General features: G+C 39.5%; 58 protein-coding genes (1 of these 58 running past the window's edge). 17 read left to right on the forward strand and 41 right to left on the reverse strand.

Going from position 1 to position 57,671, the window contains the following annotated elements; all coding sequences use genetic code 11:
* Positions 1 to 134: 134 nt before the first annotated feature.
* From rplQ to L0668_RS14460, 23 genes are all read right to left on the reverse strand, one after another.
* Entirely contained in the window at positions 135 to 536 is a 402-nt protein-coding gene (gene rplQ, locus L0668_RS14350; RefSeq protein WP_235313404.1) for a 50S ribosomal protein L17, read from the reverse strand.
* A gap of 42 nt (positions 537 to 578) precedes the next feature.
* Complete coding sequence (locus L0668_RS14355; RefSeq protein WP_235313405.1) at positions 579 to 1,568, reverse strand: DNA-directed RNA polymerase subunit alpha; 990 nt, start codon at positions 1,566 to 1,568, stop codon at positions 579 to 581.
* Between the two features lie 22 nt (positions 1,569 to 1,590).
* On the reverse strand, positions 1,591 to 2,211 hold the full coding sequence (gene rpsD, locus L0668_RS14360; RefSeq protein WP_235313406.1) for a 30S ribosomal protein S4: 621 nt from the start codon (positions 2,209 to 2,211) through the stop codon (positions 1,591 to 1,593).
* A gap of 24 nt (positions 2,212 to 2,235) precedes the next feature.
* On the reverse strand, positions 2,236 to 2,625 hold the full coding sequence (rpsK, locus tag L0668_RS14365; RefSeq protein WP_007625676.1) for a 30S ribosomal protein S11: 390 nt from the start codon (positions 2,623 to 2,625) through the stop codon (positions 2,236 to 2,238).
* A 12-nt stretch (positions 2,626 to 2,637) separates the two neighbouring features.
* Positions 2,638 to 2,994: a 30S ribosomal protein S13 gene (gene rpsM, locus L0668_RS14370; protein ID WP_235313407.1), complete on the reverse strand. Its 357-nt coding sequence runs from the start codon at positions 2,992 to 2,994 to the stop codon at positions 2,638 to 2,640.
* 126 nt (positions 2,995 to 3,120) lie between these two features.
* Complete coding sequence (rpmJ, locus tag L0668_RS14375) at positions 3,121 to 3,237, reverse strand: 50S ribosomal protein L36 (protein ID WP_166425245.1); 117 nt, start codon at positions 3,235 to 3,237, stop codon at positions 3,121 to 3,123.
* Positions 3,238 to 3,274: 37 nt separating this feature from the next.
* The gene (gene secY, locus L0668_RS14380; protein ID WP_235313408.1) at positions 3,275 to 4,594 is read right to left on the reverse strand and encodes a preprotein translocase subunit SecY; all 1,320 of its coding nucleotides are present in this window, start codon (positions 4,592 to 4,594) and stop codon (positions 3,275 to 3,277) included.
* A 5-nt stretch (positions 4,595 to 4,599) separates the two neighbouring features.
* Positions 4,600 to 5,034, reverse strand: a complete 435-nt coding sequence (gene rplO, locus L0668_RS14385) for a 50S ribosomal protein L15 (RefSeq protein ID WP_235313409.1) — start codon at positions 5,032 to 5,034, stop codon at positions 4,600 to 4,602.
* Positions 5,035 to 5,037: 3 nt separating this feature from the next.
* On the reverse strand, positions 5,038 to 5,217 hold the full coding sequence (gene rpmD / locus L0668_RS14390; protein WP_235313410.1) for a 50S ribosomal protein L30: 180 nt from the start codon (positions 5,215 to 5,217) through the stop codon (positions 5,038 to 5,040).
* 6 nt (positions 5,218 to 5,223) lie between these two features.
* Entirely contained in the window at positions 5,224 to 5,727 is a 504-nt protein-coding gene (rpsE, locus tag L0668_RS14395; protein WP_158971303.1) for a 30S ribosomal protein S5, read from the reverse strand.
* Positions 5,728 to 5,736: 9 nt separating this feature from the next.
* Positions 5,737 to 6,090, reverse strand: a complete 354-nt coding sequence (gene rplR, locus L0668_RS14400) for a 50S ribosomal protein L18 (RefSeq protein ID WP_235313411.1) — start codon at positions 6,088 to 6,090, stop codon at positions 5,737 to 5,739.
* An 11-nt stretch (positions 6,091 to 6,101) separates the two neighbouring features.
* Complete coding sequence (gene rplF, locus L0668_RS14405) at positions 6,102 to 6,638, reverse strand: 50S ribosomal protein L6 (protein WP_235313412.1); 537 nt, start codon at positions 6,636 to 6,638, stop codon at positions 6,102 to 6,104.
* A 10-nt stretch (positions 6,639 to 6,648) separates the two neighbouring features.
* A complete protein-coding gene (gene rpsH / locus L0668_RS14410; RefSeq protein ID WP_235313413.1) occupies positions 6,649 to 7,041 on the reverse strand; it encodes a 30S ribosomal protein S8 in 393 nt (130 codons plus the stop codon).
* A gap of 12 nt (positions 7,042 to 7,053) precedes the next feature.
* The gene (gene rpsN, locus L0668_RS14415; protein WP_235313414.1) at positions 7,054 to 7,359 is read right to left on the reverse strand and encodes a 30S ribosomal protein S14; all 306 of its coding nucleotides are present in this window, start codon (positions 7,357 to 7,359) and stop codon (positions 7,054 to 7,056) included.
* 11 nt (positions 7,360 to 7,370) lie between these two features.
* Complete coding sequence (gene rplE, locus L0668_RS14420; RefSeq protein WP_235313415.1) at positions 7,371 to 7,910, reverse strand: 50S ribosomal protein L5; 540 nt, start codon at positions 7,908 to 7,910, stop codon at positions 7,371 to 7,373.
* A 16-nt stretch (positions 7,911 to 7,926) separates the two neighbouring features.
* Positions 7,927 to 8,241, reverse strand: coding sequence for a 50S ribosomal protein L24 (gene rplX / locus L0668_RS14425; RefSeq protein ID WP_235313416.1), 315 nt, complete (start codon positions 8,239 to 8,241; stop codon positions 7,927 to 7,929).
* Positions 8,242 to 8,253: 12 nt separating this feature from the next.
* Positions 8,254 to 8,619: a 50S ribosomal protein L14 gene (rplN, locus tag L0668_RS14430; protein WP_235313417.1), complete on the reverse strand. Its 366-nt coding sequence runs from the start codon at positions 8,617 to 8,619 to the stop codon at positions 8,254 to 8,256.
* A gap of 309 nt (positions 8,620 to 8,928) precedes the next feature.
* On the reverse strand, positions 8,929 to 10,308 hold the full coding sequence (locus L0668_RS14435; protein WP_235313418.1) for a DUF4397 domain-containing protein: 1,380 nt from the start codon (positions 10,306 to 10,308) through the stop codon (positions 8,929 to 8,931).
* A 199-nt stretch (positions 10,309 to 10,507) separates the two neighbouring features.
* The gene (locus L0668_RS14440; protein WP_235313419.1) at positions 10,508 to 12,145 is read right to left on the reverse strand and encodes an AMP-binding protein; all 1,638 of its coding nucleotides are present in this window, start codon (positions 12,143 to 12,145) and stop codon (positions 10,508 to 10,510) included.
* A 96-nt stretch (positions 12,146 to 12,241) separates the two neighbouring features.
* Positions 12,242 to 12,991, reverse strand: coding sequence for a 23S rRNA (guanosine(2251)-2'-O)-methyltransferase RlmB (gene rlmB / locus L0668_RS14445; protein ID WP_235313420.1), 750 nt, complete (start codon positions 12,989 to 12,991; stop codon positions 12,242 to 12,244).
* Entirely contained in the window at positions 12,991 to 15,426 is a 2,436-nt protein-coding gene (rnr, locus tag L0668_RS14450) for a ribonuclease R (protein ID WP_235313421.1), read from the reverse strand. Before rnr ends, rlmB begins: the two co-directional genes overlap by 1 nt.
* 102 nt (positions 15,427 to 15,528) lie before the next feature.
* Positions 15,529 to 16,119 carry a tetratricopeptide repeat protein gene (locus tag L0668_RS14455; RefSeq protein WP_235313648.1) on the reverse strand — a complete coding sequence of 197 codons (591 nt, stop codon included), beginning with the start codon at positions 16,117 to 16,119 and terminating at the stop codon, positions 15,529 to 15,531.
* 148 nt (positions 16,120 to 16,267) lie between these two features.
* Complete coding sequence (locus L0668_RS14460; protein WP_235313422.1) at positions 16,268 to 16,501, reverse strand: TIGR02647 family protein; 234 nt, start codon at positions 16,499 to 16,501, stop codon at positions 16,268 to 16,270.
* Positions 16,502 to 16,724: 223 nt separating this feature from the next.
* Between L0668_RS14460 and fre the strand changes: the two genes are divergently transcribed.
* Complete coding sequence (fre, locus tag L0668_RS14465; protein WP_235313423.1) at positions 16,725 to 17,423, forward strand: NAD(P)H-flavin reductase; 699 nt, start codon at positions 16,725 to 16,727, stop codon at positions 17,421 to 17,423.
* Positions 17,424 to 17,488: 65 nt separating this feature from the next.
* On the opposite strand, the gene trmL is transcribed toward fre, so the two are convergent.
* From trmL to L0668_RS14490, 5 genes are all read right to left on the reverse strand, one after another.
* Positions 17,489 to 17,953, reverse strand: coding sequence for a tRNA (uridine(34)/cytosine(34)/5-carboxymethylaminomethyluridine(34)-2'-O)-methyltransferase TrmL (gene trmL, locus L0668_RS14470; RefSeq protein ID WP_235313424.1), 465 nt, complete (start codon positions 17,951 to 17,953; stop codon positions 17,489 to 17,491).
* Between the two features lie 66 nt (positions 17,954 to 18,019).
* Entirely contained in the window at positions 18,020 to 19,024 is a 1,005-nt protein-coding gene (locus L0668_RS14475) for an alpha/beta fold hydrolase (RefSeq protein ID WP_235313425.1), read from the reverse strand.
* 6 nt (positions 19,025 to 19,030) lie between these two features.
* Complete coding sequence (locus tag L0668_RS14480; RefSeq protein ID WP_235313426.1) at positions 19,031 to 19,459, reverse strand: CBS domain-containing protein; 429 nt, start codon at positions 19,457 to 19,459, stop codon at positions 19,031 to 19,033.
* 29 nt (positions 19,460 to 19,488) lie between these two features.
* Positions 19,489 to 20,907 (reverse strand): ATP-binding protein, encoded by a 1,419-nt coding sequence (locus tag L0668_RS14485; RefSeq protein ID WP_235313427.1) that lies wholly within the window; start codon positions 20,905 to 20,907, stop codon positions 19,489 to 19,491.
* Positions 20,895 to 21,599, reverse strand: a complete 705-nt coding sequence (locus L0668_RS14490; RefSeq protein ID WP_235313428.1) for a response regulator transcription factor — start codon at positions 21,597 to 21,599, stop codon at positions 20,895 to 20,897. The genes L0668_RS14485 and L0668_RS14490 overlap by 13 nt, the downstream gene beginning before the upstream one ends.
* A 173-nt stretch (positions 21,600 to 21,772) precedes the next feature.
* Between L0668_RS14490 and L0668_RS14495 the strand changes: the two genes are divergently transcribed.
* Positions 21,773 to 22,645 (forward strand): Spy/CpxP family protein refolding chaperone, encoded by an 873-nt coding sequence (locus L0668_RS14495; RefSeq protein ID WP_235313429.1) that lies wholly within the window; start codon positions 21,773 to 21,775, stop codon positions 22,643 to 22,645.
* 159 nt (positions 22,646 to 22,804) lie between these two features.
* A complete protein-coding gene (locus L0668_RS14500; protein WP_235313430.1) occupies positions 22,805 to 24,673 on the forward strand; it encodes a DUF885 domain-containing protein in 1,869 nt (622 codons plus the stop codon).
* A 271-nt stretch (positions 24,674 to 24,944) separates the two neighbouring features.
* On the opposite strand, the gene L0668_RS14505 is transcribed toward L0668_RS14500, so the two are convergent.
* From L0668_RS14505 to argE, 3 genes are all read right to left on the reverse strand, one after another.
* Positions 24,945 to 25,682: a hypothetical protein gene (locus tag L0668_RS14505; protein WP_235313431.1), complete on the reverse strand. Its 738-nt coding sequence runs from the start codon at positions 25,680 to 25,682 to the stop codon at positions 24,945 to 24,947.
* A 462-nt stretch (positions 25,683 to 26,144) separates the two neighbouring features.
* Complete coding sequence (locus tag L0668_RS14510) at positions 26,145 to 26,552, reverse strand: methylglyoxal synthase (protein WP_235313649.1); 408 nt, start codon at positions 26,550 to 26,552, stop codon at positions 26,145 to 26,147.
* A 128-nt stretch (positions 26,553 to 26,680) separates the two neighbouring features.
* The gene (gene argE, locus L0668_RS14515; protein WP_235313432.1) at positions 26,681 to 27,826 is read right to left on the reverse strand and encodes an acetylornithine deacetylase; all 1,146 of its coding nucleotides are present in this window, start codon (positions 27,824 to 27,826) and stop codon (positions 26,681 to 26,683) included.
* Positions 27,827 to 28,174: 348 nt separating this feature from the next.
* Here argE and argC point away from each other — a divergent pair, with 348 nt between their 5' ends.
* From argC to L0668_RS14555, 8 genes are all read left to right on the forward strand, one after another.
* A complete protein-coding gene (gene argC, locus L0668_RS14520; protein ID WP_235313433.1) occupies positions 28,175 to 29,218 on the forward strand; it encodes an N-acetyl-gamma-glutamyl-phosphate reductase in 1,044 nt (347 codons plus the stop codon).
* Position 29,219: 1 nt separating this feature from the next.
* Positions 29,220 to 30,023 carry an acetylglutamate kinase gene (gene argB / locus L0668_RS14525; RefSeq protein ID WP_235313434.1) on the forward strand — a complete coding sequence of 268 codons (804 nt, stop codon included), beginning with the start codon at positions 29,220 to 29,222 and terminating at the stop codon, positions 30,021 to 30,023.
* A 41-nt stretch (positions 30,024 to 30,064) separates the two neighbouring features.
* Complete coding sequence (locus L0668_RS14530; RefSeq protein ID WP_235313435.1) at positions 30,065 to 30,994, forward strand: ornithine carbamoyltransferase; 930 nt, start codon at positions 30,065 to 30,067, stop codon at positions 30,992 to 30,994.
* A gap of 143 nt (positions 30,995 to 31,137) precedes the next feature.
* On the forward strand, positions 31,138 to 32,385 hold the full coding sequence (locus L0668_RS14535; protein ID WP_235313436.1) for an argininosuccinate synthase: 1,248 nt from the start codon (positions 31,138 to 31,140) through the stop codon (positions 32,383 to 32,385).
* Positions 32,385 to 33,764: an argininosuccinate lyase gene (gene argH / locus L0668_RS14540; RefSeq protein ID WP_235313437.1), complete on the forward strand. Its 1,380-nt coding sequence runs from the start codon at positions 32,385 to 32,387 to the stop codon at positions 33,762 to 33,764. The genes L0668_RS14535 and argH overlap by 1 nt, the downstream gene beginning before the upstream one ends.
* A gap of 34 nt (positions 33,765 to 33,798) precedes the next feature.
* Positions 33,799 to 35,109: an amino-acid N-acetyltransferase gene (gene argA / locus L0668_RS14545; protein ID WP_235313438.1), complete on the forward strand. Its 1,311-nt coding sequence runs from the start codon at positions 33,799 to 33,801 to the stop codon at positions 35,107 to 35,109.
* 81 nt (positions 35,110 to 35,190) lie between these two features.
* A complete protein-coding gene (locus L0668_RS14550) occupies positions 35,191 to 35,847 on the forward strand; it encodes a peptidylprolyl isomerase (RefSeq protein WP_235313439.1) in 657 nt (218 codons plus the stop codon).
* Between the two features lie 76 nt (positions 35,848 to 35,923).
* Entirely contained in the window at positions 35,924 to 36,268 is a 345-nt protein-coding gene (locus L0668_RS14555) for a HopJ type III effector protein (RefSeq protein WP_235313440.1), read from the forward strand.
* On the opposite strand, the gene L0668_RS14560 is transcribed toward L0668_RS14555, so the two are convergent.
* Positions 36,261 to 37,838, reverse strand: a complete 1,578-nt coding sequence (locus tag L0668_RS14560; RefSeq protein ID WP_235313441.1) for a cytochrome-c peroxidase — start codon at positions 37,836 to 37,838, stop codon at positions 36,261 to 36,263. The genes L0668_RS14555 and L0668_RS14560 overlap by 8 nt on opposite strands.
* 25 nt (positions 37,839 to 37,863) lie before the next feature.
* The gene (locus tag L0668_RS14565) at positions 37,864 to 40,263 is read right to left on the reverse strand and encodes a right-handed parallel beta-helix repeat-containing protein (protein WP_235313442.1); all 2,400 of its coding nucleotides are present in this window, start codon (positions 40,261 to 40,263) and stop codon (positions 37,864 to 37,866) included.
* 163 nt (positions 40,264 to 40,426) lie between these two features.
* Between L0668_RS14565 and L0668_RS14570 the strand changes: the two genes are divergently transcribed.
* Positions 40,427 to 41,314, forward strand: coding sequence for a hypothetical protein (locus tag L0668_RS14570; RefSeq protein WP_235313443.1), 888 nt, complete (start codon positions 40,427 to 40,429; stop codon positions 41,312 to 41,314).
* A gap of 49 nt (positions 41,315 to 41,363) precedes the next feature.
* On the opposite strand, the gene L0668_RS14575 is transcribed toward L0668_RS14570, so the two are convergent.
* From L0668_RS14575 to zwf, 5 genes are read right to left on the reverse strand one after another with little or no spacing between them, the layout of a single operon-like run.
* Positions 41,364 to 42,005: a bifunctional 4-hydroxy-2-oxoglutarate aldolase/2-dehydro-3-deoxy-phosphogluconate aldolase gene (locus tag L0668_RS14575; RefSeq protein ID WP_235313444.1), complete on the reverse strand. Its 642-nt coding sequence runs from the start codon at positions 42,003 to 42,005 to the stop codon at positions 41,364 to 41,366.
* Between the two features lie 5 nt (positions 42,006 to 42,010).
* Complete coding sequence (locus L0668_RS14580) at positions 42,011 to 42,964, reverse strand: glucokinase (RefSeq protein WP_235313445.1); 954 nt, start codon at positions 42,962 to 42,964, stop codon at positions 42,011 to 42,013.
* A gap of 4 nt (positions 42,965 to 42,968) precedes the next feature.
* Positions 42,969 to 44,789 carry a phosphogluconate dehydratase gene (gene edd, locus L0668_RS14585; RefSeq protein WP_235313446.1) on the reverse strand — a complete coding sequence of 607 codons (1,821 nt, stop codon included), beginning with the start codon at positions 44,787 to 44,789 and terminating at the stop codon, positions 42,969 to 42,971.
* A gap of 20 nt (positions 44,790 to 44,809) precedes the next feature.
* Positions 44,810 to 45,502, reverse strand: coding sequence for a 6-phosphogluconolactonase (gene pgl / locus L0668_RS14590; protein WP_235313447.1), 693 nt, complete (start codon positions 45,500 to 45,502; stop codon positions 44,810 to 44,812).
* Positions 45,502 to 46,992 carry a glucose-6-phosphate dehydrogenase gene (gene zwf / locus L0668_RS14595; RefSeq protein ID WP_235313448.1) on the reverse strand — a complete coding sequence of 497 codons (1,491 nt, stop codon included), beginning with the start codon at positions 46,990 to 46,992 and terminating at the stop codon, positions 45,502 to 45,504. Before zwf ends, pgl begins: the two co-directional genes overlap by 1 nt.
* Before the next feature lie 282 nt (positions 46,993 to 47,274).
* Here zwf and L0668_RS14600 point away from each other — a divergent pair, with 282 nt between their 5' ends.
* Together L0668_RS14600 and pyk are read left to right on the forward strand one after the other, a co-directional pair.
* A complete protein-coding gene (locus tag L0668_RS14600; protein WP_235313449.1) occupies positions 47,275 to 48,120 on the forward strand; it encodes a MurR/RpiR family transcriptional regulator in 846 nt (281 codons plus the stop codon).
* Between the two features lie 253 nt (positions 48,121 to 48,373).
* The gene (gene pyk / locus L0668_RS14605; protein ID WP_235313450.1) at positions 48,374 to 49,807 is read left to right on the forward strand and encodes a pyruvate kinase; all 1,434 of its coding nucleotides are present in this window, start codon (positions 48,374 to 48,376) and stop codon (positions 49,805 to 49,807) included.
* 68 nt (positions 49,808 to 49,875) lie between these two features.
* On the opposite strand, the gene L0668_RS14610 is transcribed toward pyk, so the two are convergent.
* Positions 49,876 to 50,544: a 2OG-Fe(II) oxygenase gene (locus L0668_RS14610; RefSeq protein WP_235313451.1), complete on the reverse strand. Its 669-nt coding sequence runs from the start codon at positions 50,542 to 50,544 to the stop codon at positions 49,876 to 49,878.
* A 579-nt stretch (positions 50,545 to 51,123) separates the two neighbouring features.
* Here L0668_RS14610 and L0668_RS14615 point away from each other — a divergent pair.
* The 3 genes from L0668_RS14615 to L0668_RS14625 are packed head-to-tail and all read left to right on the forward strand — an operon-like array spanning position 51,124 to position 56,948.
* The gene (locus tag L0668_RS14615; protein ID WP_235313452.1) at positions 51,124 to 52,467 is read left to right on the forward strand and encodes a TolC family protein; all 1,344 of its coding nucleotides are present in this window, start codon (positions 51,124 to 51,126) and stop codon (positions 52,465 to 52,467) included.
* A gap of 1 nt (position 52,468) precedes the next feature.
* A complete protein-coding gene (locus tag L0668_RS14620; protein ID WP_235313453.1) occupies positions 52,469 to 53,818 on the forward strand; it encodes an efflux RND transporter periplasmic adaptor subunit in 1,350 nt (449 codons plus the stop codon).
* Positions 53,808 to 56,948 carry an efflux RND transporter permease subunit gene (locus L0668_RS14625; RefSeq protein ID WP_235313454.1) on the forward strand — a complete coding sequence of 1,047 codons (3,141 nt, stop codon included), beginning with the start codon at positions 53,808 to 53,810 and terminating at the stop codon, positions 56,946 to 56,948. Before L0668_RS14620 ends, L0668_RS14625 begins: the two co-directional genes overlap by 11 nt.
* A 10-nt stretch (positions 56,949 to 56,958) precedes the next feature.
* Here the strand turns inward: L0668_RS14625 and L0668_RS14630 are convergent, their stop codons facing one another.
* Together L0668_RS14630 and rsmI are read right to left on the reverse strand one after the other, a co-directional pair.
* Positions 56,959 to 57,483 (reverse strand): 3'-5' exonuclease, encoded by a 525-nt coding sequence (locus L0668_RS14630; RefSeq protein WP_235313455.1) that lies wholly within the window; start codon positions 57,481 to 57,483, stop codon positions 56,959 to 56,961.
* 133 nt (positions 57,484 to 57,616) lie between these two features.
* Positions 57,617 to 57,671 carry the end of a 16S rRNA (cytidine(1402)-2'-O)-methyltransferase gene (gene rsmI / locus L0668_RS14635; protein WP_235313456.1) on the reverse strand. It continues 779 nt past the right edge of the window, so 55 of the gene's 834 nt are visible here — the last part of the coding sequence; the start codon falls outside the window, past its right edge; the stop codon is at positions 57,617 to 57,619.

Consider the following 57,671-nt stretch of genomic DNA (forward strand, 5'->3'; position numbering starts at 1 on the left):
TGAACGTCTGACGCTTTTATTGCTTGATGTTTCCATAAAGAAGTCCTCTTTATGTCAACGTATTTCAGGATGAGACAACATATGAAAATAAAAAAGCCAGACATAAGTCTGGCTTTTTTTTATCTTACGATAACTTATTCCGCTTCAGCTTCTTCAATCTCTTCGACTGCTTCAACTTCAGGGCGGTCAACTAATTCAACGTAAGCCATAGGAGCTTTGTCACCAGTACGAAATCCACATTTCAAAATGCGAACATACCCACCAGGACGCTCTTCATAACGAGGGCCTAATTCATTGAATAATTTACCTACAACTTCTTTATCACCAGTACGAGCCATTGCCAAACGACGATTAGCTACACTGTCTTGCTTAGCAAGTGTGATAAGAGGCTCTATTACGCGACGCAATTCTTTCGCTTTTGGTAAAGTTGTTTTAATCAACTCACTTTTAACCAAAGATCCGGCCATGTTTTTAAACATAGCTTGACGATGACTGCTGTTACGATTTAACTGACGACCACTTTTACGATGGCGCATAGTTTTATCCTTCTTTACAAATCAGTTTAATTAAAAACTAGATTAATCTTTTTCTGCGATTGACTCAGGCGGCCAGTTTTCTAGGCGCATGCCTAGAGACAGTCCACGAGAAGCAAGTACATCTTTAATCTCGGTAAGAGATTTTTTACCTAAGTTAGGAGTTTTTAATAACTCTACTTCGGTACGCTGTACTAGGTCACCAATATATTGAATGGCTTCCGCTTTCAAACAGTTAGCTGAACGAACAGTAAGTTCTAAATCATCAACTGGACGAAGTAAAATCGGATCAAATTCCGGCTTCTCTTCTTTTTCTTCCGGCTCAGAAATATCACGAAGTTCAACAAATGCGTCTAATTGCTCAGCTAAAATTGTAGCTGAACGACGAATTGCTTCTTCCGGGTCAATTGTTCCGTTAGTTTCCATATCAATGATTAACTTATCAAGGTCGGTTCTTTGCTCTACTCGAGCAGACTCAACATTATAAGCAATTCGTTCTACAGGGCTATATGAAGCATCTACCAATAAACGACCAATAGGACGATCATCTTCTTCTGAAGAGCGGCGAGTTGATGCAGGAACGTATCCACGACCCATTTCTACTTTAATACGCATGCTGATATCAGCTTCGCCAGTTAAAGTACAAATTAAGTGCTCTGGATTAACAATTTCTACATCGCCATCATGCTGGATATCACCAGCTAATACTGGGCCCGCACCGGATTTCACTAGAGTTAGTGTTGCTTCGGTTTTGCCTTCAAGACACACGGCTAAACCTTTAAGGTTAAGCAATATCTCGATAACATCTTCTTGTACGCCTTCTTTGGTGCTGTATTCATGTAATACACCATCAATTTCAACTTCTGTTACAGCACATCCTGGCATTGAAGACAATAGAATGCGACGTAACGCGTTACCTAGCGTATGGCCAAATCCACGCTCTAAAGGTTCAAGTGTGACCTTTGCGCGAGTTGACGAGACGTTATCAATTTCAACTAATCTTGGTTTTAAGAATTCAGTTACAGAACCCGACATTGTTTCCTCTCTTCTTTAAGCTTTACTTAGAGTAAAGTTCGACGATCAACTGTTCGTTAATTTCAGCAGATAAATCAGCTCTTTCAGGAACACGTTTAAATGTGCCTTCCATTTTCTTGCTGTCTACTTCAATCCAAGTTGGTTTCTCACGCTGATCAGCTAGCTCAAGAGCAGCAACGATACGTGCTTGTTTTTTCGCTTTTTCGCGAACAGACACAACATCATCAGCAGAAACGTTAAAAGAAGGAACGTTAACAACTTTACCGTTTACCAAAATGGCTTTATGGCTAACTAGTTGACGTGCTTCAGCACGAGTACTAGCAAAACCAATACGATATACTACATTGTCTAAACGCTGCTCTAAAAGCTGTAACAAGTTTTCACCTGTGTTGCCTTTTAAGCGTGCTGCTTCTTTATAGTAGTTACGGAATTGCTTTTCCAATACGCCATACATACGACGTACTTTTTGCTTTTCACGTAATTGAACACCATAGTCTGATAAACGTCCACGACGGGCGCCATGCTGACCAGGTGCATTATCAATTTTACATTTCGTGTCAATTGCACGAACGCCGCTTTTAAGGAATAAATCTGTTCCTTCGCGACGGCTAAGTTTGAGTTTTGGACCCAAATATCTTGCCATGATCTTTCTCCAACTGTCCGTCGATTAAACGCGACGTTTTTTCGGTGGACGACAACCGTTGTGAGGTATAGGTGTCACATCGGTAATATTAGTGATTTTATAACCAGCAGCGTTCAAAGCTCGGATTGCAGATTCACGACCTGGACCTGGACCTTTAACGAACACTTCTATGTTTTTCAAACCGTAATCCTGAGCGGCTGTACCAGCACGTTCAGCAGCTACTTGAGCAGCAAATGGGGTAGATTTACGTGAACCACGGAAACCAGAACCACCTGAAGTTGCCCACGACAGAGCGTTGCCCTGACGGTCAGTAATCGTCACTATAGTGTTGTTGAAAGAAGCATGGATATGAGCCATACCATCAGCAACTTGACGTTTTACGCGCTTACGCGTTTTGGTTGGTGCTTTAGCCATAGTATCCCCCGCTTATCGTTTTATTGCTTTGCGAGGACCCTTACGGGTACGCGCATTAGTTTTAGTGCGCTGACCACGTAGAGGAAGACTACGACGGTGGCGAATACCACGGAAGCAACCTAAGTCCATCAAACGTTTAATACTCATTGATACTTCACGACGTAGATCACCTTCAACGGTGAATTTAGCTACTTCATCACGCAACTTATCAATCTGTTCTTCATTAAGATCTTTGATCTTAGTATTCTCTGCAACACCAGCGGCAACACAAATGCTTTTAGCACGTGTAGAGCCTACACCGTAGATTGCTGATAACGCAATTACAGTATGCTTGTGTTCAGGAATGTTAATGCCAGCGATACGGGCCATTAACAGTACTCCTCTAAATTAATAGTCATTAGCCTAAAAAGCCCGATAGGATACTTACCCAATGACTAAATTGCAATTAAGGATTGAGGCACTAATGTATTTAGTTGATTCCCCAATCCCCTATGATTAACCTTGCCTTTGCTTATGCTTAGGGTCAGAACTGCAAATCACACGCACAACACCGTTGCGCTTAATGACTTTACAGCTACGGCAAATCCGCTTGACGGATGCACGAACTTTCATTTCATCACTCCGTAAATAGCTAACTTATCAACTAGGTCTAACGACCGTAGCCTTTAAGATTCGCTTTTTTAAGAACAGACTCATATTGATGTGACATCAAATGTGTCTGCACCTGCGCCATGAAATCCATAATTACCACTACCATAATTAGTAGTGATGTACCGCCAAAGTAGAATGGAACATTCCAAGCGATAGTCATGAATTCAGGCACTAAACATATAAAGGTTATATAAAGTGCACCAGCCAAAGTTAGGCGTGTCATTACTTTATCAACATACTTTGACGTTTGTTCACCAGGGCGAATACCTGGAACGAATGCTCCAGATTTTTTCAAGTTGTCTGCTGTTTCGCGAGGGTTAAACACCAACGCAGTATAGAAGAAACAGAAAAATATAATCGCCGCAGCGTAAAACATCACATACAAAGGTTGTCCAGGAGACAACATTAACGCTACATCTTGTAACCAAGACATAGATTCATTCTGACCAAACCAAGTAGCAATGGTACTTGGAAACAAAATTATACTTGAAGCAAAGATTGGTGGAATAACACCAGCCATATTAACTTTTAAAGGTAAATGCGTGCTTTGAGCAGCAAATACTTTACGACCTTGTTGGCGCTTTGCGTAGTTAACAACAATACGTCGTTGTCCACGTTCAACAAACACAACAAAATAAGTTACGGCGGCAACAATCACACCTATTAACAACAAGAACAATAAGTTAATTTCACCTTGTCTAGCTTGTTCTGCAATATTACCTAGAGCAGATGGCAAACCAGATACAATACCGGCAAAAATCAGAATAGAGATACCATTACCAATACCTCGCTCTGTAATTTGTTCACCTAACCACATAAGGAACATAGTTCCCGTGACTAAGCTCACTACTGCTGTAAAGTAAAAACCGAAACCGGGGTTCATTACCAAACCCTGCATCAAGTTAGGTAAGTTAGTCGCAATACCAATCGCTTGGAAAGTCGCTAATACTAAAGTGAAATACCTAGTATATTGACTAATTTTGCGTTTACCGGCTTCGCCTTCCTTTTTCAACTCCATCATAGGTGGATGCATCACAGTTAATAACTGAATAATGATGGAAGCTGTTATATAAGGCATAATGCCTAGGGCTAGAACTGATGCGCGTTCAAGAGCACCACCGGAGAACATGTTAAACATCTCTACGATAGTGCCTTTTTGTTGGTCAAATAATTCAGCCAACACCGCAGCATCAATACCAGGAATAGGTACGAAAGAACCTAACCTAAATACTATGATCGCACCAAGTACGAACAACAATCTTGATTTAAGCTCGCTCAAGCCGCCTTTGGCGCCTGAGTCCTGTCCTGGTTTAGCCATCTAGCCTATTCCTCTACTTTACCGCCAGCCGCATTGATTGCTTCAAGTGCGCCCTTTGATACCTTTAAACCACTAACCGTAACGGCACGTGAAATGTCACCACTTTTCATTACTTTAACGAACAAGATCTCTTTCTTAATAAGACCTGCTGCTTTTAAAGTTTCAAGTGAAACCACTTCGCCTTCAACCTTAGCAATTTCACTCAACGTAACTTGGTCAGAAACCAAAGACTTACGCGAAGTGAAACCGAACTTAGGTAGACGACGTTGGATTGGCATTTGTCCGCCTTCAAAACCAGGTTTTACAGAACCGCCTGAGCGAGACTTTTGACCTTTGTGACCACGGCCACCAGTTTTTCCAAGACCAGAGCCCATACCGCGACCCACACGTTTACCAGAATTTTTTGCTCCAGGTGCAGGAGCAAGAGTATTAAGTCTCATCTGTTACTCCTCCACTACTTCAACCATGTAAAATACACGGTTGATCATGCCACGGACAGAAGGGGTGTCTTCTAGTTCACGAACATGACCGATGCGACGTAAACCTAAACCTGTAAGCGTAGCTTTGTGCTTAGGTAGACGACCGATAGAGCTTTTAGTTTGCTTTACTTTAATCGTAGCCATGTTCAATTACCCCAAAATCTGCGATACAGATAATCCACGTTTAGCAGCAACTGATTCAGGCGAATTCATTTCTGTCAACGCATTGATAGTTGCACGCACAACGTTAATTGGATTGGTTGATCCGTAACATTTTGAAAGTACGTTTTGTACACCAGACACTTCAAGTACTGCACGCATCGCACCACCAGCAATAATACCGGTACCTTCAGATGCAGGCTGCATGTAAACTTTAGAGCCTGAGTGACGACCTTTAATCGGATGTTGTAGTGTGTTGCCATTAAGATCAACAGTCACAAGATTGCGACGTGCTTTTTCCATAGCTTTTTGGATTGCAGCAGGCACTTCACGTGCTTTACCGTAACCAAAACCAACACGACCATTACCGTCACCTACTACTGTCAAAGCAGTAAAGCTAAAGATACGACCACCTTTAACTACTTTAGATACACGGTTCACAGCGATTAATTTTTCCAACAAGTCGCCTTGTTGTTGAGCTTCTACTTTAGCCATAATTAACTCCTAGAACTGAAGACCAGCTTCGCGAGCTGCATCAGCCAATGCTTTAACGCGACCGTGATATTTAAACCCACTACGGTCAAAAGCAACTGATTTGATGCCTTTTTCTATAGCGCGTTCTGCGATCGCCTTACCAATAGCTGCTGCTGCCGCTGAATTACCAGTGCCTTTAAGGCTACTAGCTAGTTCAGTTTCAACTGTTGAAGCCGACGCCAATACTTCAGCACCGCTTGGAGCGATTAACTGAGCGTATATGTGACGCGGTGTGCGGTTAACAACCAAACGGTGCGCTGCCAATTCACTAATTTTTTTACGTGCACGAGTAGCGCGACGTAAACGAGCTGATTTTTTATCCATCTTACTGACTCCTACTTCTTCTTAGCTTCTTTGCGACGCACAACTTCATCAGCGTAACGAACACCTTTACCTTTATAAGGCTCTGGCGGACGATAAGCGCGAATGTTAGCTGCAACCTGACCTATCAACTGCTTATCAACGCCTTTAACGATGATTTCAGTTTGACTAGGAGTTTCAACAGAAATACCTTCAGGCATTTCATATGCAACAGGATGTGAAAAACCTAGAGTTAGATTTAGTTTTTTACCTTGTGCTTGAGCACGGTAACCAACACCATTTAACAATAATTTTTTCTCAAAACCTTCAGCTACACCAACAATCATGTTGTTTAATAATGAGCGAGCTGTACCAGCTTGAGCCCAACCGTTAACTGCATTCTCTTCACGAGGAGCAACTTTAAGTTGTGCGTCTTCTTGTACTACTTCAACTACTTCATTAAATACACGAGTTAGCGTGCCATTTTTACCTTTAACTGTGACCTCTTGACCAGCGATAGTAACTTCTACGCCAGACAACACATCAACAGGAGCTTTTGCTATACGTGACATTTTATTCCCCTTACGCTACGTAGCCGATGATCTCACCACCCATGCCCGCTTTACGCGCTGCACGGTCAGTCATCACACCTTTAGAGGTAGACACGATAGCCACACCTAAACCACCCATAACTTTTGGCAACTCATCTTTTTTCTTATAGATGCGTAGACCAGGGCGACTTACGCGCTCAATGCTCTCGATTACTTTTTTGCCTTCAAAGTACTTTAACGTTACTTCTAAAACAGGCTTAACGTCACCAGAAATAGCGAAGTCTGAAATATAACCTTCTTCTTTAAGTACGTTTGCGATAGCAACACGAACTTTAGAAGACGGCATAGATACAGAAACCTTGCTAGCCATCTGGCCGTTACGTACGCGGGTAAACATATCCGCGATAGGATCTTGCATACTCATATCAGCTACCCCTTACCAACTGGCTTTTTTCAAGCCAGGCACTTCACCGCGCATCGCTGCTTCACGCAACTTGATACGACTCATGCCAAACTTGCGTAGGAAACCATGTGGACGACCTGTAATGTTGCAGCGGTTACGCTTACGACTTACAGATGAATCACGTGGCAGTTGTTGCAGCTTAAGAACAGCGTCCCAACGTTCTTCGTCAGAAGAGTTGACACCGCTGATAGTAGCTTTAAGTTCAGCGCGTTTTACCGCGTACTTAGCAGCTAGCTTGGCGCGTTTAACTTCGCGCGCTTTCATTGATTCTTTTGCCATAACCCTACACCTTACTTTTTAAACGGGAAGTTAAACGCGCTTAATAAAGCGTGTGCTTCCGCATCGGTTTGTGCGCTGGTAGTGATAGTAATATCCATACCGCGTATCTTATCCACTTTATCGAAGTCGATTTCAGGGAAGATAATTTGCTCACGAACACCCATGCTATAGTTACCACGACCATCAAATGACTTAGGATTTAAGCCACGGAAATCGCGGATACGAGGAATTGCTATAGAAACTAAACGTTCAAAGAATTCCCACATACGTTCACCACGTAGGGTTACTTTACAGCCAATCGGATAACCTTCACGGATTTTAAAGCCCGCTACAGATTTACGGGCAACAGTTACAATAGGCTTTTGACCAGCAATTGCTTGCATGTCAGCCGTGGCATTTTCCAATACCTTCTTGTCTGCTACCGCTTCACCTAAACCCATGTTTAGAGTGATTTTATCAATCCGAGGGACTTGCATGACGCTTTTGTACTCGAACTGCTTAGCAAGTTCGGCTACAACTGAGTCTTTATAGAAATCATGCAGTTTCGCCATCGTTCTCTCCAATTAATTAAACTAGTTCGCCGTCTGATTTGAAGAAACGAACTTTCTTCTCATCTTCAAGACGGAAACCTATACGATCTGCTTTGCCCGATTTAGGGTTGAAGATCGCTACATTTGATACGTGAATTGATGCTTCTTTCTCAATAACGCCACCAGCTTCACCCAATTGAGGGTTTGGCTTTTGATGTTTTTTGATTAGGTTCACACCTTCAACGATTAGACGGTCAGCACCAGGAATAACTTTAAGCACTTTGCCTTGTTTTCCTTTGTCTTTACCAGCTAAAACGATGATTTCATCATCACGACGAATTTTATTAGCCATATCGTGACTCCTTTATAGTACCTCAGGGGCTAACGAGACAATCTTCATGTTATTCACACGAAGTTCACGAGTAACCGGACCAAAGATACGCGTACCAATCGGTTGCTGGTTTGCATTAAGCAAAACAGCCGCGTTGCTATCAAAACGGATTGAAGATCCGTCAGGACGACGTACGCCTTTTCTAGTACGCACCACCACTGCAGTTAGTACATCACCTTTTTTTACTTTACCGCGAGGAATTGCTTCCTTAACAGTAACTTTAATGATGTCACCAATATGTGCATAACGGCGATGCGAGCCACCAAGAACCTTAATACACTGAACCCTGCGAGCGCCAGAATTGTCGGCAACATCCAGGTTAGTTTGCATTTGGATCATGTTAGTGCTCCGCTGTTAAATTAAGACTCTCACGAGTCGTTTATACTGTAAAAAAACAACCAAATGCTGCTTTTTTATACATACCCCTGTCAAAAGGGCGCGAAATACTAACAGAAAGTGGAGTGCGTGGATAGTTTAATTTCAAATTTATTTAGAGTTATCAATATTGAATGTAGAGGCAGTCGTAAAAGGAGATTTAGTTCTGAGTTTTAATGCGATTTAATAACAAATCTAAAACATAGGTGGTCTGATAGCTTATTATTTTTAAAGTTAACCTATAGCGCCACGATTGGCGCTAAAGGCTCATTATTAAAGTAAAGTCAATTTATATCCACTAGGTGCATCTAAATCACTTTCAATGGTAACTATATAAAGTTTATCTTCATTAATACCTAGTAAAGGAGTGCGATCCAATAGCGTTTTAGAGCCATTATCGTCAGTATGAATTGCAATAAGCTCATAAAAATCGCTAGGAACACTGAGCTCTCTAGCCTTGCCAAATTCAAGTGATGTTATTTTGTACTTTGCACTATCTATAGTTTCATTACTCTTCACAAAATATAAGGAAATATTTTGCAATGTATTTTGCAGATTAACTACGTTGAGCTGTTTGGTAAAAGCTTGAGCAACACCGTCTTCTATAAACTCTAGTGTTGTTAACGCATTATCTTCATCTTGATAAATAACGATAGCTTTACTGACTCCCTTATTTAAAGTAACTAATCGACTATTAAACTTTAACTCAGGATTTTGTTTAGATAGGGCTGAAATACGGTAATCGCCAAATTCAATTTCAGTAAACTCACTAATAGAATTAGCTAAAAGCGTAAATTCATTTGACACATTGCCAGAACTATCTCCCATGAATGAAATTTCCATTTCATTTTGACCATCTAAACTATTATATACACGGTATTGTGCTGGGGAATTTACATGGGAGTATTTACCAACACTGGTAGAATTGGAGATAATATCTAAGTTTAGTTGATTATCGATTATCCCATTAGACTCTCGAATACTGACTATATATTCCGTAGCTGAGCGCAGGTTAATTTCAGAACTTTCAAATAAAACTTGCTGACTGCCTGGCTCTGTCATAAATAGAATAAAACTGCCTATATCAAAATCTGAACTGTCTTCATCACCCGCCCAGTAATTCAATTCTTCCAAAGCACCAAAATCAACTGTCCCCATAAAGTTGGCATTAACAAAATCAACACCTTCCTCTGCCATATATAAATCAAAACTAGCTTCATTCGACACATTAGAGGTGGCGAATAATCTGAAATGTTGATTTAACTCTTTAAATTCAAACTCATATTCGTGCACACTAGCTGAATCAATATCACCAGTTAAGACTAATAATGTCTTTTTATTGTTAGCCAATTGGACTGTAATATCTTCAACCACAACTTCACTACCATCTAACTCAGTTCTAAAGAGTTGTAATTCATGCTCGCCTGATACTAAATTCACAATTTGAGTGGCGTCGCCATAACCAGCGTGACCTAACCCCTGCTTATCGATATCTCTTAAACTAATCGAAGGACTATTACTGGAGGCATTATAAAATTGCAATATTGTCTTTTCATCTTCTTGAGTGTCCGGAGTATCATCCGATCCACTACAAGCAGTAATCAAAGAAATAACTATAAGTAACAATCTCGTTCGTCTAAAAATACTTACCATTTTAAAACCATTCCATAACTAAATATAAAGTGGTTGTTTTATACGGGCACCAGAACTAATTTACTGTTTAAAAATGTATTTATACTTAATCAATTTGTAACTGAGTGACTATTCAATAAGCAGGTTGCGAAAAACTGCTTCAGACAATATTTTTATGTTAGATACATTAAAACAAGCCTACCGCTTAACTCCAATAAAATTATTGCCTAGCAATTTTTCCATCTAAATCGCCATTAATAAATTCATCGTATTGTTCTTCAAGGGTATGCCTTTTTACTTTTAAAGTTGGTGTGAGTAATCCGTTATCCACTGTCCACTCATCTTGCATGATAACTAATCTATCCAATTTAGAATGGCTTTCCAAAGTTGAGTTAACTTGCTCTAAGGTTTGCAGTAAGTTTTGTTCAATGTCTTGCTCAGCTTGTTTGCTGGCATCTTCAGACAATACAATTAGCGCTATAGGTTGCTTTAGCTGAGCCCCAGTAACACACACTTGCTCAATGGATGAGTTGGCCATCAACTTAGCTTCAATTGGAGCAGGAGCAACATATTTACCTTTAGCGGTTTTAAATATCTCCTTTAAACGCCCAGTAATTTTTATATAACCTTCCGAGTCTATCGTACCTTTATCGCCGGTCCTTAGATAACCATCTTCAGTGAATACCTCAGCCGTTTTTTCTGGCTCTAAATAATACTCTTTCATATTACATGGGCCTTTCACCTGAATTTCACCATCTTCTGCGATACGAATATCGACACCTTTATAGGCTTTTCCAATACTTCCAACTTTATCCAGCCTAAAAGGCACACAGCAGGTACCATAGGCACAATTTTCTGTCATGCCCCATCCTTCAGAAATGTTTACCCCAATTTTTGTAAACCAATGAATAGTGGCATCTGAAATAGGCGCAGAACCGCTTGCACATAATCTCACTTTATCTAAACCTAATTTGGTACGGATTTTTTTGCTGATTAACCCACCTATAAAAGGAATACTTAATAGAAAATTTAGTTTTTTCTGAGGTAGGGTCGCTAATACGCCCATTTGGAAGCGGGTCCAAAGCCTAGGTACAGAAATAAATAAGGTCGGTTTAGTGTTGACTATGTCTCGTGAAAAGGTATCTAAAGATTCGATAAAAGAAATCCCCATACCAGAATAAAAGCTACTCATTTCAACTAAGACTCTTTCGGTAATATGGGCCAAAGGTAGGTAACTTAAAATACGATCATCTTTTGTAATAGTTAAAGAATCTAAACAATTGAAGGCTGACCAGCTAACTGAGCGATAATTATGTACCACACCTTTGGGATTACCTGTACTACCCGAAGTGTAAATAATGGTCATAATGGAATCTAAACTCGGAATTGGCTTACCTGTAAAAGGTTCTACATCTAGCACTTCATCCCATTGTTTATTGGCTGGAATATTGGGATAAGGAAAGGCTAAACTTAATACATCTTGTCCAATAGCTGACATTTGCTCTTCAGTTTTATCTAATTTTCCAACAAATATAACTGGGCACTTAGCATGCTCAAGCACATAGGAAACTGTTTTTACTCCGGCTGTAGAATAAATGGGAACGGAAATATGGCCTGCCAACATAATCGCTAAATCAGTGATAAACCACTGAGCGCAATTTTTCGATAAAATTGCGATATGACTACCTTCAGGAAGGTCTAAAGAGATAAGGTATGCCGCAACCTTTCTCGCCTGCTGGGCGACCTGCCCCCACGTATATCCATCCACTCGGCCATCCACTGGTTGCCTTAAATACAAAGAGTCTGGCGAAGTTTCTTCCCAATGATAAAGCATCTCAAGTGGCGTTTTTAATGACATAACAAATCCTAGCTAAGACTTAAATTAATAAGTAGTTGAATAACATATTATTTACATTTCAATTTTTAACAATGGTACTGTCAAATGTCTAGTTATTTAATTACGCTGCCTAACGATTTCATATAAACACACACCTGTGGCCACAGACACGTTCAGGCTTGATACCGATCCAGCCATGGGCAATTTGATTAACTCATCACAATGCTCGCGAGTTAAACGGCGCATGCCTTTACCTTCAGCGCCCATCACTAAAGCCATAGGGCCGCTTAGTTTACAATCATAAATATTATGCTCTGCCTCACCCGCCGTACCCACAATCCACACGCCAGCTTGTTGCAAATCGCGCAGTGTACGAGCAAGGTTTGTCACTTGCACTAGAGGAATAACATCCGCTGCACCACAAGCTACTTTTCGCACCACTGGCGTGAGCGCGGCTGATTTATCTTTAGGCACCACGACTGCATCAACACCAGCAGCATCAGCAGTGCGCAGGCAAGCACCTAAGTTATGAGGATCTGTCACGCCATCTAAAATCAACAAAAATGGATTTTTGCCTGATTCAAGCTTGGCTTCCACAATGCTAGCCAAATCATTTTCACTAAATAGTTTGGCCGGTTTAACTTTCGCTACCACACCTTGGTGCTGTCCACCTTCCACTTTATCGTCTAATGTTTTGCGCTGGCAAAACTGTACTGAGGCACCAAACTTACGAGCTTGATTAACGATTGAATGAATACTCTTATCGTCTCGGCCTTTTAATACAAATAACTCGATTAAACGTTCAGGCTCGCGCTGGATCACTGACTCAAGGGCATGAATGCCATACAACCACTCTTGTTGAGCCATTATTTATTCCTCTTTCTTGCTGAATTCGAAGGCTTACTTCGCGAGCCTTTGGTTTTATTTGAGCCTGTTCTGGGTTTTCTACTAGTTGGCTTTTTAGTGCCACCTTTATTAGTAGATGGCTTCTTACCTGTTGAAGAAGACTTATCTTGGTTTTGTTCTGTAGTAGCAGTGGTTTTTCCACTCGCGCCTTTACCGCCACTAGCATTTTTACGACGTGAAGGTTTTCGATTAGCCGAACGTTTAATCGCTTTGCCATGAATACCATCTAACAAAAAATCAATCTTGCGTTCATCTAAATTCACCGAGGCCACTTTCACTTCCATGGGGTCACCTAGACGATAAATCACACCTGAGCTTTCACCAATTAAGTACTGCTTCACTTCATCGTATCTAAAGTAATCATTATCTAACGAGGTAATATGCACTAAGCCATCTATATGGAATTCCCCAAGGCGCACAAAAAAACCAAAATTGGTAACCGAGGCAATCACACCTTCAAAAACGTCACCTACATGATCCAGCATAAACTCACATTTAAGCCAATCACCCACGTCACGAGTAGCGTCGTCAGCTCTACGTTCGGTCATTGAACATTGCTCACCCAAAGCTTCTACTTCGTCTGGCGAATAAGACTTTCCGCCAGTCTTACTTTTTCGTTGATTCTGTTTATCAACAATAGCTTTTAAGGCTCTGTGTACCACTAAATCGGGATACCTGCGAATCGGCGAGGTAAAATGTGCATAAGCGGCAAGTGCTAAACCAAAATGGCCAATATTTTCATGATCGTATACCGCTTGTTTCATTGATCTGAGTAACATAGTCTGGATCAACTCTTGATCCGGGCGGCCTGCTATTTTTTCAACTACATCGGTGAAATCTTGCGGTGATACTTCTTTGCCAATTTTGTGAGTAATACCCACTTCAGCTAGATAAGATAAAAATGAACTTAAACGATCAGAATCAGGCTCATCATGGATCCTAAACAAGGCTTCTGCATTGGCTTTTTCAATGGTTTGTGCTGCCGATACATTGGCCAAAATCATACATTCTTCAATTAACTTGTGAGCATCATTGCGGGTGACCGGCACTATGTTTTCAATTTTACGCTGAGCATTAAACACAAACTTACTTTCTTGGGTTTCAAACTCAATAGCCCCTCGTTGATTACGCGTGCGTTTTAACACTCGATACATATCATGCAAGTTTTTAAGGTGGGGAACTTGCTCAGCATAACGTTTATGTAATTCAGGATCTCCCTCAAGGATATTCCACACTTTGGTATAAGTTAAACGAGCGTGAGAATTCATTACCGCTTCATAAAACTGATGCTCAACTAACTTACCAGATGGACTTATGGTCATTTCACAAACCATACACAAACGATCAACTTGAGGGTTTAACGAACATAAACCATTTGATAAAACCTCGGGTAACATAGGTATTACTTGTTCTGGGAAATAAACTGAGTTACCCCGATTTTGTGCTTCGCTATCTAGTGCAGTGCCAGGACGCACATAATAACTCACATCGGCAATTGCTACCCAAAGTTGCCAACCACCTTCATCAAGTGGTTCACAAAAAACAGCGTCATCAAAATCTCGAGCGTCTTCACCATCTATGGTCACTAATGGCAATTGTCGTAGGTCAATACGCCCTTCTTTAGCTTCATCGGGAACTTGTTCAGTTAAACCAATAACTTGACGTTCTACACCTTTTGGCCATTGATGAGGGATATCAAAGGTGCGCAAAGCCATGTCAATTTCCATGCCCGGCGCCATATGTTCGCCTAACACTTCAATAATTTTACCAATGGCATTTACACGTCTACGTGGTCTTTGTACTATTTCAACCACAACTATATGACCTTGACGAGCACCATTACTTTGTTCTTTGGGGATCATTATTTCGTGATTAATACGACTATCATCAGGAATGACCACACCTACGTTGTTTTCGAAAAAGTATCGACCAACAATTGGTTCTGATCTAGGCTCCACGATTTTTGCGATACGCGCTTCGCGACGACCACGATTGTCAGTACCACTTTCTTTGACTAACACAATATCGCCGTGCAATACTGCAGCCATTTGAGCATTATGAATAAAAAGATCTTTTTCACCATCGTTACGCTTTAAAAAACCAAAGCCATCTCGATGACCAATCACCTGTCCTTGAATTAATTCATCGATTTTTAGCTTGGCGTATTTTTTCTCACGGGTAAATTCAACTTGGCCTTCTCGTTCCATCGCTCGCAAGCGACGCTGGATACCAATGCGACTATCTTCATCCTTAGCATCAAGTAACTGACAAAATTCTAGGAATGACAAAGGCTTTTTAGCTTTCACCAAAAGTTCAAGTAAGTATTCACGACTGGCTACTGGGTTGTCGTATTTTTCTTTTTCGCGTTGAAAATAAGGGTCGTCAGATTGAGACAATTCAAAAATCCATTAGATATAGTTTTAAGTACTAGTATACCCAAGTTCAACGCCTGGGTATTTAGAAATTGGTAATAGATTGCTGACTTGATGCAGAAAAACTTAAGAATTCAGAGGACGTTTGGCTTTACGTACGGCTTTCGGGTGCATCAATTTTTCTAGATCATGCATACACTTAGCTATTTTTGAATGCAGCTTTTTGTCAGCAGTAATGGCGTTATATAACCAATGATAGGCATCTTCGTAATCATATGGGCTACCGTAACCTTCGATAAACAGTTCTACTAAACGAATTTGTGCTGATAAATTCCCCAAGATAGACGCTTCACGCAAAAACACCACAGCTCGCTCTTTGTCTTGTTGAACCAATTTACCTTGTGCAAAGTATCGACCTAACTGCTCCAGCCCAGCGGGCAAACCTTGTTCAGCTGCGCTATGCATAAACGCGATACCTCTTTCCGGATCTGCATCAACACACACGCCCCAAGCCAACATGTCTCCCCATAAAAATTGATAGGCAGGAATGAGTAAAGTTTCAGCATTGGCTCGTATATCTTGGACTAATTGGCATTTATCTAACACCACTCGAGATAAATGTTCATTGCGGTTTATCAAACTTATTAATTCATCTTGGGAATACAATTGGACAGCTTTGATTTCTTCAGCACTCTGCACAGACAAAGACAAAGACATTGCAAACAATGGCGAACATAAAAATGATAGAACTAGTTTATATTTTGACATGTTAAAACGTGTAAATTTTGTATTCATACACCCTATATCGGCAATAAAATGATTTTTATAAAATTATTCGATATAGGGTTTTATCTTGGGTGAGTGATTAGTGAGTTAAAGCAAGTTGCACAACCTGCGCATGTTCAAATAAGTCGTGACCTAAATCAGTTAAATATCCCCCATCAGGTTGGGTTATCACCCCTTTTTCAAATAACCTTTTTGCGGCAGCAACCATATTGGGCTCAGCGTCACCGTGAACCTTGATACCTTGCATTAGACTTTTGTTTGGAAATTTTAATAGTAAATTTAACTCGTCAACCATTTCAGCTGAAAATGTCATAAATAATCCTCTTAATTGGGCTTATATGTTTAGTGATAAAACAAACATGTTTGACAATAGATTAGTTTAACAAACATAAAACCTGATATTTCCTATGAAAGCGACTCGTAACTCGTCTGTCATATGTTTATAATTCACTTCTTGAGCCTAAAGCTCTATGAAATGAATATCAAAGATTATTTTACTTATATTCGCAGTTGTCATTATTTAACAGAAGAACACAATGCAAAAAATTTCTTGTCAGGTCAGTAAAATAGAGCCATTAACCAATGTGGTCAGTCGTGTTTTATTAACACCAGAAAGCCCACTAGAGTTTATCGCTGGGCAATATTTACAGGTAGTAATGGGCGACGAAGATAAACGTCCTTTTTCTATAGCCAACGCACCTCAACAAGACGGAGCTATTGAGTTACACATAGGGGCTGAGCCAGGTAATCAATATGCCGGACAAGTGTTAGAGAAAATGCGTTCTGAAGGTAAAATAGAAGTAGAAGGCGGACTCGGCGAAGCGTTTTTAAAGAAGGTAGGTGGCCACCCAATTATTTTAGTAGCCGGTGGCACAGGGTTTTCTTACACCCTGTCAATTTTGCAAAAATTACTATCAGAACCTTTAACGGCTCCAGTTTATTTATACTGGGGAACACGTACTTTAAAAGATATGTATGCTCTTGACGAATTAACTAAATTGTCGGAACAACATGCACACTTTACTTTTGTGCCTGTTATAGAAATACCAGACTCTGACTGGCAAGGTAAAACGGGTTGGGTACATAATGCTGTACTAGACGAATTTAACGATCTTAAAGATTTTAAAGTATTTGTTGCTGGTCGTTTTGAAATGGCCAAAGTGGTAAGAACTGACTTCTGTGCTCAAGGTTTGTTAGAGAAAAACCTGTATGGTGATGCCTACGCCTTTATTTAAATGGTAAACGCCAATTTGTGTTCTATTAATTAACATTCATTGGCTTTACCTTTTTTCTATTTTATCTAAACCGCGCCGTTAAAGTCCAATTGGCGCCAAGCCTCATACACAAAAACTGAAACCGCATTGGATAAATTCATACTACGGCTATCTGGCAACATAGGTATACGTACTCTTTGTTCCATTGGCAGTGATTGAATAATATCGTCTGGCAAACCTCGGGTTTCGGGGCCGAACAACAAAGCATCACCAGCCTCATATTTCACTTGAGCAAAAAACGCTTTACCTTTTGTGGTACAAGCAAAGACTCGTTTAGGCGCCCGTGTCTCAATGTAAGCGTCCAAATTTGGATAACGCTGCACTTTGGCAAACTCGTGATAATCTAAACCCGCACGTCGCACTCTTTTATCATCCCATTCAAAACCAAGTGGCTCGATTAAATGCAGAGCAAAACCAGTATTGGCACACAAACGAATAATATTGCCGGTATTAGGCGGAATTTCAGGTTGATATAACACTATGTCTAACATGGGAGTTAATTCTTAAATATTGAATGCTGAGATTGTAGCAAATCGTTAGCAGATTAATGCTAGGTTTTAGCTGTTATTTTCTGATGAAATAAAGCTTAATATTTTTTGTAAAACTGGCGTACGGTATTCATCCGACTCTTCTAACAGTTCATGTTTAGCACCTTCAACTACAAACAATTCAGTATTTGGCATTAAGGCAACCACTTGGCTTTGACGCTTATTATCCACCACAGTATCACCACCAGCTTGTAACACTAAAGCCGGAATGGGGAATTCACAGGCTTGAAGTTTTATTTTGTCCATTGCCTCCACTGCTGCTTGCAACCAGTGCCCAGTGACACCACCTAACTTGGTTTCTACAGCTCTTTCATATTCGTCACGAAACAGTTGATAACGTACTTGATTGTGAGTCAGGTTATTTTGGGCAAAGGCTGTGTTTTCGTAATCAGATTGTCCCCAAAAATAATCATATTGTTTGTTTAAACCTTTAGTAATTTTGCTGTGGGTATTTAATAAAAATTTAGCTAACCAATTGGGTAAAGCTGGGAGAATGCCAAACATAGGCGCTGAAAATATCACTTTATTAAATAAATCGGGATATTTTAAAATGGTCAAAAAACCTATGGTTCCACCCATTGAGTGACATAATAAATTAGCTTTATGTTGGCAGTTAGGTTGCACAATTTGCTGCATAAATAATTTAAAATCAGTCACGTAATCATCAAAGCTTTTTACATACCCCATGTGAAGGTTTTCTGTCATACGGCCGGACAATCCTTGGCCTCTATGATCATGAATAAACACCGAGTAACCTTGTTGATATAGATCGTATATCAGCTCTTTATATTTAAGCAGAGTTTCAATTCTGCCAGAAGAAATTACCAATTCACCTACTGACTTAGGATGTAGGACATACGCATAAGCTATAGAAACCTCCTCTACACCCTCAAATGTACCTTGCACCACTTGTTGAAGCCAAAAAGGTTGGATCTTAGTTTGGTATATTTCGGCTAACTCTTTTTCAGAGGTAAAACTGATAATGTTCGTATAATCATTTTGTAAGTTATCCATATGAGATTAGCTTACATTTTTCTTTTTATTGTGATTCACTTCAATCACTCTAAGAATATCTCGCCAACTTAAGATACCAATGGGGTGAACTCGTTCATCCACAATTGGAATACAAGATATTTTATGTTGATTAAAAATACTAATGGCTTGATACACATCTGCGTCTGGAGACAAACAAACTGGTTTACGGGACATAATTTGGTGAACTTTTTTATGCAGCGTAGCAATATCTTGAGGCGTTTCTCCAGGTAACCCAATCCTAGGGCTCACCGCTTTAAACAAATCTCTATCCGACAACACCCCATACAGTTTTCCATTTTCGACTACTAATAGGTGATGAAAAGCCGCCTGCTCAAAAATATTTTTCACTACTTTTAAAGTATCATCTAACTCAACAGTCACTATGCGTTTAGTCATAATATTTTTAACTAACACTTTTCACCAACATTTTTCACCTATATACCTTAAGAAATTATGCCTTGAGAAATAGAATCAATCGGAATAGAAATACTCACTTCTAATCCACCGTTATCAATATTTCGAGCAGTTAGATCCCCTTGATGTTGTTTAACGGCTCGGTAAGCTATAGCTAAACCTAACCCTACTCCTCCACTATTTCTATCTCTGGCGGTAGAAGAACGATAAAAAGGTTCAAAAACCCGCGATAACTGCTGTTCTTCCATGCCTTTCCCATCATCTTTAATCGACCAAACAATTGTTTTCTTGTACTGAATCACTGACACCTGAATATTATCGTTAGAATAATGTATAGCATTACGTATGACATTTTCAATTGCACTAGTTAATAGCTGAGCATCGACAAACAAGTCACAGCTAACTTGGGCATTATATTGAATATTTTTACCTCTTTGTTTTGCTTCAAAGTTTGCGTCATTAATAATTGGCAACATTAATTGTTCGAATGAAATATTTTGCTTGTTTAAAACAGCTTCTTGACTATCTAACTTAGACAACATCAACACTTGGGCAATCATACTTTCAATTTGATTGGCTTCTTTCTCGATTCTATCTAACGCTAGTTGCGAGTCTGTGGAATGTAGTTCTAATGGTTGTTGTTGGGCAATACCAATGGATAATTGTAACCTTGCCAAGGGTGAGCGCAATTCATGAGAAATATCAGCCAATAGCCGCTTTTGTCCATTCAGCAAAATTTCGACTTTTTCTGACATTAAATTAAAGTCACGGCCAAGTTGGCCAATTTCATCCAATCTATTACTTGCACTGCCCACTCGCGCGGCTAAATCTCCTTTTGCCATGCGCCTTGAAGCACGTTGCAATTGAATAACAGGTTTAAGTAAAGAACGCACAAACAGATAACATAAGCCCCCACTAAACAAAATCAAGAAAAATAAAAACAGTCCAGGATACTCATGACGTATGACTCGCAAAGAGCCTCCAGGCTGGTTATTAGCTGTATATAATAAATAGGCTTTCTGGTTTTTGACAATGCTACTAGGTCCAATATAAACCTTACCCTGCGTTTCTATCATCAAAGCGGAACTTTCTTCATCAAATTGCTCCAGTAGCTGCCGAGTTTTTAGTTGTTCTTTTTTCAAACCAAATATTACTTTACTGGTTTCAGCATCGACTAATACCAACCAAAACCGATTACGCTTACTCATTTGAAAGGCGTATTTATTCAAATCCACATCGTGCTTATCAATCTGATATTGAAATTTACGTGCCACCTGATGTAAGTTTTTTGCTTGATTAGGTTTTAACGGACGATACTTAACTCCCGAATCTAATTGTTGCACTAACCAAGTAGAGCTCATAAAAATTAAAAACGTGGCTAACCAAAACCACAAAAATACTCTAAAAAATAAACTCCGCGCAGGATTGAGTCGAGTTAAGAAAGACATGCTGCACTCAAATACTGATAACCCGCACCACGTAAGGTTTTTATTTTTTCCTCAGGACTATGAGCGGCTAATTTTTTACGCAAATTACTCACATGCATGTCAATACTGCGATCAAATGCCGCGAGTTTTCTACCCAATACTTTTTCACTAATATCCTGTTTACTCACTAACTTACCTTGGTTAATCATTAATAACTGCAAAATAGCAAACTCTGTCCCAGTTAACTCTAATAATTGCCCACCGCAATGCACTTGCTGAGTAGAAGGAGATAATTCTACATCACCCAACTTCAAATTTTGTTGCGCACTGTTACTAGGCAACATTGCCATACGACGCACTAAGGCTTTAATGCGAGCAGATAACTCTCTGTGGTTAAAAGGCTTAGCCAAATAATCATCAGCGCCAATCTCTAAACCCAATATTTTATCATAGTCATCACCCTTGGCCGTCAACATTAAAACAGGGGTCAGATGGCTGGCACGCAATTTTTTTAATACCTCAAAACCATCCAATTTAGGTAACATCACATCAAGTAGAATTAAATCATAATGGGTATTAGATGTAGCTTTAGCTAAGCCCATTTCGCCATCGTTGGCAATATCGATAGTGTAACCTTGCGGCTTCAAATATTGTGAAAGTAGTTGGGTAAACTCGTCATCGTCGTCAATTAATAGTAGGTGTTTGTCAGTCATATTTATATCTCATAGCAAGAATATCAGCACTATAACGCAAGCCTAGCAGGTAAACGATTTGTCTTTACACAAGCTTTACAATGTCTTTGCGTTTCTTTGCGTTGTGTTAGCTAAACTCTTTCCCATGCTCATGAATATTAATGAGTTACCCTAACTAACTAAAGGACAATATTATGTTTAATCCTAAAATGTTCAAACTAAAAACAATCGTTACCCCAATAGCAATCTGTTTATCATTAGCCTTATCTAGCCAAGTAATGGCGAAACCAAAAGGTGGTCATGAAGGAGCTCATAAAGGGCATAGCATGATGAAGCTATTATCAAAATTATCCCTTACTGATACGCAGAAACAAGATATTCGCCAAATAATGAAACAAAGCCGTGAAGACAGACAAGCTTCAGCTCCAAGCTTTGCTCCAGTAAGACAAGACTTATCAGCTTTAATCCAAACTACAGATTGGGATCAAGCAGCTGTCGAAGCCGCCTTCTCTCAAAACCAAGAGCAAATGGCTCAAGCTAGTTTAAAACGCGCTGAAAATAAACACGCTGTTTTGAATTTATTAACTGAAGAGCAAAAAGACAAATTAGCCACCATAGCCAACAAGATGAAAGATCGGGCCGCTGAAGGAGACCGTAAAGGTAAGCGTAAAGGAAAAGCCAAGGGCAAACAAAGAGGTGAAAGAGGTAACATACTAGCATTTACCGACGAGCAAAAGGCTGAATTAAAAAGTATTAGAACCGAAAGCAAAGCCAGTGCAGCTGAGTTACACGAAAAACTAAAAGCTTTTAAACAAGCCGAGCGTGAACTAGTTAAAAGCGCAGAGTTTAACGCTGAAGCATGGTTAGCTTTATCTAATGAATATAAGGGCGACTTTTTAGCCATGGCGGTACTAAAAGCTAAAAGCAAACACGATATGTGGAATGTTATGACTCCAGAGCAACAAGCACAAATGCTTGCCGCTAAAGAAAACCATAAAGGTGGCAAAAAAAGCATGAAAGGCCACAAGGGAATGAAAGGTAAAAAACATCAATTACAAGAGTCGTAATCGAATACCTTTTACTTGACCAAACATAAAAACGCCACATTACTCTAGTGGCGTTTTTTTATGCCTTGAATTAACGCCTGCCGTCATAAATAATCATCTAGAGTTTTACGCTACTTCAGCAACCCGCTGGTAAAATTCAAAGACTAATCGAGGATCCCCATGAAAAAGACGCTCAGCATAATCACACTAATATTATTAAGTGCCTGCGGCCAGGCAAATAAAGAAAACATTTCTAAGACTCAGAACTCTGTAGCTGACGCAAGCCAAACAAAAGTTGAGCCTGAAAGTGAACGACTCAATCAATGGCTTGATATAAAGTACGAAGAAGAACTCATGTTATCTCCTATGAAACTCACTAGACTGGGTCGTAAAGAAAGATATGACGAATTTAATGATTATAGTGAAGCCGAAGTAGACCAAAAATTAAAGTGGCAAGCCGATAGTGTGGCCGAATTAAAACGCTCATTTAACTACGACTTGTTATCTGAAGATGCAAAAATTTCCTATGATTTATGGGTATACCAATACGAAGCAGCAAAAGCATTAATACCGTTTCGCACCAACAAGTACATTCTGACCCAAATGATGGGCAATCATACCTCCCTACCTAATTCTGTGATTAACTATCATAAAGTAGATGAACTGTCAGATATGCAGGCTTATATAAAAAGAATAGATGGATTATCTACTGCGATCAGTAATTTATTAGAACGAGCAAAACTTAATGCTAAACAGGGTACACGCCCCCCCTACTTCGCTTACGACAGCATTATTGAACAATCCAGTAACCTTATAAAGGGACGGCCATTTGATCAGAGCGAACTAGATTCACCAATGTTCGCAGATGCAAAAAGCAAAATAAAAATTTTATTAGATAACAACAAAATCAATACACAACAAGTAACAAACTTAGAAGCAGAAGTCACACTAGCCTTAACCAGCCAATTTCAAACTGCCTATAAAGACTTAATAAGTTGGTTTATTCTAGATAAAAGTAACGTATCCGATGAAGCTAAAGGAGCAGGCGCACTGCCAAACGGAGAGGCTTTCTACAATGCCAAGCTACAAAACTACACCACTACTAATCTAACAGCAGATGAAATTCATCAAACTGGCTTAAAGGAAGTGGCTCGAATCTTAGGCCTAATGAAAGAAATTAAATCATCAGTGAAATTTACAGGTAGCCTACAAGAATTTTTTGCTTATATAAAAAGTGATGTTAATAACCAACAGTTTTATTACCCGAATACTGACGAAGGTCGTCAAGGGTATATTGATGATTCAACTGCCTACTTAGATTATATTCACAAAAAATTGCCTGAGTATTTTGGGCTCTTACCTAAAGCCAATTTAGTAGTAAAACGTGTTGAAGCTTTTCGTGAACAAGCTGGCGCGCCACAGCATTATTCAAAAGGAACCCCAGACGGCTCTCGTGATGGCGTTTATTACGCTCATTTATTAGATATGAGCGCTATGCCTAAAAATGAAATGGAAGCCATCGCATATCATGAAGGTAACCCAGGCCATCATATGCAGATATCTATAGCCCAGGAACTTGAAGGTGTCCCCAATTTTCGTACTCAATTGAGTTTCACTAGCTATGTAGAGGGCTGGGCTTTATATTCAGAATTGCTAGCCCAAGAAATGGGCGCTTATAGTTCACCTTATTCAAGGTTTGGTCGTCTGGTTAGCGAAATGTGGCGAGCAATTAGATTGGTAGTGGATACAGGCATTCATTCTAAAAGCTGGACAGAGCAACAAGCGATTGATTATTTTAGGCAAAACTCCCCAATCTCTGAAGGTGCAATATTAGCAGAGGTTAGACGTTACTTCGTATTGCCTGGTCAAGCGACATCTTACAAAATTGGCATGATTAAAATACTAGAATTAAGAGAAAAGGCTAAGTTAGCCTTAGGTGATAAATTTGATATCAAAGGTTTTCACGATACGATTTTAGGCGGTGGTTCTGTTCCACTCAGTATACTAGAACGCATAGTTGATAATTGGATAGCTAAAACTAAGGGATGATATTTGTTATATCACTAGAATTATGACTGTGAGATGGAGCATTCATTTTGTTTACCGCAATCTCGGCGGTAGCTCCTACATTACACTGCCTTCCACCTAAAACCTCCCCCCTATTGTGAAGCGCAAAAAGGGTGAGGTAAATTAACCACTCTTTATAGTTATGGCTGTCTTGTTTAGTTTCCTAAGAAAAAGCACAAAAAGAAGAAATAATTAAACTTACCCGATATCAATATCAAACCATGTTTCCATAGGTAACTGCCTTAAACAAACTTTAATATTTAATACAAGATTCCATTAATTTTTGCCCTAGCCAAGTTACTTCCCACGTTGAAAACCCAACCCTTTGAAAATAAGTAATTAAACCGATAAAAGAAAGGCCACCAAATACCATCATTAATGTAATTCTGATTGGCGAGATATCGAGTGTACTTGTTATTGCAATGGTCGCTGTTACCACAACAAAATATCCAATGAAATAGTTAATTGAATCCCTGTAACTTGGAGTTAATAGGTTTTTACTTTCAAGACTCTTAATGATGTAGTTATTCAGCTCTAACGTACCAGTATTAAAATATTTTTGACTTTTTCTTTCTATTAGAAATTTCGCTTCCGCCGGAGTTAATGATTTTAAAGCCACGAGTAGTTCCCGCGTATGTGAATAGCCTAAAGCAGATTCTTGTAAAATGCCTTGCCAAATCTGACTAAGCTCTTCATTTTCAATATCAACATCTTGAGCTCCTTCAACCCATTCCTCAAAAAAAGACAATTGCTCTATAGTTCTTTCTTTAACATTATTTTCAGATTCGTAAGCTACCAAACTTTTACTGACTGACTCAAGATGAGTTTTAAGGTTTTTTTCTCTTTTATTTTTTTTCCATTTCTCAACGTTATCTTTTACAAATTCTTTTAGCTCAGAACCTAAATATTCTGTAGTTGGATTCAGCATTGAAGTTAACGTCGGAGTTAGACTAATCGACTTCGAATTTGAATCTTTTTTTTCTTCTGCCATTACACTATCCCTGCATTTTTTGATTGACATATTTCAATGTATAGATGTTATCTACAATTCTCTAGTAGATCCAAATTTATTGTCCTGCTGAAAAGTGATCTTTGAAATCCTACTTTTACTTTATGGCAAGGCAATCTTTTATAGCTGGGAGCGGCTTATTGCCGTTTCGACGTTAAAGGCAATAATTTGATGGATTTGGAATTTGTCTGGAGCGCGGCCTCTTTCTGGTAACTCTTTCTTGGCTGTTGAAGAAAGAGTTACTGGTGCGGCAGGGACGCCGTATCAAAAACGTCAGGATGACGGTGAACGAAGTGAATGCTCATTGTGTGCGAAGTACATGCCTTGTGAGCGAAGCTCATAAAGTGGCGCAGCCATAACGTAAGCGAAGCGCATGCTTGGTGTGCGCAGCACATAAGTGAACGCAGTGAATAATCTAAGTTCGCACCGTTAGATTACTCACTCTTACAGATCCGGAATATCCCTTTGATAATCATCACCAATAAACAGTGGTGATGTGACTATCATATCTGCGGTTGAAGTGGTGCAAGCTACGGGTAAATTCCAAACAGAGCATAATCTTAGTAACGCTTTTACATCTGGGTCATGTGGCGCGGGATTGAGGGGATCCCAAAAAAAGATTAAACAATCTAGCTTTTGCTCAGCGATTAATGCACCGATTTGTTGATCGCCACCTAGTGGGCCACTTTTAAATCTATGAATATCTAAATTTAATTCTTTTTGTAACAAACCGCCGGTAGTGCCTGTTGCCACTAATTTGTGTTTACAGAGTTCTGCTTTATGAGACAAAGCCCACTTTATTAAATCTGGTTTTTTATGATCGTGGGCAACTAAAGCAATAGTTTTCTGCATGGGTTTTAGACCTAATAATAAAAATTGGCTAGATAATAACAAGCCAGCACACAAAATAAAGGTATTTAGACTAGCGCCTTTCATTATCTCCCTACAAATGTGCAACCTATAGGAATTACTCCCACCAATTAAAAACACACCTTGCTGATCATTTGTTGCAACAAAGTCACAGTTGGATTGACATAATCAAGTGATATAAATTCATCTGGCTGATGAGCTTGGTCGATACTACCAGGGCCTAGTACTATGGTGTCGCAGCCTAGCTGATTGATAAACGGCGCCTCAGTTGCATAGTTAGCACTTGCATACTTATTACCAGTTAGTTTTTCTGCCAAAGCTAAGATATTTTGTTCATCTTTACACTCAAAAGCAGGAACTGATGGATACATTAAATCTAAACTCAAACGATTAGGGTATTTGGCATATACAGGGGCTAAAGCTTCCTCAATCTGAGCTAACACTTCATTGTCTGTCATGCCAGGAATGGCCCGTAAATCAAAATTTAACTGGCAATGGCCACAAATACGGTTTTCACCATCACCGCCATGAATATGCCCCAAATTCATAGTGGCATGGGGCACACTAAATGCAGGGTCTAGATATTTAGTTTTTAATTTTGTTTGCAAATCCATTAATTGCCCAATAGCTTGGTACATAATCTCAATAGCATTTACCCCTTTATCGGGATCACTCGAGTGGCCTGCTTGTCCTTGAATATTTAAACTTTGGGCTAAATGTCCTTTATGTTTGTAAATCGGTACGAGTTCAGTGGGCTCACCAATAATAGCCATATCGGGTTTAATCAATTGTTGTTTGGCAAAAAACCTAGCCCCAGCCATAGATGTTTCTTCGTCTGCAGTGGCCAAAATGTACAAAGGTTTTTGTAATTTGTTTAATGGGATGGTTTTTATTGCTTCTAGAATAAAAGCAAAAAAACCTTTCATGTCACAGCTACCTAAACCAAATATTTTTCCATCTTGTTGTTTTAAACTAAAGGGATCTGACTGCCAACGACCTTCATCATACGGCACAGTGTCTGAGTGACCGCTCAATAATAAACCACCTTCGCCACTGCCAATTTTCGCCAGCATATTAAACTTGTTACGCGTGTTAGGCACTTTTTGAATAGTTATTGTAAAACCATGATCGGCAAATAAACCCGATAACAATTCAATTAAGGGTTTATTTGAAAGATCTATTTTCGCGTCGGATGCACTAACAGACGGGATCTTTATGATAGATTGATAGAGTTCTATAAAAGATAAATTTGGCATAACCTTCAACTTAAATATTTATTCACTTTAATTGCATAAGTATACAGTTCGTGACATACTTTAAAAAAATGTGGAGCAGCTATTTAGAAACTGTATTCATTCTAGTAGGCTAACACTAATACAATTTAACTTATTTTGGCTATTAAACGTATATGTACATTTTGATTTCAAGAATTTTAACAGTTTACAGTTCCCTGCCTAGCTTCGCCAACAGCTTGTATCGACGATAAGTCGAGGTTGCGCGTCTAGCCCACTCTTTGCCTTAAATGTTATATTTCGGCAAAGAGTGTTTTTTCTTCCTTTTCTATTTTGAACAGATTGCTTTTAAAAGCTTATTGAGAATTTCTTATGATCAAAACCTGTATTATTGGCGCAAGCGGTTATGCTGGCGCAGACCTTGCGAATATCATTCAACACCACCCTGAATTTGAATTAGCAGCTTTATATGTTTCAGCTAACAGTGCTGATGCCGGCAAACTTTTAGGTGATATACACCCTAAATGGTTTAATCAAATTACTTTACCGCTAACCCCTATCGATGAATCAAATTTGGGATCGTTAGCAAATAACTTCGACCTTATATTTTTGGCCACGCCCCACGAAGCTAGTCATGTTTGGATGCCCGAATTAACTAGCGGAAAAGCCGTTATCATGGATTTATCTGGGGCATTTCGAATTAAAAATAAAGATGTATTTGAACAGTTTTACGGGTTTGCCCACACTGCCAGTGATTTATTGAGTCAAGCGGTATACGGTTTAGCCGATTGGCATCAAGAGCAAATAAAACAAGCTGACTTAGTTGCCGTACCTGGATGTTATCCAACCGCATCATTAACTGCTTTAAAACCTTTACAACAAAACGGTTTCCTTGAGTCAGCCCATTTACCCATTATTAATGCGGTATCTGGTGTGTCTGGTGCCGGTCGAAAAGCAGCATTAGGCACCAGCTTTACCGAAGTGAGTTTAACTGCTTACGGTGTATTAGGGCATAGACATCAACCAGAAATATCAGAATATCTAGGTGCACCGGTTATTTTCACCCCCCACTTAGGTAACTTCAAGCGCGGGATATTGGCCACTATTACCGTTAAGTTACAAGACGGTGTAACTGCTGAACAAATTTCTGCTGCTTATGAAAGCTCCTATACAAATAACCCAATTGTTAGATTAAGAAACACTTGGCCAAAAATAGATGATGTAGCCAATACACCATTTTGTGATCTATTTTGGAAGTTCGACCCAGAATCAGGTTATTTAGTAGTCACCAGTGCCATAGATAACCTATTAAAAGGTGCAGCTTCACAAGCTGTTCAATGTGCCAATTTACGTTTTGGTTTTGACTCGCACCTTGGCTTAGTTGCATCAAAGTTACAGAAAGGCTTAGTGAATTAATATGACCATCAAACAAACGTCAACGAAATCTACTTTGGTAATTAAGGTGGGCGGTGCCTTTATGCAATCAGACGCTCATGCGTTAGCGCTGCTTAATACCATACAACAATTACAACAAGATTATCACTTAGTGTTAGTTCATGGTGGTGGTGCTATGGTTGAAGAGCTGATGCAAGCCTTGCAGTTAAAGAGTGAAAAAATTGATGGCTTACGTGTCACACCTAATGAACATATGCCCTATATCACAGGTGCTTTGGCAGGCACGGCCAATAAACAATTGTCGAGTTTAGCCATACAAGCTGGACTCACACCTGTCGGTTTAAGCCTAGCAGATGGCAAAATGTGCCTAGCTAAAGTCATGCGTGAAGAGTTAGGTGCGGTAGGAACAGTAGAAGCCGGCGACCCAAGTTTACTTAAATTATTAGCGCAAACAGACATATTACCCATCATCAGTTCAATTGGTGCCAGCGAATCAGGTCAATTATTAAATGTAAATGCCGATCAAGCAGCAACTGTGATTGCTCAATTACTCGATGCTGAGTTATTATTGTTGTCCGATGTGCCAGGCGTATTGGATGGGAATAAATCCCTGATTAATGAATTAACTAGTGAGCAAATAAGCACATTGGTTGAAGATAATGTAATTCGTGATGGCATGATCGTCAAAGTAGAAGCCGCTCTTACTGCGGCTAATAGTCTTGGTCGTAATGTCACTATCGCCAGCTGGAAAGACTCGGAAAAACTATTAGGTTTACTACAGCAACAAGCTGTCGGTACAAAAATATTTCCAGCAGTGAACTCTTAAATTAGATACATAACACACAGAATTAAATACAAGGCATGATCATGAAACAAGATCTTCTTTCTTTTAAAGATTGGACAGCTGAGCAATTAACAGACTTGCTCGCATTAGCGAAAACCATTAAAGCCAATCCACAGGCTTATCGCACTGCCCTAGATGGGTTATCTGTGGTTGCCTTGTTTGAAAAGCCCTCATTACGTACCCGAGTTAGTTTTGACATAGGCATCAATAAACTAGGTGGACATTTAGTTTATTTAGACAGCCAATCAAATAAACTAGTGGGTCGTGAAGACGTAAAAGATATGGGTGCTAATTTAGCATGCTGGGCTGATGCAATTGTAGCTAGAGTATATGCTCATAGTACCTTAGAAGAGCTAGCTGAATCAGCTAAAGTGCCTGTTATTAATGCATTGTGTGATATGTATCACCCTTGTCAGGCCGTTGCTGACTACTTAACCATCAGTGAACATTACTCAGATTTAAGTAAAGTAAAAGTAGCTTACATTGGTGACGGTAATAACGTGACTCATTCATTAATGTTAGTAGGTGTCGCGCTAGGATGTGAAGTAGTGGTAATCACACCTAAAGGCCATGAAGTGGATGCAGAAATAGTGAAGTTAAGTCAGGCACGAGCACAAGAGTTTGGCGGAAAACTGACAATCAGTAATGATGTACAAGATGCCGTTGGTTCACAAGTGTTGTACACAGATACTTGGTTATCAATGGGTGACAATACGCCACTGGCAGATATTAAAGATACTTTCGCAGGTTTTGAGATTGACGAAGCCTTGATGACAAAAACTGGAGCTGAATATGTTTTACATTGTCAGCCAGCCCATAGAGATTTGGAAATCAGTGGCAGTTTAATTGACAGCGATGCATCTTTATTAATGCAACAAGCTGAAAATAGAATGCACGGACAAAATGCTATTTTGGTACAATTACTGGCTAGCGATTTTAAACCAAGAAATTAGAATACTGCTACGAGCTACGTAGATTATAAAAAACATTGTAGATAGAGTGTTCATCACTTTATTAGATTAAGTTAATGCAGTTAAGTGTTAACTCGAGGTTACTAAGCTCGAGACTCGCGACTGCTTTTATTTTAGGAAACAACATGGCTATTCAGGCAAAAAAAGAATTTAAAAAAGTCGTACTGGCATACTCAGGCGGCTTAGATACATCTGCAATCATTCCTTGGTTGATCGAAAACTATAATTGTGAAGTGATTGCCTTCGCCGCTGATGTTGGCCAAGGTGAAGAAGAGTTAATTGGATTACGTGAAAAAGCCCTTAAAACTGGTGCTAGCGAATGTTATATCGTTGACTTAAAAGAAGAATTTGTTTCAGACTATATTTACCCAACCATTACTACTGGTGCCGTTTACGAAGGCGAATACCTTTTAGGTACTTCTATGGCTCGTCCTATCATAGCCAAAGCCCAAGTAGAAATTGCTCGTAAAGTAGGTGCTGATGCGCTATGTCATGGTTGTACTGGTAAAGGAAATGACCAAGTACGTTTTGAAGGCACATTCGCTGCCCTAGCCCCAGATTTAGCGGTGATTGCCCCTTGGCGTGAGTGGAGCATGGTATCTCGTGAAGATTTACTGGATTATTTAGCAGAACGTGACATTCCATGTTCAGCCTCTTTAACTAAGATTTATAGCCGTGACGCTAACGCTTGGCACATCTCTCACGAAGGTGGCGAATTAGAAGATCCTTGGTGCGAGCCAACTAAAGGTATCTGGACCATGACAGTGGATCCAGAAGATGCCCCTAACGAACCAGTACGTGTTCAACTTTCTTTTGAAGAAGGCAAGTTAACCAAAGTGAATGGTGAAGAGTTAACACCTTACGGCGTATTGATGAAATTAAACGAAATAGCTGCAGCTCACGGTGTAGGTCGAATCGACATAGTTGAAAACCGTTTAGTTGGCATGAAGTCTCGTGGTTGTTATGAAACTCCGGGCGGCACTGTGATGATGAAAGCATACAAAGCCTTAGAGTCTTTAGTACTAGACAAATCATCACTTAAATACCGTGAACAAATCGGCCTAGAATACTCACATGTTATGTATGACGGACGCTGGTTTACTGCATTAAATGATGCACTTTTAGCCGGTGCAGCTAGCTTTGCGCAAAAAGTCACGGGCGAAATCGTAGTTAAGTTGTATAAAGGCCAAGCCACAGTGGTACAGCGTAGCTCACCAAACAGCTTGTACTCTGAAGACTTTGCGACTTTTGGTGCCGATGATGTTTACGACCAAAGCCATGCAGAAGGTTTCATCCGTTTATTTAGTTTGTCTAGCAGAATCGATGCGATGAACAAACAAGGTTTAGCTTTTAAAAATACAGGAATAGAATAATGAGTTTATGGGGCGGACGATTTCAAGATGGCAGCAGTGCCATGTTCAGAAGGGTAAATGATTCTTTACCCTTCGACCGTGCATTGGCCAGCCAAGATATTCGCGGCTCCATAGCTTGGTCTAAAGCTATTTTTAAAGCTGGCGTGTTAAGCCAAGATGAGCAGCAACAATTAGAAAGTGCGCTACAAGCTTTATTAGTTAAAGCTGAAGCCGGCACTTTGGATTTTGATGCAAGTAGCGAAGAAGACATTCATAGTTTTGTTGAAGCAACGCTCATTGAACAACTTGGTGATATTGGCCGTAAATTACATACTGGCCGTAGTCGTAATGACCAAGTCGCTACTGATTTTAGGTTATGGTGTCGCGATCATGTTGACTTATTGATCACCGATTTAGAAAACGTTAAAGCATCTTTGGTGAACACAGCTAATACCAATAAAACGGTTATTTTACCGGGTTATACCCACTTGCAACGTGCTCAACCAGTTCGTTACCCGCATTGGTGTTTAGCTTATGTAGAAATGTTCAAACGAGACATTAGCCGTCTGCAAGATCTAAAGGTACGTTTAAATAAATGTCCTCTTGGTAGTGGTGCATTAGCGGGTACAACTTACCCTATTGATCGTCACGAAATTGCTAGCGACCTAGGTTTTGATAGCCCTTGTTTGAACAGCTTAGATGCTGTGTCGGATCGTGACTTTGTATTAGAAATATTATTTGCCGCCAGTACCAGCATGATGCACATGTCTCGTATGGCTGAAGATTTAATTTTCTTCAACTCAGGTGAAGCTGGATTTATTACCTTAGGTGATCAAGTCACATCAGGTTCTTCATTGATGCCACAAAAGAAAAATCCAGATGCCTTGGAATTAATCCGCGGTAAATGTGGTCGTGTATTTGGCAGTTTACAAGGCATGTTAGTCACCATGAAAGGTCTTCCATTGGCATATAACAAAGATATGCAAGAAGACAAAGAAGGTGTGCTTGATGCTGTGACAAACTGGCATATTTGTTTATGTATTGCAGTTGAAGTTTTAGACTCAATTCAATTAGATGCCCAGCGTTGTGCTAAAGCTGCTCGTGAAGGTTACGCCAATGCTACTGAGTTAGCGGATTATTTGGTAGATAAAGGCATACCATTTAGAACCGCTCACGATATTTCTGGTCAAGTAGTACTTGCGGCTCTTGAGCAAAAAGTGGCGATTGAAGATCTCGAATTAGCGGAGTTGAAAAAATATTCTGACTTAATTGAAGATGATGTTTACGAAATATTACAGCTAGATTATCTAGTCAATAAACGTAATATTTTAGGTGGTACAGGCATTGAACCTGTGCAAGCTGCATTAGATGCTGAACTTGCTGCAATTGCTAAATCCTAAATAAAAATAAGTCTAACTAGAAAAGGAATTTTTTGTGGTCGTTTCACATATCGACAGTGTTAAAATTATTCGTAATTCAGCGCCATACATTAATGCACATAGAGGTAAAACCTTTGTTTTAATGTTTGGTGGTGAAGCCATTGAAGAAGACAACTTTGCCAATATTATTCATGATATTGCCTTGTTAGCTAGCTTAGGTGTGCGTTTGGTTTTGGTACATGGTGCAAGACCACAAATTGATCAAAGAGTTGCTTTACGAAACCAAGTAGCCCGTTTTCATAATGACATCCGTATTACCGACAAACAAACCCTTGAATGTGTTAAAGATGCAGCAGGCTCAGTTCGAGCTCAAGTTGAAGCTTTGCTCACCATGGGTTTACCTAATTCACCTATGCATGGTGCACAAATTCGGGTATGTTCTGGCAACTTAGTGGTGGCAATGCCTGCGGGTGTGCAAGAAGGTGTAGATTATGAAAACACCGGCATTGTAAGGCGTGTAGATGTTGATGGGATAAATGACCATTTAAATGATGGCTCTATCGTACTCTTATCCCCTATGGGTTATTCAGCCACGGGCGAAGTTTTTAATTTACCTTTTACAGAAGTAGCAACTAAAACGGCCATTGCCCTTAAAGCAGACAAACTCATAGCTTTTACCCATGAAGACGGCATAGTGAACGAAAAAGGAGGGTTATTAAGAAACCTAGAGTTAAATGAGCTCTATGGCATGATTGAACAACCTTTTTATGCGGATCAAAAACAATTACTGCAGTCTGTGATTTCCAGCTTAGAATCCAACATTAGTCGTTGCCATTGTGTAAGTTACCGTCAAGATGGGGCTTTATTGCAAGAGCTTTTCACCCGAGATGGTGCGGGTTCGTTAATATCTCAAAGTTCTTATGAACAATTAAGACCAGCCAAAATAGAAGATGTCGGCGGCGTTTTAGAACTGATTAAACCTTTAGAAGAAAAAGGTATTTTAGTTAAGCGCTCTCGTGAATATTTAGAAAACGAAATCGAACAATTTACCCTAATTGAACGTGACGGCATGACTATAGCCTGTGCCGCCCTCTACCCTTACGCAGAAGATGCTATGGGTGAATTAGCCTGCGTTGCAACCCATACTGATTATCGAGGCGGTAGCCGTGGTGAAAGATTATTAGCATCCATAAAAACACAAGCCCACAAACAAGGCTTAAAATCTATTTTTGTGTTAACTACAGTTACAGCTCACTGGTTTTTAGAACAAGGTTTTGTGCCAGCTAGCCTTGATGATTTACCATCCAAGAAAAAGCAGCTATATAACTTTCAACGTAATTCAAAGGTATTTGTTTTACACCTTTAAAATGATAACTTACCCTTCTATTCAGTAACCTAGCTAAACCTTGTAGCTAGGTCTCAAATTTTAATTAAAAACTTAAAAACCATGATTAAAAAAACTCAATTCTCCATTATTACAGCCATTGCTTTTGCACTCGTTTTAACTAGTTGTGACTTATTTACCGACCAAGCCGTCAAACAAGCTAATCAGTTTATTCAACAACAAAACATCGACAAGCAAAATAAAGACTGGAAAACATCTTTACCTCAGCCACCAGAGTTAACTTTTAGCCAAGACAAAAAATACCTGTGGTTATTAACCACCAATAAAGGTGATATCACCATTGAACTCATGCCAAAGGTAGCGCCTATGCATGTTTCAAGTACAATATTTTTAACTCGTGTAGGCTTCTACGATGACGTTATATTTCATCGAATTATTCCGGGGTTTATGGCGCAAGGTGGCGACCCTACAGGCACTGGACGCGGAAACCCTGGTTACAAATACGCCGGTGAGTTTAACGATGAGGTAAAACATACAGAAGCGGGTTTATTGAGTATGGCTAATTCTGGCCCAAATACAGATGGCTGTCAGTTTTTCCTAACCTTTAAAGCTACGCCTTGGTTAGACGGCAAACACACGATTTTTGGCAAAGTCACAAAAGGTTTAGAAGTATTAAAAAGCTTTGAGCAATTTGGCTCTGCGAGAGGCACAACCACAGAAGAAGTCAAAATTGTAAAAGCAATAATTGAAGTTAAATAAAAACAACAAAACCGCTTTCTCCAAGTATTAAAATACTCAAGCAAACACATACAAATTAAAAAATTTTAGGATCATGATGCAAATTGCAGAACTTATAGAACAAACTAGAACCACTCCACATAGCATTGAATTTACTCAAGTTATGGAAGTCATAGGGCAAAACTATCAATACACACCGAGTGCCTTCACAAATGGTGATTTAACCAGTGCAGCTGGCAGTAATGAAGGCTCTTGTAAGATTTTTTATTTTGCTCAAATAAACAAGCTAGACAAAGAACAAACTCTAAGCTTATTTGGCGCCTACTACCGTGAAGATGTATTACAAAATCCAGAAGGTAAGGATCATGGTAACATACGTAATTTCATGGTCACAGGTTGGGATGGGATCACCTTTAACGGCCAAGTTTTACAAGCTATTTAACTCGCTTACGATTCCAGCAAATCACAAAAATGAATACTAGCATTAGAGCTAAAATAATAAGCTGAATTGAACGGCCCAAATTACTTGGCACTTGAATATTTAGACGGGCAGCAAACGACTTTACTTGCTGCGCGTTTCGAGTGAAAATTTGATATTCATAACTTTGCCCAGCTTCAGTGAATATATCTTCAAATGGCGATTGGCTTGCCCAATAATGCCGACCATCATTGCGTACAATTTCTAAATCAAAACCAACCTCTTTTTCTGAAAAGTCATCCCAAGTTATTTCCACTAAACCTTTTAGGTTGACTGTAATTTTACCATTACGAATTGGATCTGGCACAGAGTGATTGTGATGTTCACTGCGCAATTTAGGTCTATCAAATGGGTAGCTTTCGTTCTTAACACGTTCATCGGTTAACGAATTTGTTAGAAATGCCACTAAAGCCTTGCGTTGATATTCAGTAAACTGAAAGTTGTATTTGTCTCCGTTCGGCATTTTGGTGGCGACATCGTCAAAAGGTACATCTGCATAAGCATCAATGACTTGCTCTAAAGTAGTAAATTGCCCTGAGTGCATATAAGTGGTTTTTAAAGCGGTATTGCGCAAACTGGGTACTTTCATGGCGCCTAAATCTTGTTCCAATAGACTGATTTGTTTACGACCAGCATCGGTATTTCGGCCTTGAATACCTATGTTATAAAATTTGTTATCGGTAAATAACGGTGGTTTGTGGCAATCAGCACAACCACTTTGCTGAAAAAACTCCCAGCCTAAGTTTTCCAAATATGGGAGTTGCTGCTGTGTGGCATTGGCCATATCCCAAGGAGTTTGATCGGCCACCAAACTTCTTTCATAAGTGGCGATGGCAAAAGCGATATGTTTTAGACTAATTTGGCTATTAGCAAAAGCCTTGAAAAATAATTCTGAATAACTGGGGGAGCTTACTAAAGCTAAGCGTATGTCTTCGGGTAAATTAGTCGCTAAGGCTAAAGGTTTTGCTTGTTTCAATTTAGCTATCACTTCTTCAGCAGTTTGATCTACTTTCGCCATTTCAACAGAGCTCATCAAGGGGCCCAGCACTTGATTTTCTAACGCCCCACCGCTGGTAATTACGATTTCATTTAATTTAGGGTCGATAAATTCAGGGCCAGCTCGACCATCCCAAAAATTATGTTCAGCCCATAGACCTGAAAAGTATGATTGTGCAGCTCTATTCGTCACTTGAGCGGTAAATTTAAAAATAGGATGGCTGGTAGCTGCACCTAACTCATTTCTGGAAACAACACCTAAACTTCCCAAGTTATCATCGGCTGTAGTGAGTGTTTTATCAAACCCAGGCTCTAAGCCAATTCGTTTATCTGCACCGTTGGCACTAGGTAGGTGGCACGAACCACAGGCGATCGAATTGTCTGTAGACAACTGTTCATCCCAAAACAATATTTTGCCTAATATACGTTTGGCTTCTGTCGGTGGGTTTTCTGCCGGGTAAGGAACTGGTGGCAAAGGCTCGAGCGATACAGCGGTAGACGGCAACAATACGAATACCGCTGCCATAGCTAATTTCACGCTTAAGCCTTTCAAATTAAACCACTTATTTTAAACTTATTTGTCTTTGATAATACATTCCAGACAATACAAATAACAATATCCATACACTACCGCCACCTGAACCACTATCAGAACTAGGTGGTGTCACTGGCGGTGTAACAACTGGTGGTGGAGTTGGCGCTGGTGTTTTATCGGTAATGGTTATTGTGTGTGTATCTTGCTCACCTGCAATAGCATTAATCGGTAAGCCTAAGGTCAATATAATAGTTTCACTTTCATTGGTCACAGTATCGGTTTTAACGTTAATCAGCACTTCACCTTCAGTACCACTTGTAATTACAACCTCGCCATTCACGGCATCATGATCAGCATCAGTAGCTGTGCCAGACACAGTAAAAGGAATAGTTACTGGATAAATTTGAGCTAGCTCACTTAAGGTCACAGTTACAGTAGCAGTTTGGCCTTCATCCACGGTTTGATCTTGACTAAAGTTAACACTAGGTTCACTAGCACTGGGGTCTTGACAATCTTCACCAGGTAAACCATAACAACCTAGTCCAGTAGGACCGAGTTTTCTCTCCCAAGTTATACCCGCCACCCAATTAGCATTATCACCGCCTATTTCGTAGGCTCCCGCATCAGGGCTAGCGTCAGTTACATCTGTGGTGATATCGTCAATTTCGCGACCTGCATCAACAGGCTCTGTGCCCGCTCTTAATCTAAAATCTCCGCTTTCGGCATCAACAAAGGTGCCTGAAGTTGGGCTGACTGTTACATTATTTTGTTTATCAGATTGAGGCTCCCAAGCTGAATTATCTGCTAAGTTATTCCAAACATTTACATTAGAAAAAGCTGTGCCTTCTTTATGCCACGCCCCCATAACACCACTAGAATTGAGCATAGTATTGTTATAGATGTTTAAGTCTTTGCCATTCCAGTTAATTTGAATACTGCTCCATTCAGTGTTCCAAATCACGTTATGGTGCACCGTAAATCCTTGGGCATCATTGTCTAAATAAATGCCTGCCGCTTTGCTTTTATCACCACTTGAATAGGCATCATGCAACCAATTATGATGAATTTCAGTGTTACTAGGCCCGCCCACTGTATAAAACAAGCCACAATCATCTGCGATTAAATTGCTTCGTGAGATATCGTTATAGGCGTACTCTGCATTATCGTTAAAGCCTTGGATAGCGTCACGGCCACCACGAGAAATGGTATTATTTAACACCTTAGTATTGTTGCCGCCCCGAGCATTAATGATTGCATCATAGTTACCCAAGTAATTAAAATCGTGAATGTAAGAATCTAGAATTTGCGTGTTTTCACCTGAATCGTATATGCCCGTACCAGAACCAAAACCAATCTCACTTTTTTCAATGATATTGTTTTTAGTGTTAAATTGATTCCAATCACTGCGAATATTGATACTTTGATTACCAGAAGCAAAACCAGAAACCACCCCCAAAGTATAGTTTCCATACAAACTGGTTACGCCATAAATATGGTTGTTAGAGGCCCCACCGGTTATTTCAATTGAACCACCAAACACAGCTAGATTTTTAATATGAATATAGTTGCGAGAAGCTAAATCGATAGTTTTGGTGCGTTTACGCATACTCACTTGATTTTCTGTCGGCATCACACCTTTGGGTAACTGCACATATAATTTTTTTGTGTCGGGATCAAAGTACCATTCATTTTGGTAATCTAGTACTTCCTTAATACCTTGCAGAAAAAAATCACCTTTGTCAGCAGGTGCATGGAAGGTGCGGATCCATGCAGGATTTTTATCTAGTTCGAAAGTTACTTGGGTATCAGTATTGCTAGTGATAAATGCTCGCCATGTTGTCCAACCTGAGCCAGGTTTATCGCCATAAAAATATATCGAGCCACCTTTAGACCAATCACCTTCAGGAATGCCTTCTGCATAATCCAAAAAGGCGTTATTGGCTACATCACTGCCACTGCCTCCGGTATTGCGCAAAGAATTTTGGGTGAAAGGGTCACCGTCGGTATTGTCAGGCCAACGAGCCAAATCCATGGCTACGTCATTTTGCATCACAAAATTTTGTTGTCCTAAATCCCAATCAACTTGAGTGACGTAAATATCACCCACATCATGTTGCCAATTATTTAGGGATTGCATGGCACTAATTATGACTTTTTCGCCCTCATATGATTGGAATATAATAGGTTCCCCTTCCAAACCGGAATTTACTGGCGACAACACCTCCTCATATACACCACCACCAATATAAACAGTATCTCCAGCTCGAGCGTGTTCAGCGGCTTTAGTTATTGTTAGGTAAGGGCTGGAAAGGCTGCCATCAGAATTATCATCACCTGTTTTAGCTACATATATATCTATTGCACTGACTGTATTAGCCAACATAAACAATGATAATAAGACACAAATTTGTTGGAAATTTTTTAGCATCACCCTCTATACCCTCAGAATTATTAACACAACAAACAAAATATTAACATTATTTATTTATAAATAAACAATATTATATACGAAATTAGGAGATTTTATCCTTAATTGACATACATTTAGTTTTTGGTTATACATAAATGATGATTAATATGAGTATCTTTACATGTTGAAATTGTTATCAATTAGATGCTTATTGTTTTTGATGTTTTGTTTTCCACTTCAATGTTTACCTTATGAAAATAAAGTAATACATATAGGTATCGTTATTCCTGAATATGTTCTAGTGGACTTTTCCAAATGGACCAAAAGCAAGTCATGCTGGCTAGTAAATGAGTTTGACGCTAAACCAGAAAATAGGGCCGCAGTAGAATTAATAATACTATGTAAAGCACTGAATTTAGGCGGACTAAACTTTGAGTTTAATGTACTAAAATCCGTTGACTACAATGAAAGTAAATTATTTGTTCAACAAAAGAAGGCTTATATCCAAGGAGAAAGTGTCTGGAAAGATCAAGCTAATACCGAACTTTTTCACATATCTCCTGCCATTCTACGAAAAGGCGAATTTAGCAAAGGTATTTATACCTTACAGGGCCATCCAATGCTAAAGACAGTCAAAAACCTTCAAAGCCTTCAGCGATATAGAGGCATTACAGTCCCAGCTTGGGAGCAAGACTGGTATATGCTTCGCCAGATCACTAAAAACTTACTCACAGCAAAAAGCCAATTCGAAATTTACGATAGAATTAAAAAAGGTCGGGCTGATTTTACTCTAGGTGAATTTAGTAGTGAACTAACTATGGTTTTTGGAAAAATGTATTTATACCCTGTCCCTGATATCAAAATTATCATTGCTCAAAGTAGACATTTCGCAGTCAGAAAAGGTATGCCTCACAGTACAGAAATATTCGAAGCATTAAGCTTAGGTATAGCAAAAATGCGTAGTACAAAAATGATAGTGGATTTATTTAACAGAGCCGGCATTATAAATTCAACAACCGATCATTGGAAAATAATTACTACAGATTTAGACACTACTGATCAACCATAAAAAAAGCCGCTATTGAGCGGCTTATTAAAGAAAGATAATAGATTAAGTCCTATTTAACTCCAGCGATAGCTTGCTTAGCTAGCTCAGTGATTTTATCCCAATCACCATTTGCCATAGCTTCTTCAGGTGCCAACCAAGAACCACCACAACATTTTACATTAGGTAATGCTAAGTAATCGTTATAGTTGCTCGGGCTAATGCCACCTGTTGGACAGAAAGTAATTTCTGGGCAAGGTCCACCAATCGCTTTAAGGGCTTTAACGCCACCAGACGCCTCTGCAGGGAAAAACTTAAGGTGTGTATAACCTAGATCTTTAGCCGTCATCAATTCTGAAATAGATGACACGCCAGGAATAAGTGCAATACTTCCTTCGTTACCCGCTTTTAACAAGTCTGTGGTTAATCCAGGGCTTATTGCAAACTTGGCACCAGCATCAATCACTTGTTGCAATTGTTCTTTGTTTGTCACTGTACCTGCACCAATAATAGCTTCTGGGACTTCATCAGCAATTTTTTTAATTACCTCTAAGGCAGCGTCTGTTCTTAAAGTCACTTCTAAAACTTTAATACCACCGGCAATAAGTGCTTTTGCTAACGGAACAGCGTATGCAACGTCTTTTATTACCAATACTGGTACAACAGGCCCAGCACTAAATATTTCTTCTGACGTCATTTTCCAATTTTTTGACATTGAACTTAACCTTTACAATTTTGATTTAAATAGGCCATAGCACCAATCAAACCATGATCGGGCTCGGTGATAATGAAAGTCGGAATGCCGGCCACGTAGTCTCTAAATCGACCTTTAGCTTCAAAACGCTCCCGAAAATCACTTTCTCGAATAAAATCGGTGAAACGGGGGGCAATGCCACCACCAATATATACGCCACCACGCGTTCCCAAATTAAGGGCAAGATTGCCAGCAAAGCTACCCAAAACCTTGCTGAATTGGGCTAAGGTAGCAACACACAAGTCACAACTACCATTTAGCGCCGATTCGGTAATATCAGCGGCATCGACTAAAGGTGCAGCTGCACCTTTAAATTCAGCAATTGCTTGATAAATATGAACAATTCCTCGACCAGACATGACTTCTTCAGCTGATGCATGGCCAAACTTATTGGTTAAAAATTGCAAGATTGCGATATCTATTTCATCTACCGCAGCAAAATCAACATGACCACCTTCACCATCTAGAGCTAACCAACCATCAGCATTTGGGGTTAAATGTTTAACCCCCAAACCTGTACCTGGGCCAAATACTGCTATATTTTCACCAGCGATACTTTTACCAGGACCAATTTGTACTTTTTGATGATCGTCTAACACAGTAACGGCATAGGCTACAGCGGTAAAATCATTAATCACGCCCAACCATGTTAAACCTAACTCTGCTTGCAATTCATTAATCGAAAACTGCCAGCTGTTATTGGTCATAGTGATAGCATCACTTGTCACAGGACAAGCTACGCCTAGACAACCAGCAGTAAACTTAACCTGAGGAAATTCGTCAAAGTAAACTTTGATAACTTCCGTGATAGTAGCGTAATCACTACATAAATATTTTTTAATATGACTTAACTGGCCGTTTTCGATTTGCGCTAATCGAATATTAGTACCACCAACGTCGGCAACAAATTGAGCTGACATAAACTTAATCCTGACCAAAAAACAATGAACAAGCGCCTTCTTCGGCACCTGTTAGGGTTGTACGTAAACCTGCGAACATTTCACGTCCCATACCTATTTGGTGTGACGTTACATCAACCACTTTGGTTTCACGTTGAGCTAGTTCTTCTTCACTAACTAATGCAGACATAACACCCGTTTCAGTATCTAATTCAACAAGATCACCGGTTTGGATCTTAGCTAAAATACCGCCTTTGATGGCTTCAGGTGTCACATGGATAGCAGCAGGTACTTTACCTGAAGCCCCTGACATACGACCATCAGTGACTAATGCCACTTTAAAACCGCGGTCTTGAAGCACAGCTAAAGGTGGTGTCAAACTATGTAATTCAGGCATACCAACCGCACTAGGCCCTTGGAAGCGAACAACGACAACACAATCTTTATCTAACTCACCTGCTTTAAAAGCAGCGTGTAATTCAAATTGATCTTCAAACACCACTGCTGGCGCTTTAATTTTACAATGAGGGCTTTTTAACGCTGATGTTTTCATCACCGCTCGACCTAAGTTACCGGACAATACAGATAATCCGCCATCTACTTTGAATGGCGTTTTAACACTAGCCACGACTTCTTTATCAAAACTTTCGGTTGGACCATCACGCCATACTAATTCACCATTTTCCAATACAGGCTCTTTAGTGTATTGGTCTAAACCTTGGCCACAAATAGTCATAACATCATTATGTAATAAACCGCCGTCTAATAACTCTTTAAACAACAAGGCCATGCCACCCGCTGCTGTAAAGTGATTAATATCTGCAGAACCATTTGGATAGATACGGGTTAATAAAGGTACAGCGCTAGAAATATCAGCAAAGTCATCCCAATTAATGATGTAACCAGCAGCTTTTGCTACAGCCACTAAATGCATAGTGTGATTGGTAGATCCGCCTGTCGCTAACAAGGCAACTAAACCATTCACGATAGACTTTGCATCAACGATATGTCCAATTGGACGATACTCAGTGCCTAAGTCTGTAATGCGAGTTATTTGACGACCAGCGGCATCAGTTAGGGCATCACGTAACGGGGTGCCTGGATTAACAAAAGAAGAGCCGGGCAAGTGTAAACCCATCATTTCTACCACTAGCTGATTACTATTTGCTGTACCGTAAAAAGTACAAGTACCGGCAGAATGGTAAGACTTAGATTCAGCATCTAATAATTCTGCACGGCCAACTTTACCTTCGGCATATAATTGACGAACACGGGCTTTTTCTTTATTTGGAATACCTGATGGCATTGGACCAGCAGGCACAAAAATAGTCGGTAAATGTCCAAAACTTAAGGCTCCCATTAATAATCCTGGGACAATTTTGTCGCATATACCTAACATTAATGTGCCGTCAAACATATTATGGGACAAACCAATAGCCGCTGACATAGCAATCACGTCACGGCTCATAAGGCTTAAATCCATACCTGGTGTGCCTTGAGTTACTCCATCGCACATGGCTGGAACACCACCAGCATATTGGGCAATACTACCCACTTCATTAATTATTTTTTTTAGTTTAGCAGGGTATTCATCATACGGTTGATGCGCAGATAACATATCGTTGTACGAAGAGACTATGGCAATATTGGCCTTGGTTAAGCTAGTTAAATCAGCTTTTTCTTCACCACTACATGCGGCAAATCCATGGGCTAAGTTACCACAAGACAACACACCTCGATGTGGCCCTTGTTTACGAGCCGCTTCAATTTTATCTAAATAAGCTTTACGCGTATGCTGGCTGCGCTCAATAATTCGCTGAGTAACTTCTTGTATTAGTGTATTCAAAGTCTTTTCCTACATGTTAATTATGGTGCCCACATTAATTTGACTTCAGCTTGATTAATAACTGCTCGAATAGGCATAGCCATCTCATCATCATCTGACAGCACAGTTTCTAATACCTGCTTTTTATTATCGCCAGTAAGGTGTAGATAGATCTGCTTACTATTCAGTAATGCAGGCAAGGTTAATGACATTCTTTGATTAGGAGCGGTTGTAGGTTGTACCGCAATATATGCGTTACCCGATTCTAAATCTAAGCCTGCCGAAATTTGTTCTGAGCATGGAAATAAAGACGCAGTATGTCCGTCTTCACCCATGCCTAAAATCACCACATCAAATGGGGTGTGCATATTCTGCAAATTAGCCGTACATTCTTGCACTGCATCTTCTGCATTTGCATGCTGGGTCTTCAAAGGGAAAAAATTAGCACTAGCTGCATTATTCACTAATAACTTTGCGCGTAACATTTTTTCGTTAGATGCATCATTTGAATTATCGACCCAACGTTCGTCCGCCAAACTAATGTCAACTTTATCCCATTCTAGGTTAGCTTTAGATAAAGCATCAAAAAGTTCAGCTGGAGTACGGCCGCCAGATACCACTAAACTGGCACGGCCATTTTCTTCAATTCCTGTTCTTAATAACCTAGCAATATTATTAGCAAACGAGCGATTCAGTTGTTTTGTTGAAATAAATTTTTGTTGCATTAATGCCATTATTTTTTTCCTGCGCGACTTTCATACCAAGCTCTATCTTCACGTGCTAATAAAGCAATTGAAGAAACGGGTCCCCATGTACCGGCTTGATACGGCTCAGGTTCTTCATTACTTTGTTCCCAAGCTTCTTTGATGCCATCAACCCACTCCCATGCCGCTTCGACTTCGTCTCGGCGTACAAACAAAGATTGATTACCCATCATCACTTCAAGGATTAACTTTTCATATGCATCAGCAATACGTTCGTCTTTAAAGGTTTCAGAGAAACTCAAGTTCAATTTAGATTTTTGTAAATCCATATGACCACTGCTAGTTAAACCTGGCACTTTATTCATTACGGTTACTTCAACGCCTTCATCAGGCTGCAAACGAATAGTCAGTTTATTGGGTGGTAACTGCGGGAAACTGTCTTTAAACAAGTTATGTGGTTGACGTTTAAAGAATATGTTCACTTCACTGGTTTTGTTAGGTAAACGCTTACCAGTACGTAAGTAAAAAGGTACACCAGCCCAGCGCCAGTTATCTAATTCCACTTTTAAAGCAATAAAGGTTTCTGTTTTACTTTCTTCATTGGCATCGGGCTCTTCTAAATAACCTGGTACTTCTTGTCCTTTGATAAATCCGTCTACATATTGTCCACGAACCGTATTTTGACGCACATTAGACGCATCAATAGGACGCAAAGCCTTTAACACTTTTAGTTTTTCATTACGGATATTAGTGGCGTCTAAGGTAGCCGGTGGCTCCATAGCGATTAGGGTCAATATTTGTAACAAGTGGTTTTGCACCATGTCACGCATTTGTCCTGCTTCATCAAAGTAGCCCCAACGGCCTTCGATGCCAACTGATTCAGCCACACTGATTTGTACGTGATCAATACAGTTATGATCCCAGTTAGTAGCAAATATTGAGTTAGCAAAACGTAATGCCACTAAGTTCAAAACGGTTTCTTTACCGAGGTAGTGGTCTATACGATAAATTTGTCTTTCTTCAAAAAACTCCGCCACTTGGTCATTAATGACTTTAGAAGACGCTAGATCATGACCAATTGGCTTTTCAAGCACCACTCGCATAGATTTATCGATGATTTTCGCAGCTTTTAAACCTCGACAAATATCACCAAAAATAGAAGGTGGCGTAGCAAAGTAACATACCATAGTGCGTTTATGGTCGACATGTGTCTTGAAAGCTTTGTAACTGGCTTCATTTTTCATGTCTACACAAACATAAGTTAAGCGAGCTTCAAATCTGGCCCATGTTTCAGTACATAACTCTTCACCGGAAAATTTTTCAACATTCTCTTTTACAATAGCTAAATACTCTTCTTGGCTATACTCTTGACGAGCCACACCAATAATTTTGGTTTCGGCATGGAGTAAATCAGCTTTCTCAAGTTGATATAACGAAGGTAAAAGTTTACGTCTTGCTAAGTCACCTTTAGTGCCAAACAACACAAAATCACAAGGTTCAAATGAGTTTTCCAAAACCATCTTATTTGCCTACTCTCTAAATTTTAAATTTAATTGTCTGCGCTAATTGCAAATATAGTTACAGATTAGGGCAGCATTATGTTGTCAAATTTACCACAAAATGTAGTAAATTTACAACGTATCACATTTTATTAACCTAAATTCTTACCTTTAAAGCCGTTTCAAGCGGATTTTAGAAAGGATTTTTGTCAAAAAATTACATCTTTAGTACCCTAATGGTTACTGACAATGTTAATGTATCTTCTTAGATTGCCCAATTATAATGAAGTTTTTAGTGTACGTATGAATATTCTAGAAAAAATAACGCAACATGACGCCGCTTTTAGTAAGTCAGAACGTAAAGTTGCAGAAGTAATATTGCATAACCCACAATCTGCGATACACAGCAGCATAGCTACTTTAGCAAAAATGTCTGGTGTGAGCGAGCCAACTGTTAATAGATTTTGTCGACGCTTAGATACTAAAGGTTATCCAGACTTTAAACTACACTTAGCGCAAAGCCTTGCTAACGGTACACCCTACGTTAATAGGCATGTTGAAGAGAATGATGGCCCTGAGGAATATACTAAAAAAATATTCGAATCCACTATGGCTTCTTTAGAGGTTGCTCGCCAATCAGCTGATATTAGTACTATCAATCGAGCAGTAGACCTACTGACTCAAGCTCAAAAAATATCATTTTTTGGCCTTGGCGCTTCTGCTTCAGTTGCCCACGATGCGCTAAATAAATTTTTTAGATTTAATGTACCTGTGGTTTATTTTGAAGACATACTTATGCAACGCATGAGTTGCATGAATTGCACCGAAGATGACGTAGTAGTATTAATTTCCCATACAGGTCGAACAAAAAGCCTAGTTGAAATAGCTCAGATAGCGCGCAGTAATGATGCCACTGTAATGGGTATTACCTCTAAAAATAGCCCACTGGCGAAAGAATGTAACTTAGTTTTATCTCTTGAAGTGCCTGAAGATACCGATATGTACATGCCTATGGCCTCAAGAATTGCCCAGTTAACTTTAATCGATATTTTAGCCACAGGCTTTACTCTCAGGCGAGGTAACAAATTCCGCGAAAATCTAAAACGTGTAAAAGACACATTACGTGGCTCTCGATATGACAAGTCATAAAGTCGAGTTCTTTATACGGCAAAATTATATAAAACACTAATTACAACACTTAATATTATAAGTATTCACTTTCCGACTATTTTCGTAATAAAATTACATTTTTGTTAATTTATAACTAACTGGTTGGTTAGTTGCGATAAAAAGATTAAACTTACTATAATTACATTAAATTACTTTAACTTTAGCTTTACCTTATAAAGAATATTAAAAGTTAAGGTTATCAATACGCCACAACTACAGAGCACCAAAAACTATGTTAAGACGCACAAAAATACTCGCTACATTAGGTCCATCAACGGATACTGTGGAACAAATTGAAGCAATCATCAAAGCTGGTACCAATGTAGTAAGAATGAACTTCTCTCATGGAACGGCCGAAGATCATATTAATCGCGCTAATAAAGTTCGCACTGCAGCTAAAAAATTAGGTAAATATGTAGCAATTTTAGGTGACCTTCAAGGACCTAAAATTCGCGTTGCTAAATTTCAAAATAACTCAATCATCTTAAAAATTGGTGATCACTTCATCCTAGACGCAGACATGGGTCGTGATGAAGGTAATCAACAAGCAGTTGGTATAGATTACAAAGCCTTACCTCAAGATGTAAAGACTGGCGACATTTTGCTGCTTGATGATGGTCGTATTCAATTAAAAGTTACCAGTGTTGAAGGCAATAAGGTTCACACTGAAGTCACTGTGGCTGGAAAATTATCTAATAACAAAGGTATCAACCGCCAAGGTGGTGGTTTATCAGCTGAAGCGTTAACCGAAAAAGACAAAAAAGATATCATCACAGCTGCTGAAATTGGAGTTGATTATTTAGCAGTTTCTTTTCCACGTTCAGGTGCTGATTTAGATTACGCTCGCCAGTTAGCCGAAAAAGCCGGTTGTACTGCAATGATCTGTGCAAAAGTAGAACGAGCCGAAACAGTGGCATCAGATGAAGCGATTGACGATATCATTGAAGCATCAGACGCTGTTATGGTTGCTCGTGGTGATCTAGGTGTTGAAATTGGTGATGCTGAACTAGTTGGCGTGCAGAAAAAACTTATCGCTCGCTCAAGACAACTAAACAAAATTGTTATCACCGCTACCCAAATGATGGAGTCTATGATTACCAGCCCGATGCCCACTCGTGCAGAAGTCATGGACGTGGCAAACGCGGTATTAGATGGAACAGACGCTGTAATGTTGTCTGCTGAAACAGCAGCAGGTGAATTCCCAGTTGAAACTGTTGAAGCTATGTCACGAGTTTGTGAAGGGGCTGAAAAACATCCAACCGTAACCATTTCTAAACATAGAATGGATCAAACGTTCACGACTATCAGTGAAACCATTGCCTTAAGTGCCGTTTATTCAGCTAATCACCTAAAAACAATTAAAGCAGTTGTGGCCTTAACTGAAAGTGGAACAACACCATTGTTAATGTCTCGGATCACAACCTCTTTACCTATTTATGCATTAGCAAGACATGAAAGCACATTAAACAAAATGGCACTATATCGTGGCGTTAAACCTGTGTATTTCGATTCAAGAGATAGCGACCCAGGTCAACTTAAATCAGATGTAGTAACTCTACTATTAGAAAAAGGTCTAGTAGAAAAAGGCGACCAGTTCATCATGACTTACGGTGACGCGATGGAAACAATTGGTGGCACTAACGCCTGTAAGATAGTAGTCGTTTAGTCTCTTTCAAAACGCAAAACCTATACAAAAAACGAGCTTTCATCAGCTCGTTTTTTTATACCTGCATGTTAAAGTGCAGGGTCAACATGATTATGATTACTGTTATTTAACCTAAACCAACCTGCAATACTAAATCTATCCTTGTGACTAACTAATACTTCATGAGGAAAACTATCACTTAAAAAAATCACGCACTGATTAAATACAGGTTTTATTCGAGTTAATATACTTGAGTCCTGTTCTGACGAATACAAAACAAGTTCACCACCAAAGGATTCTTGCCAACTGGGATTCAAATAATACACTGTACTCAAAGCACGATTGCTGCGTCCTTTAAAGGCATCAAGATGCTTTAAATAAAAATCTCCTGGCTGGTAATGCGAAAAATGGCATTCAAAATCAAACAAGCCCATAAATAAACGGCGATTTAAACCTACTCGTACTTGTTCCATAAAATCTAAATATTGTCGCTGAGTTTCTGACTCTTTATTTAGCCATAAACTCCTATCACTACGTACTTTGCTATTTAATTGCTGATCTTGATTTCGGCCTATGCTAGCTGGTTTGAAGTCTGTTTCAGACAAAGTTTGAGCTTGGTGTTGCAATAATTTAGCTAACTCTTCAGATAAAAAGTCCTGCAAAATAACGTAACCAGCGTCAGCTAAGTTATTAGCAATCACATCTAATTTTGACTCTAAAGACTGATTATTGCTGGTACTAGGAGAATTTGAGTTCAATTTGGATCCGCTTCAAATGTAAAATTGCTATAAATAGCATAGTGATTTTAATGCCCGACAAACTACTAAATAACTAAGATGGAGTCTACTTAGATTGGTTCTCATCAAAGGTTAATATCAATCGGCATAAATAATTGGCCTCTCAGCGAGAGTTTAAAAGGACTTAAACAAGGCGCATGACTGATAGCTTTTTATTAAAATCACCTAGTTCTCTTTCGAAGTCATGCAACGCAGAGTAAGCCCTTTTAAAACTAGCCTGAAATGAATGCCCCAGCGGGTTTTGCGCCTATCTTTTTAAAAAGAGCTGGTTCTCACTATTTGAAAGGGAACAACCATTACTACATAGTGACGCCTTAATCAAAATCCGCTGGACGCATTCTGAGCGACTACTTATTCATGCCGATTGGTATAATTCCATAAATGCATTAAGTCATATATTACACAATCTTTACACAGCACATCCCCACTTCAATCCAAAAATCATTATGATCTGCATCATAACAAGTGGCCCTTTTTGATTGATGAATGTGTAAATTATTAACTTTTATTCTATTTCTAGTTTTAAGTAGTTGCAGCTCTTTGATTAACAAGGCAGAACTAGACCAAACTGCAACCGGATCAATTCCAGACAATTGGTTTAATGCTCAGTCACAACCCAAAGCAGCCGATAAATCTTCGGCATTAATTACCATTCCGACCGAGTTACAACAGATTTTAGCCCAAGCTCAGTTAGACAACTTAAGTATTAAAATGGCCGTGGCACGCTTAGATATAGCGCAAACTGTATTACAAATAAATTATGCCAGCCTACTACCTAAAATAGATGCGACTTTAGCCACCCAAAGAAATCAGCAATTGGTCACCGAGCAGAAAAGTCTAAAAACTAGTCATTCGGCTAACTTTAGAGCCAGTTGGGAATTAGATATATGGCGTAAACTGGCGAATAATCAAGCTGCGGCAGAAGCCGAATATTTATCTTCTAAGTTTGAGCTAAATGCTGCTAAACAATCCATATTTTCTCAAATTTTAACACGCTACTTAGACATACAAGAAACCCAAGAGTTAATTTATTGGTCAAAGCAAAACCTAACCAGCCAACAAAGAAGGGTTAATATTACCGCTCAACGATTAGACTCAGGGCTTAGTAACAGCCAGGATTATCGTTTAGCCTTAAATAGTTTGTATAGCATTCAAGCTACCCTTAGCCAACAGAAATTAAGCCTACATCAAGCTCAACAGCGCTTTAACTTATTGTTAGGCCGTTATCCAAGTACCCCCATAGACCCGATTCAAGCCGAGATAAAATTACCATCAGTTATAAAGTTAATATCACCGCAACAAGTATTACGCCAAAGGCCTGACTTAGTCTCCTCGGAATATTCTTTGTTAAGTGCCCACTACCGCACAGTAGAAGCACATAAAGGCTACTTACCTGACATAAAATTAGGCGCTAGTTTTCGCGCTACCCGAGAGGACTTTAGCCAACTATTCGATTGGAAATATTGGTTAGCCAATTTAACCGCGGATTTAGTCCAACCCATTTTTAATAGTGGCGCTATCAGTGCAAAAATGGCCCAACAAAAAGCTCGACAAGATTTAACCCTAGCCCAGTATCAACAAACCTTACTTTCTGCTTGGCAAGAAATTGAACAAGCTTTATTTGCAGAACAAGAATTAAGAATTCGTTTTAGCGCTTTAGAACAAGCATACGAACAAATTGCCGCAGCGGAACAACGCACTATTATCAATTATCAAAATGGTTTAGCCAGCAGCTTTGAATTACTTAATTTACAAACTAGGCGCATCAACGCCAAAGTCAACTTAATACGTAGCCGTTTTGCAATATTAAGCAATAGAATAAACCTTATTTTAGCTCTGGGTGAACCTTTTCCTGCCACTAGCCTTACCAGTGAGACTTCCTAATATGCCTGTAAATACCGCTACTCATGATGTAGTTTCACATCAGTTATTCTATCGAAAACTAATCAAATGGTTTGTAGTACCTAGCGTATTATTGTTGCTCAGTTGGCTTATAGTTAACTGGTTAGATGCGAATAAACCTCAGCCAACAGAGCGCCCAACACGAGTCAAAAACTTTAAAGTATTCGTGCATAGAAGCGAACAAATTACCACGCCATTAGTGGGTTATAGCCAAGGGCAATTATTGCCCAGGCAGGACTTAGAATTACGCACTGAAATCACCGGGAAAATAGACCAACTGTCTGACAATTTAGTCAATGGGGGCAAGGTACAAAAAGGTGAACTACTAGTACAAATCGATCAAAGTGACTATCAATTACAGGTCATTCAAAGGCAATCAAAAGTGGCACAGGCAGAACAACAATTAGCCACAGTCAAAGCCCAAACCCAAGCTGCGCAACAAGAACTTGCTGACCTAGGCAGAAAAAACCCATCAGAATTGGCCTTAGGTTTACCTCAACTAAAACAAGCTGAAGCCGCTTTAAAAGCAGCCCAAGCAGATTTATCTATTGCAGAATTAGCCTTAAGTAGAACGCAAATATTGGCGCCATTTAACGGCCGCATTGAACAAGAGTCATTAACCAGAGGTCAGTATCTAAACCGCGGAGGCTTAGTTGCCAAATTACATGCAAACGATGTCATGGAGGTTAGGTTAGCCATGAGCTCGGAACAATTTAGCCAAATCAGTTTGCCTCTGGATTATTATACCTCCTATGAACATTCTGAATTCACGGTCAAATTAAGCTCGCAAATTGGACGTAATAATTATTCATGGGATGCCAAAATAGTGCGAGTTGAAGCAGCTATTGATAGTCAAACTCGAAGTATCTACGCTGTAGCAGAAGTACATACGACTATTGATGAAAAACAACCTCTACTGAAAGGCTTATTTGTAAACGCTGAAATAACCGGCCGGCAAGCTAGTCAGGTGTCAATATTACCTAAAGCCGCATTACGTAGTAATGAGCAACTGTGGATTGCAGATAGCAATAATCAACTACAAGTATTAACCGCCGACATTGTGCAACGCACGCCCGACACCATAATAGTGAAAAACCTACCCAATAATAGTTTGGTCATCACTTCAGCTTTGGCTATTCCCACCCCTGGTATGCCATTACAACCTTTAACCACAGAAGGTGAATTTGCCCGTAAAAAAATCAAACCGAAAAATCAAACAAAACAATTAGAAAAAAATAAACTCAAAGGCAAAAAAGAAAACAAAAAGGTTAAAAGAGACAATGGCAAGTCACAAGCTAAATTAGCGCGCTTGGGGCACACTAATGCAAAATAATTCAATTTTAGCTTGGTGGATCCGTAATCCAATAGCGGCCAATTTGTCCATGATTATTTTAATCGTGGCCGGTTCCATGAGTTATTTATTCAGTATAGAAAAAGAACCCTTCCCCACTGTTCGCTTACCCATAATGGATGTACGAATGACCTGGCGTGGAGCCAGCCCAAGAGATATTGAAGACCAAATAATAGTGCGCTTCGAAGAAGCTGTAAAAAACGTGGAAGGCATAAAATATATTGTCTCAAATGCTTTTGAGGGTCGTGCCCAAATTACTATTACAGGTGAGGAAAGAGTCGATCGACGCAAATTTTCTGATGATATACGAGAAAAAATAAACTCAGTAAATGGATTGCCCAATGATGCTGATAGGCCAGTAGTAACTGAGCGAGTCAAGCGAGATCAAATGATCAGAATTGCCTTACATGGAAACATTGACGAGCTTATGTTGAATAAGTTAGCTCAAGAAATACGTCGAGAAGTAGCGGCATTACCACTTATTACCAATGTCGATATAAGTGGCGACATCAGCGAAGAAATATCCATACAAGTCACCGAACAAAAACTTCGTCAATATGGATTGTCATTTAGTGAAATTGAAGCTGCGGTGCGCAGTAACTCAATTAACAGTTCTGCTGGTAGCGTATATGGCGAAACCGAAACATTTAGGCTCAACGTACGTAATCGAGCGGAAAAACAAGTTGATTTTGAAAAGATAATTTTACGTCACTCACCTGACGGCGCTGTACTGCGCCTTGGAGACGTCGCCACTGTTTATGATGGTTTAGCCGCCAGTAAACGTTATTCATCTTTTGATGGTGAAAGTGCGCTGTTAATTGACATATACAATGGCGATTATATGAATATTCCTGTGATGTCTGCCAATGTCCGAGAGTACATAGAAAACAAAATACACCGCTTGCCTGAAGGCGTGTATTTAACGATTTGGGAAGATTGGAACCATGCCTATCAAAGCCGTCTAGAAACCATATTTAACAATGCTACCAGTGGTCTAATTTTGGTTTTTATCTTGCTATTACTATTTTTACAACCACGCATTGCCTTATGGGTATCAATAGGCATAGGCACAGCTTTCGCTGCCGCGTTTTGGCTGCTACCTACATTTTCAGTGTCTTTAAATATGCTGTCTTTATTTGCCTTCATGATGGTCATAGGCATAGTGGTAGACGATGCCATTGTCATTGGCGAAAGCATACATAGACAACATGAACTGGGTCATCACGGCGCTAACGCTGCACTACTTGGAGTACAAGCAGTGGCTAAACCTGTGGTTTTTGGCGTACTCACCACAATAGTGGTGTTTATGCCAATGGCCTTTTTACCAGGCAGTACTGCAGAGTTTACCCGTACCATAGCCATAGTGGTGATGCTGGCTTTATGCTTTTCACTCTTTGAAGCCTTGTTTATTTTGCCTTCTCATTTACGTCACTTACCCGACGATGATCCTGACAATGAGCCCAGTAAGTTAGACAAAATTCAGAAAAAGTTTGCCGACTTTTTAACTTGGATTGGCGAACAGATATATGGTCCATTTATCGACTTTTTACTCAGTTGGCGATACGCAGTGGTGGTCAGCTTTATTTTAGTATTTTGCCTGTCAGTCAAATTGTTAAATGACAATTTTGTACTGCAATCTTTCGAACCTAAAATTGAAGCAGATACTATAAGGTTAAACGTCACCTTGCCAGAAAATGTATCTTTTGAACGCATGAATCAAGTACTCAGTCAAATGAATGTGGGACAAGACAAACTCACAAAGCATGTTGCCAACTTAAGTGTTAATGGCGATGGCGCGTTTATCGCCCATCACTATAGTCGAATTTCCGGCTACCGAATCACCAGTTATTTAAAATTAGTACCTTATGCCCAAAGGATCATCGACACTGAAACCGCCACTAATTTACTCACTGAATTTATTGGTGAAATACCTGATGCCGAAGAAATAGAATTTAAAGCGACCTTAAATGAAAGAGATCCTAAAGTGGCTTTCATGATGCAAAGTAATAATTTAGATGCCATGACATTGGCCGTCAAAGAGCTAAAAGATCACTTAGCTGAATATGATGATGTTTATTTAGTCAGAGATAGCTTAGCTCGGGGCAGCAAAGAGATTATGTTCTCAATGAAGCCAGGAGCAGAAAACCTAGGCGTGAGTTTAAAAGACATTAGCAATCAGGTTAAACAAGCTTTTTACGGACAAGAAGTACAAAGGTTACCTCGTGAAGGGGGAGATTCTCGAGTTAAAGTCCATTATTCTCGACCTGAACGAGAAAACCTAGATTCCTTGTATTCACTTAAAATCCGTACACGCAATAAAAAAGAAATTCCGCTGACTAATTTAGTCGATATCGAGTTAAAACCTGGAATCAGCAGAATTCAAAGGCGGGATGGTATGAAAGTAGCTTGGGTTTACGCCGATTATTCCGGCAATAACCTAAACGCTTTACGAGATAAAATTAAGCTAGACTTTTTAAGCGAGTGGTCAAAACGCCATCCAGAAGTCAACATGGATAGAAAAGGCCGCTCACGTAACCAAGATGAATTTATGCAAAAAGTTTATCACTACGAAGGTTTGGCTTTGTTTATTGCCTATGTATTAATGGCTGTCGCATTTAAATCTTACAGCCAGCCGTTACTCATTATGTCAGCCATACCCTTTGCCTATACTGGATCAATTTTTGGTCACCTAAGTCATAATGTCTATTTTGGCGCATTTTCAATGTTGGGTATACTAGCTGCTGCAGGCGTGGTAGTGAATGACAATTTAGTGTTAGTCGATTGCCTAAACAACTTACGGGCTCAGGGTAAAAGTACACTCAATGCAGTTCGAGAAGCCTGTCGTTCCCGCTTTCGCGCTATCACCTTAACCTCCCTGACTACTTTTGTTGGCTTAATCCCTATGTTGTCTGGTGACACTGAGCAGGCGAAATTCCTTGTTCCTATGGTAGTTTCCTTAGCCTACGGTGTAATATTCGCCACCTTGACTACTCTTATTTTTACTCCCTGCTTGTATCTAATTGGAGTAGACTTTAATAGGGGATTGAGCAGGGCTTTACAGGTTTGGAAAGATTTGGACAAACCACAAACTTCAAAAGACCAGAGCCTTTAAATATCAGCTCCTAGCCCTGTGCTTCAAGTATTGGTGGAAAAATCATTTGTTGAGTGGTCACAAAGGTACTTTGAATTAACGCAGCGTCACTACTTGCTCTGTGACGTTTAAGATTCATTTTTTTACACACTTCATCTTTCGTCACATGCCAAACAGCCATTTGCTCTTCTTTGAGGATCATTTCTAAAGGGCTCAGAGTGAAGTTCATAGCCACTCTTGCGTCACTAAATAACTTAATCATCCAAGTTTGATCCACTACCCAGCCGTCAGAATAAACTATTTGATTGGATAAAAATTGATTTAATTCTTGGCAAATTTGTACAATTGGCACACCTTTATCTAACAGCACCTGCCGGCTAATTCCGTGTAAGTCTTCAGCTTGTTTATCCCAATGCTGCCAATCTGTGTGGGGTTTGACTAATTTACAAAACTTTTCACCAGATTGATTGATCACTCCCACTTCAATAGGATAACTTGCCACGCCAAAACCACTAGCTTCGACATCAATAATACTTGGTGTAAAAAGTTTTTTCATATCATTACAAACTCACTTCCAATAATTAATTTAGTCCAATTAAAATCCAGCTTAACAAATTCGACAATAATAAACAGGTAATTCCCCCTATCTACTATTTCCTTTTTAAAAATCACTAACTTGTTAATAATTATTACAATTCTAGTCCAATTTGGTACAAATGGTTTTTCTTTAAGGAATATTGTTCA

This window comes from Paraglaciecola algarum, from assembly GCF_021532655.1.
Taxonomy (GTDB): Bacteria; Pseudomonadota; Gammaproteobacteria; order Enterobacterales; family Alteromonadaceae; genus Paraglaciecola; species Paraglaciecola algarum.

Excerpts from the sequence above, each read along its gene's own strand:
- rplQ (WP_235313404.1), bottom strand. The coding sequence starts at position 536 with ATGCGCCATCGTAAAAGTGGTCGTCAGTTAAATCGTAACAGCAGTCAT.
- L0668_RS14355 (WP_235313405.1), bottom strand. The coding sequence starts at position 1,568 with ATGTCGGGTTCTGTAACTGAATTCTTAAAACCAAGATTAGTTGAAATT.
- rpsD (WP_235313406.1), bottom strand. The coding sequence starts at position 2,211 with ATGGCAAGATATTTGGGTCCAAAACTCAAACTTAGCCGTCGCGAAGGA.
- rpsK (WP_007625676.1), bottom strand. The coding sequence starts at position 2,625 with ATGGCTAAAGCACCAACCAAAACGCGTAAGCGCGTAAAACGTCAAGTT.
- rpsM (WP_235313407.1), bottom strand. The coding sequence starts at position 2,994 with ATGGCCCGTATCGCTGGCATTAACATTCCTGAACACAAGCATACTGTA.
- rpmJ (WP_166425245.1), bottom strand. The coding sequence starts at position 3,237 with ATGAAAGTTCGTGCATCCGTCAAGCGGATTTGCCGTAGCTGTAAAGTC.
- secY (WP_235313408.1), bottom strand. The coding sequence starts at position 4,594 with ATGGCTAAACCAGGACAGGACTCAGGCGCCAAAGGCGGCTTGAGCGAG.
- rplO (WP_235313409.1), bottom strand. The coding sequence starts at position 5,034 with ATGAGACTTAATACTCTTGCTCCTGCACCTGGAGCAAAAAATTCTGGT.
- rpmD (WP_235313410.1), bottom strand. The coding sequence starts at position 5,217 with ATGGCTACGATTAAAGTAAAGCAAACTAAAAGCTCTATCGGTCGTCTA.
- rpsE (WP_158971303.1), bottom strand. The coding sequence starts at position 5,727 with ATGGCTAAAGTAGAAGCTCAACAACAAGGCGACTTGTTGGAAAAATTA.
- rplR (WP_235313411.1), bottom strand. The coding sequence starts at position 6,090 with ATGGATAAAAAATCAGCTCGTTTACGTCGCGCTACTCGTGCACGTAAA.
- rplF (WP_235313412.1), bottom strand. The coding sequence starts at position 6,638 with ATGTCACGTATAGCAAAAGCTCCTGTTGATGTGTTGTCTGGCGTAGAA.
- rpsH (WP_235313413.1), bottom strand. The coding sequence starts at position 7,041 with ATGAGTATGCAAGATCCTATCGCGGATATGTTTACCCGCGTACGTAAC.
- rpsN (WP_235313414.1), bottom strand. The coding sequence starts at position 7,359 with ATGGCAAAAGAATCAATGAAAGCGCGCGAAGTTAAACGCGCCAAGCTA.
- rplE (WP_235313415.1), bottom strand. The coding sequence starts at position 7,910 with ATGGCGAAACTGCATGATTTCTATAAAGACTCAGTTGTAGCCGAACTT.
- rplX (WP_235313416.1), bottom strand. The coding sequence starts at position 8,241 with ATGGCTAATAAAATTCGTCGTGATGATGAAATCATCGTTTTAGCTGGT.
- rplN (WP_235313417.1), bottom strand. The coding sequence starts at position 8,619 with ATGATCCAAATGCAAACTAACCTGGATGTTGCCGACAATTCTGGCGCT.
- L0668_RS14435 (WP_235313418.1), bottom strand. The coding sequence starts at position 10,308 with ATGGTAAGTATTTTTAGACGAACGAGATTGTTACTTATAGTTATTTCT.
- L0668_RS14440 (WP_235313419.1), bottom strand. The coding sequence starts at position 12,145 with ATGTCATTAAAAACGCCACTTGAGATGCTTTATCATTGGGAAGAAACT.
- rlmB (WP_235313420.1), bottom strand. The coding sequence starts at position 12,991 with ATGGCTCAACAAGAGTGGTTGTATGGCATTCATGCCCTTGAGTCAGTG.
- L0668_RS14455 (WP_235313648.1), bottom strand. The coding sequence starts at position 16,119 with ATGTCTTTGTCTTTGTCTGTGCAGAGTGCTGAAGAAATCAAAGCTGTC.
- L0668_RS14460 (WP_235313422.1), bottom strand. The coding sequence starts at position 16,501 with ATGACATTTTCAGCTGAAATGGTTGACGAGTTAAATTTACTATTAAAA.
- fre (WP_235313423.1), top strand. The coding sequence starts at position 16,725 with ATGCAAAAAATTTCTTGTCAGGTCAGTAAAATAGAGCCATTAACCAAT.
- trmL (WP_235313424.1), bottom strand. The coding sequence starts at position 17,953 with ATGTTAGACATAGTGTTATATCAACCTGAAATTCCGCCTAATACCGGC.
- L0668_RS14475 (WP_235313425.1), bottom strand. The coding sequence starts at position 19,024 with ATGGATAACTTACAAAATGATTATACGAACATTATCAGTTTTACCTCT.
- L0668_RS14485 (WP_235313427.1), bottom strand. The coding sequence starts at position 20,907 with ATGTCTTTCTTAACTCGACTCAATCCTGCGCGGAGTTTATTTTTTAGA.
- L0668_RS14490 (WP_235313428.1), bottom strand. The coding sequence starts at position 21,599 with ATGACTGACAAACACCTACTATTAATTGACGACGATGACGAGTTTACC.
- L0668_RS14495 (WP_235313429.1), top strand. The coding sequence starts at position 21,773 with ATGTTTAATCCTAAAATGTTCAAACTAAAAACAATCGTTACCCCAATA.
- L0668_RS14500 (WP_235313430.1), top strand. The coding sequence starts at position 22,805 with ATGAAAAAGACGCTCAGCATAATCACACTAATATTATTAAGTGCCTGC.
- L0668_RS14505 (WP_235313431.1), bottom strand. The coding sequence starts at position 25,682 with ATGGCAGAAGAAAAAAAAGATTCAAATTCGAAGTCGATTAGTCTAACT.
- L0668_RS14510 (WP_235313649.1), bottom strand. The coding sequence starts at position 26,552 with ATGCAGAAAACTATTGCTTTAGTTGCCCACGATCATAAAAAACCAGAT.
- argE (WP_235313432.1), bottom strand. The coding sequence starts at position 27,826 with ATGCCAAATTTATCTTTTATAGAACTCTATCAATCTATCATAAAGATC.
- argC (WP_235313433.1), top strand. The coding sequence starts at position 28,175 with ATGATCAAAACCTGTATTATTGGCGCAAGCGGTTATGCTGGCGCAGAC.
- argB (WP_235313434.1), top strand. The coding sequence starts at position 29,220 with ATGACCATCAAACAAACGTCAACGAAATCTACTTTGGTAATTAAGGTG.
- L0668_RS14530 (WP_235313435.1), top strand. The coding sequence starts at position 30,065 with ATGAAACAAGATCTTCTTTCTTTTAAAGATTGGACAGCTGAGCAATTA.
- L0668_RS14535 (WP_235313436.1), top strand. The coding sequence starts at position 31,138 with ATGGCTATTCAGGCAAAAAAAGAATTTAAAAAAGTCGTACTGGCATAC.
- argH (WP_235313437.1), top strand. The coding sequence starts at position 32,385 with ATGAGTTTATGGGGCGGACGATTTCAAGATGGCAGCAGTGCCATGTTC.
- L0668_RS14550 (WP_235313439.1), top strand. The coding sequence starts at position 35,191 with ATGATTAAAAAAACTCAATTCTCCATTATTACAGCCATTGCTTTTGCA.
- L0668_RS14555 (WP_235313440.1), top strand. The coding sequence starts at position 35,924 with ATGCAAATTGCAGAACTTATAGAACAAACTAGAACCACTCCACATAGC.
- L0668_RS14565 (WP_235313442.1), bottom strand. The coding sequence starts at position 40,263 with ATGCTAAAAAATTTCCAACAAATTTGTGTCTTATTATCATTGTTTATG.
- L0668_RS14570 (WP_235313443.1), top strand. The coding sequence starts at position 40,427 with ATGTTGAAATTGTTATCAATTAGATGCTTATTGTTTTTGATGTTTTGT.
- L0668_RS14575 (WP_235313444.1), bottom strand. The coding sequence starts at position 42,005 with ATGTCAAAAAATTGGAAAATGACGTCAGAAGAAATATTTAGTGCTGGG.
- L0668_RS14580 (WP_235313445.1), bottom strand. The coding sequence starts at position 42,964 with ATGTCAGCTCAATTTGTTGCCGACGTTGGTGGTACTAATATTCGATTA.
- pgl (WP_235313447.1), bottom strand. The coding sequence starts at position 45,502 with ATGGCATTAATGCAACAAAAATTTATTTCAACAAAACAACTGAATCGC.
- zwf (WP_235313448.1), bottom strand. The coding sequence starts at position 46,992 with ATGGTTTTGGAAAACTCATTTGAACCTTGTGATTTTGTGTTGTTTGGC.
- L0668_RS14600 (WP_235313449.1), top strand. The coding sequence starts at position 47,275 with ATGAATATTCTAGAAAAAATAACGCAACATGACGCCGCTTTTAGTAAG.
- pyk (WP_235313450.1), top strand. The coding sequence starts at position 48,374 with ATGTTAAGACGCACAAAAATACTCGCTACATTAGGTCCATCAACGGAT.
- L0668_RS14620 (WP_235313453.1), top strand. The coding sequence starts at position 52,469 with ATGCCTGTAAATACCGCTACTCATGATGTAGTTTCACATCAGTTATTC.
- L0668_RS14625 (WP_235313454.1), top strand. The coding sequence starts at position 53,808 with ATGCAAAATAATTCAATTTTAGCTTGGTGGATCCGTAATCCAATAGCG.
- L0668_RS14630 (WP_235313455.1), bottom strand. The coding sequence starts at position 57,483 with ATGAAAAAACTTTTTACACCAAGTATTATTGATGTCGAAGCTAGTGGT.